This window comes from Nocardioides sp. GCM10028917 (assembly GCF_042666175.1).
GTDB lineage: Bacteria > Actinomycetota > Actinomycetes > Propionibacteriales > Nocardioidaceae > Nocardioides.
Genome location: NZ_JBHTFL010000001.1, coordinates 1 through 56,269, shown reverse-complemented (window position 1 = coordinate 56,269; position 56,269 = coordinate 1). Strand labels below are relative to the sequence as shown.

Sequence of the window (56,269 nt, the reverse complement as noted above, 5' to 3'; positions counted from 1 at the left end):
GGCATCGGCGAGCGTCGCGGCTTCGAGCCGAAGGCGCAGTCCCACGCCTACGAGGCGCTCGCCGCGTGGGGCCTGCCCACCTCCGACCAGGTGCGGGTGGTGCCGTCGCTGGCCGATGTCGAGGCCTACATCGAGCACGCCGGGGAGCGGCGCCACTCGATCGTCCCCTACGAGATCGACGGCGTCGTGGTGAAGGTGGACGACGTCTCCCTGCAGCGGCGCATGGGCTCCACCTCGCGTGCCCCGCGCTGGGCCATCGCCTTCAAGTACCCGCCCGAGGAGGTCAACGCCAGGCTGCTCGACATCCGGGTCAACGTCGGTCGCACCGGGCGGGTCACCCCCTACGGCGTCATGGAGCCGACGAAGGTGGCCGGGTCCACCGTCGAGAACGCCACCCTCCACAACCGCCACGAGGTCGAGCGCAAGGACGTCCGTCCTGGCGACACCGTGGTGCTGCGCAAGGCGGGTGACGTGATCCCCGAGATCGTCGGGCCGGTGCTGGGGCTGCGGCCCGAGGGGCTCGAGAAGTGGGTGATGCCGGAGGACTGCCCGTCCTGCGGCACGCGCCTGGCCGAGCAGAAGGAGGGCGACAAGGACCTCCGCTGCCCCAACCACCAGCACTGCCCGGCGCAGGTCCGCGAGCGGGTCTTCCACGTGGCCGGCCGTGGAGCCTTCGACATCGAGGGCCTGGGCTACGAGGCGGCCTCGGCCCTCATCGACGCCGGGGTGATCACCGACGAGGGCGACCTGTTCTCCCTGACCCGCGACCAGCTGGTCCGGACGCCGCTGTTCACCAGGGCGCCCAGGAAGGGCGAGGACGGCCCACAGCTCTCCGCCAACGGCGAGCGACTGGCCGCCAACCTCGACAAGGCCAGGCAGGTGCCGCTGTGGCGGGTTCTGGTCGCGCTGTCGATCCGCCACGTCGGCCCCACCGCGGCCCGGGCGCTGGCCCAGGAGTTCGCGTCGATGGCCGCCATCCGCGCCGCCACAGAGGAGGAGCTCGCGGCCGCCGAGGGGGTGGGCCCGACGATCGCCGAGGCCGTGATCGCCTGGTTCGAGGTCGACTGGCACCGCGCGATCGTCGACGCCTGGGAAGCCGACGGCGTGTCGATGGCCGACGAGCGAGACGCGTCGATCGCCCGCACGCTCGAGGGCCTCACGATCGTGGCGACCGGCTCGCTGGAGCACTACACCCGCGACTCGGTGAAGGAGGCGATCATCAGCCGCGGCGGCAAGGCAGCGGGGTCGGTGTCGAAGAAGACCGACTACGTCGTCGTCGGGGACAACGCCGGTTCCAAGGCCGACAAGGCCGAGCAGCTCGGCGTCCCGGTGCTCGACGAGGACCAGTTCACGCTGCTGCTGGAGAAGGGGCCTGACGCCCTGGCCTGAGCGTCCGCGGCGCCCGGGAGGTTTGAGGTCCGGCGTCCGGGGTCATCAACCCTGCAACGAACCACGTCCCGGGAGTCAGCATGCGCCTTGTCCGTCAGCTCGTCCCTGCCGTCCTCACGGCGGCCGTCCTCGCTGCACCGCTCGCGGTCACGCCGACCGCGAGCGCCGCTCCGGGCTGCGCCGGCCTCAAGGCGACGATCGTGGGCAACGACAGGGCCAACGCGATCACCGGCACGCCCCGGCGGGATGTGGTGGTCGCCCGGGGTGGGAACGACACGATCCGCGGCCTCGCCGGCAACGACGTGATCTGCGGGGGTGACGGCGCCGACACGATCCTCGGCGGCGAGGGTGACGACCGGCTCCACGGCGAGACCGACCTGGTGCGCCTCGACCAGTTCGGCCGGGTGGTCAAGAAGGGCGACACCGTCTCCGGAGGCACCGGCGACGACACGATCGACCTCGGCTACGACCCGCGCCCCGCCGGCGAGGGCACCACCGTCGTGCTCGACGGGGTGACCTACGTCAATGCGCCGGCGCCGGTGGTGGTCGACCTCCGCGCCGCCCGCACCGTCCCGATCGCCGCCGACGGCAACGACACCGTCACCGGGTTCGACGGCGGCATCCGGCTCGTGGCGTCGCCGTTCGGTGACACCGTCAAGGGCACCAACTCCGCCGACGTGATCGCCGCGCGCGGCGGTGACGACACGATCTTCGGTCGGGGCGGCGACGACACGATCCTCGCCGACGCCTCGGGCACCCTCGGCAACGACCGGCTCTACGGCGACGCCGGCGACGACCAGCTCGTGGGGACCGTGGGCGTCGACACCTTCGTGGGGGGCAGCGGCGGCGACGGGCTGTCGACGACGTCGGAGAGCCACCAGGTCTGGCGGGGCGGCAGCGGCAGCGACACGATGACGTTCCCGATCCCGGCCGAGTCCGGGTTCGTCGCCAAGGGCTACGGCGGGCAGGACAAGCTGCGCGTCGTCGCCGGCTCCAACCCCGCCCTCAAGCCGACCCTGCGCATCGACCAGCTGAGGAGGACGACCATCCGCGGCGTGCAGCCCTTCACGCTCGAGGGCAAGGTCACCGGCTTCAGCGACGTGGTCCTGCCGGCCCGGGCGTTGTCGATCTTCAAGGGCAGCAACGACTCCGAGATCGTCACCGCCAACCCCGACTACCGCGTCAAGCTCTACGGCCGCGGCGGCGCCGACGTGCTCACCGGCTCCGACGAGCCCGACCGCCTCGACGGTGGCAGGGGCTTCGACATCGCGCGGGGACGCGGAGGCAACGACACCTGCAAGGCGGCCGAGAAGCGCTCAAGCTGCTGAGGCGCCGCTGACGCCCGACCAGCGCGTCCGCTTCCCCGCGGGCGTACGCGGGGGCACGATGCCTCCATGGCGCGCACCAGCAGGCTGCTCGTGCTCGCAGTGGCCTGGGCGGTGCCGGTCTGCTGGACCGTCCTCGCGCTGCTGGCTGGGCCGTCCGACGGCACCAGCCTCTCCTCGAAGCTGCTCCCGACGGCGGGCGCGCGCTGGGACGACACGGTCCGCGTGCGGGCCACCTACGGCGAGACAGCGCTGCGACCGGGGGACGAGGTCCAGGCCGTCGACGGCCGCGCGCTGGACGACTGGGCGGACGACACCGGCGACCTCGCCGGCGTACGACGCGAGGTGGGCGACGTCGTCCGCTACGAGGTCCGCCGTCCCGGGGCGGGACTCGACCTGATCCAGCAGGTCGACGTGACGCTGCACCGCTACCCGTTCGCCGCGGCGGTGCGGGCCGCACCCCAGGTCGTGCTCCTGCCGGTCCTGCTGCTCGTGCTCGGCTCGCTCGTCTTCTGGTCGAGGCCGTCGGCAGCGCCTGCGTGGGCGTTCCTCGTCGCTGCCGCACTGCTGCCCGCGACCCTGACGTCCACTCCGCTGGGCCTCGGCGTCGTCGATCTCGCTGGTGCCCGTGGCACCTGGCCAGCGGTCGTCGGCGAGGCGATGGCCACCCTCGGCCTCGTGGCGCTGATGCTCGCTGTCGCGCTCCTGACCCGGCCGGAAGGCCGCGGCCGGTGGGTGACGGCAGCGCTGCTCGCCGCGCCCGCCGTGGGGTACGCCGTCTGGGTGGCCGCGCTCTCCGACGGGGCCGATTCGGCGCTGGAGCGGCAGTGGGTGCTGGCGACCGTCTGGGCGCCGGCGCTGTGGGCGGCGGTCCCGGCGCTGCTCGTGATCGCGACGCTCGCCCACCTGCGGGCCCGCGGGCGGTCCGACGTGCTGGCCACCAGGCTCGCCCTCCTCGGTGTCGGCGCGGGTGTCGGCGCGGGGCTGGTGCTCGGCCCCGTCCCCGACGCCCTCAGCGGCGCGCCGTTGCTGAGCGAGGACGTTCTCGTCCTGTTCGGTGGCGGGCTCGCCGTCGCCTGTGTCGCGGTGGCCGCGGGGCGCTACCACCTCGGCGAGATCGAGCCGCGGGTCCGCCGCGGGCTCGTCCAGGCGCTGGTGCTGGTCGTCGTGGGAGCCGCGTTCGCCGGCGCGGTGCGGGCGGTGGACGCCGCGGCGGACATCTCCGCCGGCTCGATGCTGGCCGGTGGGCTGCTGGCGCTGCTGCTCCTGCCCGCGGGCGTCGCGGTCCAGCGGACCGTGCGGAGGGTGGTCTACGGCGACCGGGAGTTCCCGGACCGGGTGGTGTCGGAGCTGCGCCGGCTCGACGCGCTGACCGCTCCCGAGGACGCGCTGGGGGAGGCCCTCGAGCTCCTCGCCCGTCGCCTCCACCTGTCCTACGCGGCCGTCGACGTGCTGGCCACGCCGACCTCCGGACCGATCGCCGCCGCGGTCGGCACCCCGACGGGCACGCCCGCGACCGTCGACCTCTCGGTCGGTGGGACCACGGTGGGACACCTCCGGGTCGAGGTCGACGCCGGCCACGACCCGTTCGGACCGGGGGACCGGCGGCTGTTGGAGGACGTGGGGACCCAGGTCGGCGCCCTCGTGCAGGCGGTCACCGCCAACCGTGAGCTCCAGGTCTCGCGGCAACGGCTGGTCGCGGCGCGGGAGGAGGAGCGGCGGCGGCTGCGGCGCGACCTGCACGACGGCCTCGGCCCCTCGCTCGCCTCGCTCGCGATGCGCCTGGAGGCGGCCTCCGATCTCATCGACGACGACCCCGAGCAGGCGTCGAACCTGGTGTCACGACTCTCCGACCAGGCCCGCGAGGGCATCGGGGAGGTACGACGGCTCGTGGAGGGACTGCGACCACCGGCGCTGGACCAGCTCGGGCTGGTCTCGGCGCTGCGCCACCGGGCCGCCGAGCACGGCTCCGCCGGGGCCGGGGTGCCTTGGACCGTGGAGGCCGCCGACGACATCGAGCCGCTTCCCGCCGCGGTCGAGGTCGCCGCCTACCGCATCGTCGTCGAGGCGGTGACCAACGTGCAGCGTCACAGCGGCGCCGACCGGTGCGTCGTACGCCTGGCGCGCGAGGACGGCGACCTGCACATCGACGTCTTCGACACGGGATCGGGGCTGGCTCCCGACCGCCGCCCGGGTGTAGGCCTGTCCTCGATGCGGGAGCGCGCCGAGGAGCTCGGCGGATCCTTCGAGGCGGGTGACCGCCCCGGCGGCGGCACCGTGGTCCAGGTGCGGCTGCCGCTCGACCAGGGACCACCAGCGTGAGCAGAGCAAGCGTGAGCAGAGCAAGCGTGAGCAGAGCAAGGAGGAGCCGATGGACGGCCACCGGGTGTTGATCGCCGACGACCACGACGAGTTCCGACGCGGCCTGGAGGCCCTGCTGGCCGCGACGCCTGACGTGGAGGTGGTGGGCACCGCCTCGGACGGCGCGATGGCGATCGCGCTGGCCCTCGACCTCCAGCCCGACGTGGTGCTGATGGACCTGCACATGCCGCGGGTCAACGGCATCGACGCGACCGCGCAGATCGTCGCCTCCTCACCCCACATCGGGGTGCTCGTGCTGACGATGATGGAGGACGAGGAATCGGTCTTCGCCGCGATGAGGGCCGGCGCCCGGGGATACCTCCTCAAGGGCGCGCGCCGGGGCGAGATCCTGCGTGCCGTGCAGGCCGTGGGTGCCGGGGAGGTGATCTTCGCCCCCGGTGTCGCCGACCGGGTGATGGACTACTTCCTGGGCGTGCGCAACCGGCCGGTCGCCGACGCCTTCCCCGACCTGACCGAGCGCGAGCGCGTCGTGCTCGGCCTGATCGCGGAGGGCAAGGAGAACGGCGAGATCGCGCGACAGCTCGGGCTGTCGGTCAAGACGGTCCGCAACCACGCCAGCAACATCTTCGCCAAGCTGCAGGTGGCGCACCGTGCGCAGGCGATCGTCAAGGCACGCGAGGCTGGCCTGGGCTGAGCGCCGCCCGGACGCGCCGGGTCAGCCGGCCCCGTCGCGGCAGCCGCCCTGGAGCCGCGCGTCGTCCTGGGCGTCCTGCCCGACCGCCCGCGCCTGGTCGGTGTCGGGGTAGACCACCGAGGCGCCGTTCTCCACCCCGAACGTGCCGACGATGATGCAGGCGTCCGTGCGACCCGGGTCGACCGTCGTCAACGCCTGCACGAGCCGATAGACCTGCGCGGGCGACATGTCGGTCTGCAGCCCGCCCAGGGCGGACAGCGTGACCGCCTCCATGAAGCCGGCCTCGTCCTCAGCGTCGCGCAGCCGCTCGAGCACACCGAGGAGCAGGCGCTGGTGGTTGGCCGCACGCTCGAAGTCGCTGCCGTCGGGGAGCGTCTCGCGGGTCCGGGCGTAGTAGAGCGCTTCGTCGGGGTCGAAGGTGTTGGGGCCACGACGCACCTGCACGTCGCCCTCCTCGGTGGTGAAGGCCAGCGGCGAGTCCACCCGGACGTCGCCCACGGCGCCCATCATCGACAGGAAGCCCTCGAAGCCGGTCACCACGACGACGTCCGGCTCGATCCCGAGCAGGTCGTCCACCTCGCGCGCGACCCCCTCCGGCCCCTCGTCGCGCAGCGCGGTGTTGAGGCGGGCACGGCCGTCGCTCATCTCGACGTAGAGGTCACGGGGGAGGCCGATGGCGACGGCCCGGCCCGTGTCGAGGTGCACGCCGATGAGCTGGATCGCGTCCGTCAGGCCGGTCATCACGTCGTCGCCGGCGGCTGCCTCGGAGCCGAGGGCCAGGACCCAGACGATGCCGTCGCCCGCGTCGACGGCCTTGGCGGTGCCGATGGTCGTCAGGCTGATGCTCGTCGGGTGCACCGAGGCGGCCGGCACGACGAGCGCGGCACCGGTGAGGACAGCCACCAGCGTGGTGACGCGTCGCAACCACCTCGCGCTCCCTCTCATGCCCCGCCTCCCGACTCCGCCTCGGCGGGTGTCTCGCCGCCGTCGTCGAACCTGACGTCGTAGCCGAAGATGGACCAGGAGTCGTCGTCGGCCACGAGCATGAAGCGCCCGTCGAGCACCAGAGGTCGCGTCGTGCCGTCCTCCATCGTCGCGTCGAAGGCGAAGTGCACCTCGGCCGTCCCGCCGAGCACGTCGCCCGCCTGGGTCAGGAACGAGAGCCGGGCGTCGAGGTCGGTGGCGCGCACGGCGGTCGCGTCGCGCGCCGTGGCCGCGGTGAGCTTGTCGATGTCGCGGGTCGCCTTGCGCGCGGCCACGCTGGTGAAGGGCTCGAAGGCCTGGACGAACTCCTGACGGGGGAACTCGCCGAGGAAGGCGGCCACCACGTAGTCGGAGAGGACGTCACCGACGGCCCCCTCGACCTCGGTGCGGGTCTGCTCGTCGAGGCGCTCGGCACCGGTGACCGTCTGCACGCGCAGCGCCGCGGACTCGGCCGTCGGGCTCGGCTCGTCGTCGGGCGGGCTGCCCGTCGAGCAGCCCGCGGCGAGCGCCGCGAGGACCGCGACGCCGGCGCGGACGATCCAGCCGGCGCGGCGTCGAGGGGAGCCCATGGCGATCATCATGACCGACGCAGCCTGACCTGTCTCAGCTCGCCGGGACCGTGTTGACCGTGGAAAGGTCGAACTCCTCCACGTTGTCCCGGGCCGGGTGCCGGGAGCCGACGGGGCCGCGGGCGAACTCCGTGACCAGGGTGCCGGTCACCGTCCGGGTGAACTCCTGCGTGGCGGCGCCGAGCGGGCGCTCGCACCGGTCGACCATCGCGCAGCCCCAGCGGAGCGTGCCGGCGTTGAACACCCCGGCCCCCGAGCCGGCCGTGTAGTAGACCGACTGGGTCGTGGTGGTGACGCCCCGGCAGGAGTACGGCGAGTGGCTGAGGACCTGCAGCGGCCGCGGCAGCCGGCCGTCCGGGTAGACCCGGTCGGCCTCGGGCCCGACCAGGCCGTGCACGTGGTCGCCCCGGCGGACGCCCGTGCCGCGGAACCCCCACCAGCCCGGGCTGGCGACGACGTAGTCGGTGTCGACGGGGTAGCACTCGTACTGCATCCCCAGCAGGTCGTGCTCGGGGCGCGGCACGGGCGGCTCACGGAACATCGCCGTCGCCTCGACGGACCCCTGCGCGTAGAGCGGGTCGAGGTGCGCGGAGTGCCGGTAGCCGACGACCACCCGGGCCGGACCCTCCGTGCCGGGCTCGAGGCGGATCCGCCAGTACATCGTGTTGGCGCCCAGGAAGGCCAGGTTGGTCCCGGCGTCGCGGGCCCCGAGGACGACGTCGCGCATGGTGTTGGTCCAGTACTCGTCGTGCCCCATCGAGACGTAGCCGCGGGCGCCCTCGAGTGCCGTCGGCGTCGTGTGCAGGTCGACGTTCGTGAAGTAGGACAGGGGCACCCCGGTGCTCTCCGCCCGCACGACGACCGGGATGGCGGCCGTGCGGTAGTCGTTGGCACCGGTCGCGCCGTTGTAGGGCCGGTCGAAGCTCACCGCGTGGCTCGGGGCGTCGCCGTTGGCGCCGGCGTACAGGCTGTAGCCGCCCCACTCGTTGTAGGCCTGCCACGTGGTGACGGGCGCGACCAGCGCGACGGTGCCCTTCGCCGACTCGGAGGTCACCACGTACGGCACCTGGGTCTCCCACCCGGTGTCGGTGCGCAGCCGGAAGACGTAGAAGCCGGGCGTCCACGTCGAGGTGTCGACGGTGAGGTCGCGGTCCCAGGGCGCGACCACCGTCCGCCGCTCGTACGACGAGTAGCGCGGCGCCGACTGCTGCCGGCCCCGCCGGAAGCCGGACTCCCACACGAACAGACCGGTGCCGCCCTCGTAGGACCCGATCCGGAACGCCGCCGCCTCCCAGCCACCCTCGGTGGTGGACAACTTCAGGCCCACCCGCGTGCCCGGGACGCCGCTGGCGCGCGTGGTGTAGGCCGCGAGCTCGCCGTGGAAGGAGGTCCGGCTCACCCGCCAGTCCTCCGAGCCGCGCGGCTCGGGGGCGGGCTCCGGCTCCGCCTGCTCGGTCGCCTCGGTGTCCGCCTGCGCCCGCGGGAGGCCGATCGCCGCCCCTCCGTCCCCGCCGCCGTCCCCGCCGGCGTCACTGCCCGCGTCACTGCCCACGTCCCTGCCCGCTCGCTCGGCCGAGGCGCACCCGGTCCCCAGCACCAGGACCGCCACCACGACCGTCGCCCACCGTGTCCGCATCGCCATCTCCTCGGCCGTGGCGTCGGAGGGTCCCGTCGCCGTGAGGACGACGTTCGTCCGGAGGCACCTCCCGGCACATGGGGCGGCGATCCCGGGAGGTCGGGACGATCAGGACCGCGGTCCCGACCGGGCGCCGGAGCCAGGGGGCGGGGACCTAGGATCAACCCCATGCCTGAGATCTCCCGGGACGAGGTGGCCCACCTGGCCATGCTCGCCCGCATCGACCTCTCCGACGCCGAGCTCGACCACCTGGCGCCCCAGCTGAGCGTCATCCTCGAGTCGGTGGCCTCGATCAACGGGGTCGCGGGTGACGACGTGCCGCCCACCTCGCACGCCCTCCCGCTGACCAACGTGTTCCGCGAGGACGTCGTGGTCCCGGGCCTGACGGCCGAGGAGGCGCTGTCCGGCGCCCCGGCCGTCGAGGACCAGCGGTTCTCCGTCCCGCGGATCCTCGGCGAGGAGGCGTGATGAGCGACCTGACCCGCAGCACGGCTGCCGCGCTCGCCGACGGCCTCGCCGCAGGCGAGGTGACCTCCGTCGAGCTCACCGAGGCCCACCTCGACCGGATCGACGCCGTGGACGGATCCGTCCACGCCTTCCTGCACGTCGACCGTGACGGCGCCCTCGCAGATGCCGCCGACTCCGACGCCCGCCGGGCCCGCGGCGAGGCACGCGGTCCGCTCGACGGCGTACCGGTCGCGGTGAAGGACGTCCTCGCCACCCGCGGTCTGCCGACCACCTGCGGCTCGAGGATCCTCGAGGGATGGGTCCCGCCCTACGACGCCACCGTCGTCTCGCGGCTGCGCGACGCCGGCCTGCCGATCCTGGGCAAGACCAACATGGACGAGTTCGCGATGGGCTCCTCGACCGAGCACTCCGCCTACGGCCCCACCCGCAACCCGTGGGACCTCGACCGCATCCCGGGCGGCTCCGGCGGCGGCTCCGCGGCCGCCGTCGCCGCCTTCGAGGCGCCGCTCGCCATCGGCACCGACACCGGCGGCTCCATCCGCCAGCCCGGCGCCGTCACCGGCACCGTCGGCGTGAAGCCGACCTACGGCGGCGTCTCCCGCTACGGCCTCGTGGCCCTGGCCAACAGCCTCGACCAGGCCGGTCCGGTCACCCGCACCGTGCTCGACGCGGCGATGCTCCACGACGTGATCGGCGGCCACGACCCGCGCGACTCCACGTCGATCCGGCAGGAGTGGCCCTCCTTCACCGAGGCGGCGAGGGCCGGCTCGGCCGGCGACATGAGCGGTGTGAAGGTCGGCGTCATCACCGAGCTGGCCGGCGAGGGCTGGCAGGCCGGTGTCATGGCGCGCTTCCAGGAGTCGGTCGACCTGCTGGTCGAGGCCGGCGCCGAGGTCGTCGAGGTGTCGTGCCCGTCGTTCGTGCACGCCCTCGCCACGTACTACCTGATCCTCCCCGCCGAGGCGTCCAGCAACCTCGCGAAGTTCGACGCGATGCGCTATGGCCTGCGGGTGACCCCCGAGGGTAACCCGAGCGCCGAGGAGGTGATGCGCGCGACCCGTGACGCCGGCTTCGGCGACGAGGTCAAGCGCCGCATCATCCTCGGCACGTACGCGCTGTCCAGCGGCTACTACGACGCCTACTACGGCCAGGCCCAGAAGATCCGCACCCTCATCAGCCGCGACTTCGACGCCGCGTTCGCCGACGTCGACGTGCTCGTGTCGCCGACCGCCCCCACCACGGCGTTCAGGCTGGGGGAGAAGCTCGACGACCCGATGGCGATGTACCTCAACGACCTCGCCACCATCCCCGCCAACCTCGCCGGGGTCCCGGGGATCTCGGTCCCCAACGGCCTCGCCGAGGAGGACGGCCTGCCCAGCGGGTTCCAGGTGCTCGCCCCCGCCCTGGCCGACGACCGCGTCTACCGCGTCGGCGCGGCGCTCGAGGCCATGTACGCCGACCAGTGGGGCGGCCCCCTGCTCGACAAGGCACCCGCCCTGGCCGGCGCCGCGACCGCCGAGGTGAACTGACGTGACCGAGACCCTGATGCCCTTCGACGACGTCCTCGCGGCCTACGACCCCGCCCTCGGCCTCGAGGTCCACGTCGAGCTCAACACCGCATCGAAGATGTTCTGCGGGTGCCCCGCCGTCTTCGGTGGCGAGCCCAACGCGGGCACCTGCCCGACCTGCCTGGGACTGCCCGGTGCCATGCCGGTCGTCAACGGCAAGGCGGTGGAGTCGGCCATCCGCATCGGCCTCGCGCTCAACTGCGACATCGCCGAGTGGTGCCGGTTCGCCCGGAAGAACTACTTCTATCCGGACATGCCGAAGAACTTCCAGACGTCCCAGTACGACGAGCCGATCTGCTTCGACGGCTTCATGGACGTCGACATCCAGAACGACGCCGGAGAGACCGAGACGTACCGCGTCGAGATCGAGCGCGCCCACATGGAGGAGGACACCGGCAAGTCGCTGCACGTCGGCGGCTCCACCGGCCGCATCCACGGCGCCGACTACTCACTGGTCGACTACAACCGCGCCGGCATCCCCCTCATCGAGATCGTCACCCGCCCGATCCTGGGCGCGGGGGAGAAGGCACCCGAGGTCGCCAAGGCGTACGTCGCGCAGCTGCGCGAGCTGATCGTGGCGCTCGGCGTCTCCCAGGCCCGGATGGACCAGGGCAACCTGCGCGCCGACGTCAACCTCTCGCTCTCCCCGAAGGGCAGCGGCACCCTCGGCACCCGGACCGAGACGAAGAACGTCAACTCGTTCCGGTCGGTCGAGCGCGCCGTGCGCTACGAGATGCAGCGCCACGGGGCGATCCTCAGCGGCGGCGGCTCGATCCTGCAGGAGACCCGCCACTGGCACGAGGACACCGGCATCACCACGAGCGGCCGGGAGAAGTCCGACGCCGAGGACTACCGCTACTTCCCCGAGCCCGACCTCGTACCCGTGGCCCCGAGCCGCGAGTGGGTCGACGAGCTGCGCGGGACGCTGCCGGAGAACCCGACCGTGCGTCGCGCACGGCTGCAGGCCGAGTGGGGCTTCAGCGACCTCGAGATGCGCGACACCGTCGGTGCCGGCGCGCTCGGGCTGGTCGAGGAGACCATCGCGGAGGGGGCGGCCCCGCAGGCCGCCCGCAAGTGGTGGCTCGGCGAGCTCGCCCGCCGCAGCAACGAGGACGGCGTCGACATCGTCGACCTGCCGATCACCCCGGCCGACGTGGCCCGCATCCAGGCGCTGGTGGACGAGAAGGTCGTCAACGACAAGCTCGCCCGTCAGGTCTTCGAGGGCGTGCTCGCGGGCGAGGGGACCCCGGACGAGGTCGTGGAGAAGCGCGGCCTGGCCGTGGTGTCCGACGACGGCGCGCTCGGTGCCGCGGTGGACAACGCGATCGCCGCCAACCCCGACGTGGCGGACAAGATCCGCGACGGCAAGGTCGCCGCCGCGGGGGCCCTCATCGGCGCGGTGATGAAGGAGATGCGCGGTCAGGCCGACGCCGGCCGGGTCCGCGAGCTGATCCTGGAGAAGCTCTCCTGACCCGATCTGGGGAGCCCCCGCACTTTCCCTGCTGTCTAGACAACTTGTTAGGGTCCTCGCGAGTCACATTGGTCACATCACCAACCAACGCTCGCACCACGGGGACTGACGGCTGCGTGCCGTCGTGGGGTTCCCGCGAGCGGGAAGGAAGTCATGCACCATTCCCTCAAGCCCATCCGGAGCGCTGCCGTCGCCCTGTCGACCGCGGCCCTCACGGCCGGGGTCCTCGCCGCTCCGCCTGCCTCAGCGGAGCCGACGCCCGCCCTGCGCGCGGCCAGGGCTGCCGCCCCTGCCACTGACAGCACGCCCTCCACGATCGCCGCGGAGTGGATCGCAGGCGAGCTCACCAACGGGCTGGTCGTCGGCAAGCTCGGACCCGACTTCGGACTCACCATCGACACCGGGATGGCCCTCGCGACCGTCGCCGGCCAGGGCGGCACGGTCACGGCGATCAACAACGCCCTCGAGCCGCGCATCGCCGAGTACGTCGGTGACGGCACCAAGGAGTCGTACGCCGGCGCGACCGCCAAGGCCGCCGCGTTCGCGCGTACGGCGAAGAAGAACCCCACCAGCTACGGCGGGCGCAACCTGATCGCGGAGCTGGAGGCCCGCACCGCGGACGCCACCACCGGCACGGCGCCGAACACGACGCCCAACCCGCTCGCGGGTCGCATCTCGGACAAGTCCGAGTTCGGCGACTTCGCCAACGTGATCGGCCAGTCCTACGCCGTGCGCGCGCTGTCGCTGGCCAACTCGCAGGAGGCGGGCGCCGCGCGCGACTTCCTGCTCAAGCAGCAGTGCGCCTCGGGCTACTTCCGGCTGGACTTCGACAAGCCGGCGACCCCGAGCCAGTCGTGCGCCGAGGGTGTGGCCGGGAGCGAGGCCGACCCCGACGCCACGTCGCTCGCGGTGATCAACCTGGTCGAGTCGCGCGACAACAGCCCGGCGGTCAAGGAGGCCCTCGCCAAGGCGGGTGGCTGGCTGGCCGCGCGCCAACGTGGCAGCGGTGCGATCCGCGGTGGCACCGGGACGGCGCAGATCAACACCAACTCCACCGCCCTCGGCGGCTACGCCATGGGGCTGCTCAAGAACCGCGGCGCAGCCCTCAAGGCCGCCCTGTGGGTGCGCAAGAACCAGCCGGTCGACAAGTACAAGTGCCGCACGGCGCTGACGAAGGACACCGGAGCGGTGGCCTACCGCAAGGAGAAGGCCACCGAGGCCAAGACCACCGGCATCCCCGCCGACGGTCGTGACGAGTGGCGCCGCGCCACCGCCCAGGCGATCCTCGGCCTGCAGTTCGCCCCGGCCAGCAAGGACGAGCTGCGGATCGTGTCGGCGCGACGTGAGGCGCGTGCGGGGGACAGCGTGCAGTTCCGCGTGTACGGCCTGGCGCCCAGCGAGAGCGCCTGCCTGCAGGTCAAGGGCGACTTCGTCCGGGTGAAGGGCAAGAAGTCGGGCGACAAGATCGTGCGCAAGCTGCAGCTGCCTGCCGGCAACCAGCGGAGGGTCGCGCTCGTGAAGACCTCGGACGACGAGGCCCGTACGTCGCTGCGCGTGCGCAACTGACGCGTAGCTGATCAGCGCTCCACCCACCACCAGCACCACCCCCTCGGCCCGGCGTCCACAGAACTGATCTCGTGGCGCCGGGCCGAGGTGCGTCCGCGGACCGACGGGGGTTACGCTTCGCACGCCGCACCCGCCCGGGTCGGCACCACACACGCCCGAGGCGGGGAAAGCCGGTCCGAAACCGGCGCTGACCCGCAACCGTGGGCACGGGAGCGATCCCGTGCGAGCCGGAACACCCACCTCGACGCGTCTTTATCACCATCGCTGTCGAGGAATGCAGCGGGGCGAGCCGGTGCATTCCGCCTCCCTCGTTGTCGCAGCGAGGAAGGAACCATGAAGTTCTCCGCGTCGAGGACCGCCCTGTCGGGTCTCGCTCTCACGGTCGCCGCCACCGCGCTGGCGCAGCCCCTGCTCGCTCCCGCGGCCCAGGCCGCGACGGACGTCCCGGCCACCAGCGCCGCGCGCGCCGGCACCGGGTGGCTCGCCACCCAGCTCACCAACGGTGTCATCCACAACGACACCTTCGACTTCGACGACCTCGGCATGACGATGGACATCGGGCTCAGCCTGGACGAGGTCGGTGGTGACCAGGCCATGGTCCGCCAGATCCGCTCGGCGCTCTCCACGCGGATCAAGGAGTACGCCGCGCCGTCCGCGACGGAGCGCTACTCCGGCTCGCTGGCCAAGTCGCTCGTCTTCGCCCAGGTCTCCGGCGCCGACCCGCGGACCTACGGCGGGCTCGACCTCGTCGCGGAGACGGAGGCGCGGGTGACCGGCAGCGGTCCGAGCGCCGGTCGTCTCGCCGACCTCTCCGCCTACGGCGACTACGCCAACAGCTTCGGCCAGGCGCTCGCCGTGCGCGGCCTGTCGGTGGCCGGCTCCGCGAAGGCCGCCGCAGCGACCGACTTCATGCTGAAGCAGCAGTGCTCGTCGGGCTACTTCCGGGTCTTCTTCACCACCGACGCGGCAGCGGCCGACCAGTCGTGCGTCGAGGGCACCGACCCCACCGACACCGACACCACCGCGTTCGTCGTCAACCAGCTGGCCGCCACCTCGCCGCGCTCCGCAGCCGTGGACGCCGCGATCGCCAAGGCGGTCGCCTGGCTCGCGGCCACCCAGAAGGCCGACGGCTCGTTCGTCGGCAGCACCTTCACGCCCGACCCCAACACCAACAGCACCGGGCTCGCCGCCAGCGCGCTCGCGGCGGCCGGGACCTGCGAGCAGGCCGGCCGCGCAGCCGAGTGGGTCAGCTCGCTCCAGGTCGGTGCTCAGCCCGCCGGCTCGCCGCTGGCCGGCGAGGAGGGCGCCCTCGCCTACGACAAGGCTGCGATGGACAGCGCCGCCGTCGGCGGCATCGGTGCCGGCCGTGACCAGTGGTGGCGCGCGACCGTCCAGGCCGTCGCCGGCCTGACGCACGCCCGCGGGGCCGCCAAGGCGCTCACCGTGACGTCGTCCGGCACCGCGCCCGGCAGCACCGCGACCCTCACCGCGACCGGTGGTGCCGTCGGTGACCGGTTCTGCCTCACCGGCCCCGGCATCCAGGGCAGCCGCACCGTCGTGGTCGGCTCCGACCGCACGCTGACGAGCAAGGTCGTCCTGCCCGCCGCGTCCGGCGCGGCGACGTACGCCCTCACCGGCCGCGACGGCGCTACCACCCACACCGTCGCCGTGCAGCCCGACGCCGCCCGGGGCTCGGTCGCCGGGGTGCGCCTCGTCGGCCCCGCGGGCTTCCGCAAGGCCGGCAGCAAGGTCGCCCTCGAGGTCGTCGGCGCCGCGCCCGGCGCCCGCTTCGTCCTCCGCGGCCCCGGCCTCGCGGACACCACGGTCGTGGCAGCCTCGGACGGTGTGCTGACCCGCGTCGTCACCCTTCCGAAGACCACGACGACCGCGGCCTACGTGCTCGTCGGGTCCGACGGCCAGGTCGGCGACAACGCCCGCGTGCTCGGCAGGCGCACGCTCAAGGTCTCCACACGCGCCAGTGACGGTCCCCGCACCCGCGTGCTGGTCCGGCGCCTCGCCGCCCGGGAGAAGGTCAAGGTGATCATCGCCGGACGCACGCTCGCCAAGGGACGCGCCAACGCCAAGGGCCGGTTCCTCACCCGCGTCGCCCTGCCGGACGGCCGGGCCAAGGTGCGCGTGCGCGCCGCGGGCCAGTTCCCCGCCCTGCGCTCCGGCTCCACGAGCGTGACGCTGCGATGACGACGTACGCCGTGCGCCGTGTGCTCATCGCGCTCCTGCTGGTGGCCGCCCCGGGGCTCGTCCTCGGGTCGGCCCCCGCGGCGAGCGCCGCCACGTGCGCGACCTCGGGCGGCGTCAGCGTCGTGGTCGACTACCGCGAGCTCGGCGGCGGCACCGTCACCGCCTGCTCGGCCGACGGCGGCGGCAAGAGCGCCGCGGCGGTCTTCGCCTCCGTCGGTGTCGACATCACCTACGCGACCCGCCAGCCCGGGTTCGTGTGCCGCGTCAACGGTGTCCCCACCAGCGACCCGTGCGTCAACACCTCGCCGTCCAACGCCTACTGGGGCCTGTGGTGGGCCGACGGCTCCAAGGCGTCCTGGACGTACTCGTCCTACGGCGTCGGCTCGCTGACCGTCCCGGCCGGCGGCTCGGTCGCCTGGTCGTGGCAGCAGGACCGCGCAGCCGGGAGCAGCGTGCCTCCCGGTGTCGCGCCGCCCGTGACGAAGACGGCGACGCCCACGTCGACGCCCTCGCCCACGCCGACGTCCTCCCCGTCCCAGCCGTCGTCCCCGAGTCCCTCGCCCAGCACGGGCGGCGGGTCAGGGAGCGGCAGCGGGACGGGCTCGGGCAGCGGCTCGGGCAGCGGCTCGGGCGGTGCGTCCCAGCCCAGCAGCCCGTCCTCGCCGACCGGTGGCTCGGGTGGCTCCGGCGGCTGGGGCTCCAGCCCCTCGTCGAGCCCGTCCAGCCCGTCGACGTCCTCGTCGCCCTCCTCGTCGCCCTCCGCGTCGCCCTCCTCGTCGGGGACGCCCTCCCAGTCGCCGATGCCCAGTGAGTCTCCAGGAGACTCACAGCGCAGTGCCGGCCCGGGCGAGGCCGGCACGAAGGGCGGCAACGACTCCGGGAAGGGGCCCGGCAAGGGCTCCGACACGGGGTCCGAGAAGGGCTCCGACGGCGGTGAGTCTCCCAGCGACTCACCCACCAGCGCCGGGGGCGACCCCTCCGGCTCCGCCTCTGAGTCTCCGGGGGACTCAGTGCCGAGCGCGTCCTCGGAGGCGACCGACCCGCAGGCGGACAGTCCCGCCCGGGTGCCGGCCGCCCTCACCTGGGGCGTGATCGGGCTTCTCGTGGTCGCCATCGCGGGGAGTGCGGTCCTGGCGCGTCGCAGACGGGGGGTCTGACGCGCCGTGACCGGACCGACGGCCCTGCCGCGTGACCTGCACCCGCTCGCCTGGTGGGCGTGGGCGATCGGGTTGGCCACGGCAGCGTCCTTCACCACCAACCCGCTGTTGCTGCTCCTCATCATGGGGTCGGCGACGGTGGTGGTGATGGCCCGTCGGTCCGGTCACCCCTTCGGCCGGTCGTTCCGGCTCTACGTGCTCCTGGCGCTGTTCACCGTGGTGATGCGGGTGGTGTTCCGGCTGATCTTCGGCGGCCAGGAGATCGGCCACGTCCTCCTGGACCTGCCCGAGATCCCGCTGCCGGACTGGGCAGCCGGGATCCGGCTGCTCGGCCCGGTGACCAGCGAGGCGCTTCTGGCCGGCTTGTACGACGGGCTCCGGCTCGCCGCGATCATCATCTGCGTGGGTGCCGCCAACTCGCTGGCCAACCCCAAGCGCGTGCTCGCCTCCGTGCCGCCGGCGCTCTACGAGATCGGCACCGCCCTCGTCGTCGCGGTGACGATCTTCCCGCAGCTCGCCGACAGCGCCCGACGGGTCCGGGCCGCGCAGGCGCTGCGCGGCGGCGCGACCAGCGGTGTCGGACGACTCCAGCGCTTCCTGGTGCCGGTCCTCGAGGACGCTCTCGAGCGCTCCCTGGCCTTGGCGGCCGGCATGGACACCCGCGGCTACGGTCGCTCCGGCGGCGCGACCGTGCGCGAGCGGTGGGTGACCGGGTCGCTGCTGCTCCTCGCCCTCACCGGCATCTGCGTGGGGACGTACGCCTGGCTCGACCCCACCGCCCCCCAGGTCCTCGCGCTGCCCATGCTCGGTGCGGGGGTCGCGGTCGCGGTCCTCGGGCTGATCAGCGCCGGACGGCGCGTGCAGCGCACCCGCTACCGGCCCGACCCGTGGCGCGGGGCCGAGCTGTTCACCGTCGGTGTCGGCATCGCTGTCGCGGTGCTGGGCTACTACCTCAGCCACACGCAGCTCGTCGTCGCCTACCCCGGCGTGACCGTCGCGCCGTACCTGTCACCGCTCGCCCTCGCGCTCGGCGTGCTCGGCGCGCTGCCGGCCGTCGCGACCCCGGTCCCCGCCACTGCTCCCGTCCGACGTGAGGTGACGGCGTGAACGGCCAGGGAGTGAGCGGCCAGGGCGTGATCGAGCTGCGCGACATCGGCTTCCGCTACGCCCAGCACCAGGTGCTGGACGGCGTCGACCTCGTCCTCGAGGAGGGCGAGCTGGTCGTCGTCTCGGGCCGGACCGGAGTCGGCAAGTCCACGCTCCTCGGCATCGTCACCGGCCTGGTGCCGCGCTTCACCGGCGGGGTCCTCACCGGCGACGTCCTGCTCGACGGGCGCAGCATCGTCGACCAGCCGCCGCGCGAGCGGGCGCACCTCGTCGGGTACGTCGGTCAGGACCCGCTCGCCGGCTTCGTCGCCGACACGGTCGAGGAGGAGCTCGCCTACGGCATGGAGCAGCTGGGCACCGCTCCGGAGACGATGCGCCGCCGGGTCGAGGAGACGCTCGACCTGCTGGGCATCGCCGACCTGCGCTCGCGCGACCTGCGCACCCTCTCGGGCGGCCAGCAGCAGCGCGTCGCGATCGGGGCGGTGCTGACCACGCACCCCCGCGTGCTGGTGCTCGACGAGCCCACCTCAGCCCTCGACCCGACGGCGGCCGAGGAGGTCCTCGCGACCATCACCCGGCTGGTCCACGACCTCGGCCTGACGGTGATCCTCGCGGAGCACCGGCTCGAGCGCGTGGTCCCGTTCGCCGACCGGATCTGCCTCGTCACCGGTGACGGCGGCATCCGGGTCGACGACCCCCGCGAGATCCTGGTCGACTCGCCGGTCGCCCCGCCGCTCGTCGAGCTGGGCCGCCTCGCCCGATGGGACCCGCTGCCCCTCACCGTCCGTGACGCCCGGCGCCAGGCCCGCTCGCTGCCCGCGATGGCCCCGCCCGAGCCGCAGTCGCCTCTGGCGACCGCCCCGCTCCTGGTCGCGCGGGGGGTGACGGTGGTGCACGGCTCGCACGTCGCCGTCCGCCAGCTCGACCTCACGCTGTCCCCCGGACGGGTCACGGTCCTCATGGGCCGCAACGGCTCTGGCAAGTCCAGCCTGATCTGGGCGCTGCAGGGCTCGGGCAGGAGACGGTCGGGGACGATCGACGTGGCCGGCGACGACCCGGCCGATCTCGCGCCCGCCGAGCGGCGTACGCACGTCGGGCTGGTCCCGCAGACCGCCGCCGACCTGCTCTACCTCGAGACGGTCGCCGACGAGTGCGCCGCGGCCGACCTCGGCGCCGCCGCCGGGCCCGGGACCTGCCGCGGCCTGCTCGACCGGCTCGCCCCCGGTGTCGACGACGCCATCCACCCGCGCGACCTCTCCGAGGGACAGCGGCTCGCGCTCGCGCTGTCCATCGTCCTCACCGCCCGGCCGCCGGTGGTGCTGCTGGACGAACCGACCCGCGGCCTCGACTACGCCGGCAAGGCGGAGCTGGCGCGCATCGTCGCCGACCTCGCCGCTGACGAACACGCCGTCCTCCTGGCCACCCACGACGTCGAGTTCGCCGCCCACGTCGCCGACGAGGTCGTCGTGATGGCCGAGGGCGAGATCGTGTCGCACGGCACGCCGCGGCGGGTGCTCGCCGAGTCGCCGTCGTTCGCCCCGCAGGTCACCAAGGTCCTCGGACCGCCGTGGCTGGTCGTCGAGGAGGTCGCGGCGGCGCTGGCGCGGGCGGGGGCGGGACGCGCATGAGCATCCTCGAGCGCACCCGTACGACGACCTCGCCGGAGGTCGCGCTGCCGATCGGACCGCGGACGGCCGCGGTGCTGGTCCTCGCCTCCGTCGTCGGCCTGATGATGCTGTGCTGGCCGCTGCTGCTGGTGGCCCAGCCCGGGGACCGGGTCGAGCCGCCCTTCATGTTCCTCGCGCTGCTCCCGCTCGTGATGGTCGTCGTGCTCGCCGAGATGGGGGAGGGCGGCATGGACTCACGCGTGCTCGCCGTCCTGGGAGTCCTCTCGGCGATCAACGCGGTGATGCGCGGGCTGGGCGCCGGGACGGCCGGCATCGAGCTGGTGTTCTTCCTCCTCGTGCTGGGTGGTCGCGTGTTCGGGGCCGGCTTCGGCTTCGTCCTGGGCTGTACGTCGTTGTTCGCCTCCGCCCTGCTGACCGCGGGCGTCGGTCCGTGGCTGCCGTTCCAGATGATCTGCGCGGCCTGGGTCGGCATGGGCGCGGGCCTGCTGCCGCGGCGGGTGAGCGGCCGCGCCGAGATCGGCATGCTGGTCGCCTACGCCGTGGTCGCGTCTTACCTCTACGGCATGCTGATGAACCTCAGCTTCTGGCCGTTCACCCTCGGCATCGTGGTTCCCGGCCACGAGGGCGCGCTGGCGTACGTCGCCGGGGCGCCGGTGCTGGAGAACGCCCACCGGTTCCTCATCTACACCCTGCTGACCTCGACCGGCGGCTGGGACACCGGGCGCGCGATCACCACGGGCATCGCGATCGCCGTGCTCGGCCCGGCGATCCTCACCACGCTGCGCCGGGCGGCGCGGCGCGCCGTCGTACGACCCGGCTGACGTCCGCGGCGTCCGCACCCGCCTTGGTCAGGGCTGGACGCGGAGGATTCGGTCGTCGGCCGGCCTAGGCTCGCCGCGCCCGTCGCGGTTGGAGGTGGTCAGCCAGAGCAGCCCGTCGGGAGCGACGGCCACGGTGCGCAGCCGCCCGTACTCCTCGCCGAAGAACGCCCGCGGCTTCGACGCCTTCCCGTCGGAGACCGCGATGCGCCACAGGCGCTGCCCACGCAGGCCCGCCATCCACAGGTGGCCGTCGGTGAAGGCCAGGCCGCTCGGCGAGGCCTGGTCGACCGGCCACACGAGCTGCGGGTCGATGTACGACTCGCCGCCGCCGGCGCCCTCGACCTGCGGCCAGCCGTAGTTGCCGCCCTTCTCGACGAGGTTGAGCTCGTCCCACTCCGAGTCGCCGAACTCCGAGGCCCACAGGCGCCCGTCGTCGTCCCACGCGAGGCCCTGCACGTTGCGGTGGCCCAGGGACCACACCGGCGAGTCGGGGTCCGGGTTGCCGGGCGCGGGGTCCCCGTCCGGGGTGATCCGGAGGATCTTCCCGGCCAGGCTGCGCGGGTCCTGGGCCAGCTCCGGGTCGCCGGTCTCGCCGGTCGTGACGTAGAGGTGGCCGTCGGGGCCGAAGGCGATGCGCCCGCCGTCGTGGATGAAGCCGGCCGGGATGCCGTCCAGGACGACCGTCGTGCGTCCGAGCCGAGCGCCGTCGAGCTCGGCGCGGACGACCCGGTTGTCCGTGTCGGTGGTCAGGTAGAGGAACAGCGTCCGGTCGGTCTCGAAGTCCGGGGACACGGCGACGCCGAGGAGGCCGGCCTCACCCTGAGGTGCGGCCTCGGCGACCGTGCCGAGCGGCGACACCTCGCCGTCGGTGCCGATGCGGTCCACGCGCCCGGAGATCCGCTCGGTGACCACGGCCTGGCCGTCCGGCAGGAAGTCCACGCCCCACGGCACCTCGAGTCCTTCGACGAGCGTGTCGACCACCTCGGGCGGACCGCCGGGAGACCCGGACGGTGCCCCCGCCCCGGACTCGCTGTCGGTGGGGGTGTCGGTGGGGGTGGGCTGGCTCGGCAGGTCGGTGGGCTGGGTGACGCGCGGGATCGGCTCGGCGTCGGTGCCCGAGCACCCAGCGACAGCACCGAGCGAGAGGACCAGCGAACCGACGGCCAGTCGCGATCTCATGTCGCCAGTGTGCCGGGTGCGGCCGAATGCTCCTCGCCACGGTGGCCGGGGTGCTCCCCGGGCGCCGACCCGGAGCGGGTCGCCCCGATCGATGCGGCGACGACGCAGCCGATGGCCAGCCACTGGACGGGGGACAGGTGCTCCTGCAGCACCACGATCGCGGCGAGCGCCGCCGCGGCCGGCTCGAGGCTCATCAAGATGCCGAACACCGCGGGCCGCAGGGTGCGCAGCGCGACGAGCTCGCAGCTGTAGGGGATGACCGAGCTGAGCAGCCCGACGAGCGCACCGATCAGCAGCACGCGGCCGTCCCACAGCGACGCACCCGCGCTCAGCACTGCGGGCAGGGTCATCGCTCCCGCGGCGATGAGGCTCGCCACGGCGAGACCGTCGAACCCTGCCCACCGCCGCCCGGTGCTCGCGCTCAGGAGGATGTACGCCGCCCACGCGGCCCCGGCGAGGAGGGCGTACGCGACACCGACGAGGTCGAGCCCGGTCCGCTGGAAGCCGAGGAGGGCGACCCCGATCGCGGCCAGCAGCACCCACACGAGGTCGCGGGCGCGCCGCGAGCCGAGGAGCGCCAGGGACAACGGGCCGATGAACTCGATCGTCACGGCGATGCCGAGCGGGATGCGCGAGAAGGACTGGTAGATCGCCCAGTTCATCGTCGCGAGGCTGGCGCCGAAGCCGACCACGACGAGCCAGTCGCGCTGCGTCCGGCCGGTGAACCGCGGTCGAGCGACGGCGGCGAGCACCAGCGCGCTGGTCACCAGGCGCAGCCACACCATCGCGGTGGGGGAGATCTCCCCGAACAGGCCCTTGGCGATCGCCGCGCCGAGCTGCACCGAGAGGATCCCGACCATCACCAGGCCGACCGGCCCGAGCACGGTCGGGCTCGGTCGCTGGGTCACCGGGCAAGCCTATTCAGCCCGGTGCGTCGCCCTCGAGGCTGTCCAGCGCACGGCGGGCGTGGCGACCCTCGGCGGCGAAGTAGTCGAGTCCCCAGTCGGCGACCAGCGCGGGGAAGCGGAACGGCTCTCCCGGACGGTCCGCTCCCCGCAACGCCTCCCGTACCTCGGCGAGGTCGGTCGTGGCTCGCTCCAGCTCGTCGAGGTAGTCCACCAGCATGCGACGGGTCTGCCCGGGCTCGCTCGCGTGGGCGATGAGCAACCGCAGCAGCACGGGGTGCTTGAGGACGGGGAACCCGGCCGGCGTCTGGTCCATCCAGTCCCTCAGCGCCTGCTGGCCCGCCTCGGTGATGGCGTACGTCGTCACCTCGCGGCCGTCGTCCGGTCGCGCGTCCGCCCGCACCAGTCCGAGCCCGGTGAGGCGTCGCAGCTCGGTGTAGATCTGGCTCATGGCGGGAGAGACCCAGTAGAAGCGGAGTGTGACGTCGGCGCGCTGCTTGATCTCGTACCCCGTCAGCTCGTCGCCGAAGGTGAGGAGGCCGAGGATCGCGTACCCCGTCACCGGGACGTCTTGACTCATCGCCCTCCGAGAGTAGTGTTCCTAATCGGAATAGTCACAATCTCGCCGTCGCGGAGGCCCAGATGTCGCGCACCCTGCTCATGGTCGGAACCCGCAAGGGCATGTGGCTCGGGACCTCGGACGAGTCCCGCACCGCGTGGGACTGGACCGGCCCGCACTTCCCGATGGAGGAGGTCTACTCCGTCATGGTGGACACCCGCGGCAGCACGCCGCGGCTGCTGGCGGGCGCCTCGTCGAGCTGGCTCGGCCCGCAGGTCTGGCGTTCCGACGACCTCGGAGCGACGTGGGACGGGACGCCCAACGGCGCGGCCCGCTTCCCCGAGGACACGGGCGTCGCGCTGGCCCGGGTGTGGCAGCTGCAGCCCGGCACCTCGGCCGACGGCGGCGACGGCGTCGTCTGGGCGGGCACCGAGCCGGGCGCGGTCTTCCGGTCGGAGGATCGGGGCGAGACGTTCTCGCTCGTCCGCGGCCTCTGGGACCACCCGCACCGATCGGAGTGGAACGCGGGCTTCGGCGGGCAGGCCTTCCACACGATCCTGCCGCACCCCTCCGACCCCTCACGCGTGCTCGCGGCGCTGTCCACGGGCGGGGTGTACGTCACCGAGGACGGCGGCTCGACGTGGAACGCGTCGAACACCGGGGTGAAGGCGGAGTTCTTCCCCGGCGAGCGCAACTACCCGGAGTTCGGCCAGTGCGTGCACAAGGTCGCCCGCGACGCCGCTGATCCCGAGCGGCTCTACCTGCAGAACCACGGCGGTGTCTACCGCTCCGACGACGGCGGTGCCTCCTGGCAGGACATCGCCCCGGGGCTGCCGACCGAGTTCGGCTTCGCCATGGTGGCCCACCCGCACCGGGCGGACACGGCGTACAACTTCCCGATCACCGGTGCCGAGGCGCGCTGGCCCGTCGACGGTAAGGCCCGGGTCTACCGCACCACCGACGCCGGCTCGTCCTGGGAGCCGCTCGGGGAGGGGATCCTGCCCGACGGCTACTACACCGCCGTCATGCGCGACGCCCTCTGCGCCGACGACCACGACCAGCCGGGCCTCTACTTCGGCGGCCGCAACGGCGGCGTCTGGGCCTCGCCCGACGAGGGTGCGTCGTGGCAGGAGATCCACAAGGACCTGCCGGACGTCCTCGTGGTCCGTGCCGCGCGGATCTGACATGGCGGACTTCTCGCTGTCGCGCAGCACCCGGATCCAGGCATCCCCGGACCGCGTCCACGCCCTGCTGGACGACTTCCGCGAGTGGCAGAAGTGGTCGCCCTGGGAGGGTCTGGACCCCGACCTGCACCGGGAGTACTCCGGCCCCGACCACGGCGTCGGGTCGACGTACCACTGGGCCGGCAACAAGAAGGCCGGCGAGGGCGAGATGGCCATCACCGAGTCCACGCCGACCTCGGTCGTCGTCGACCTGGTCTTCCTCAAGCCCTTCAAGGCCACCAACGTCACCCGCTTCGACCTCGCCCCGGCCGGGGACGCCACCGATGTCACCTGGACGATGACCGGCAACCGCAGCGCGATCATGTCGGCGGCGGGCAAGCTCTTCTTCGACAAGGCGATCGGCAAGGACTTCGACCGCGGCCTCGCCGACCTCAAGACGCAGGCCGAGCGCGGCGCCTGACCACCCGCACTTGCCGGTGAGTCTCTCAGCGACTCAAGTGTTGTTTGAGCCCTCGCCCGTTCCGCCTGCCTTCGGCACTTGCCCGTGAGTCTCTGAGCGACTCACCGGCAAGGGGAGGCGAAAGGGGCCGGCGAACCAGGGGCCCAGCGCGCCCGGCCGGCGGTCGGTGGGGCCACGAATCGTCCACAGGTGGCCGGATGACCCGGTCCTGGGGCCGGGCTGTGGACGAGCGTCGACCGCTGTGGGTGCCTACCCGTCTGCTGGGAGCACGAGGCGCCCGACCGCGGGTGCCGGTACGAGAGGTGGGGCCGTGGATCGGGTGAGTGGCGAGGACGAGGAGACGCAGGACGGTACGGCCGAGGTCGACGGGTCGAGCTGGGACTGTCTGGCGAACTGGACGCAGGCGGAGCGGGACTACTGGTTCATGGGTCCGTTCGACGGCGGGACTCCCGGCATGGTCCGCCGCATCAGACGGATCCTGGACGTGTCCCAGCGCGGGCTCGCCGCGATCCTGGAGGTGTCGCAGTCCGTGGTGGCGCGGTGGGAGACCGGGCGTACGAGCCCGCGGGCGTCCGTGGTCGAGCGGCTGCTGCGGCTCGCCCGGCTGCGCGTCACCGTCCGCGACGAGGACGATCGGGAGGTCGGGCCTATGCGTGCCGATGGAGCTCGGACCCACGGCGGAAGCCGCTTCCCAGCGCATGTCGACCTGCGCGCGACCGGGTGGTGGGTCCCGCGGAGGTTGCGGGCGATGACGTCCATCGAGGCGTACGCCTGGCGTGACCGGTCCCGACGGGTCGGGGATCCTGCGGTCCGCTACCGCCTCTCGCCGTTCTGGAAGGGGATCGAGCGGCGGTTGCACGGCACTCCGGACGATCATCCGGCGCTGTACCAGCTCGTCGCCGAGGTGCGGTTCCTGGACGAGCGACGGGAGGAGCGGCGCGTGCCGCGAGCAGCCTGACGGACCGCGGGATCGGGATGAGACACCGCACCGGGACGCGGGACGCTCCCACTAGCCTGCAGGCATGACGCACGCAGCCGATGGACCCGACATCAAGCCCCGCAGCCGCGACGTGACGGACGGGCTCGAGAAGGCTGCGGCACGGGGCATGCTGCGTGCGGTCGGCATGGGAGACGACGACTGGGAGAAGCCCCAGATCGGCGTCGCGTCGAGCTGGAACGAGATCACCCCCTGCAACCTGTCCCTCGACCGGCTCGCCAAAGCAGTCAAGAACGGCGTGCACGCGGGCGGTGGCTTTCCGTTGGAGTTCGGCACGATCTCGGTCTCCGACGGCATCTCGATGGGCCACGAGGGCATGCACTTCTCGCTCGTCAGCCGCGAGGTCATCGCCGACTCGGTCGAGACAGTCATGATGGCCGAGCGCCTCGACGGTTCGGTGCTCCTCGCCGGGTGCGACAAGTCGCTGCCGGGGATGCTCATGGCCGCCGCGCGGCTCGACCTGGCCAGCGTCTTCCTCTACGCCGGGACGATCATGCCCGGACAGGTCGACGGCAAGGACGTCACGATCATCGACGCCTTCGAGGCCGTCGGTGCCTGCCTGGCCGGCAAGATCACCCGCGAGAAGGTCGACGAGATCGAGCGCGCGATCTGTCCGGGTGAGGGTGCCTGCGGTGGGGCCTACACCGCCAACACGATGGCCAGCGTCGCCGAGGCACTCGGCATGTCCCTGCCGGGCAGCTCCAGCCCGCCGGCGGTCGACCGCCGCCGCGACGGCTTCGCGCACAAGTCGGGCGAGGCGGTCGTCAACATGCTGCGCCAGGGCATCACCGCCCGCCAGATCATGACCCGCCCCGCCTTCGAGAACGCGATCGCGATGGCGATGGCGCTCGGCGGCTCGACCAACGCCGTCCTCCACCTGCTGGCCATCGCTCGCGAGGCGGAGGTCGACCTGACCCTCGACGACTTCACGCGGATCGGTCGCACCGTCCCGCACCTGGCCGACATGAAGCCGTTCGGTCGCTTCGTCTGGACCGACTTCGACCGCGTCGGCGGCATCCCGGTGCTGCTGCGCGCCCTGCTCGACGCCGGCCACCTGCACGGCGACGTGCTCACCTGCACCGGCAAGACGATGGCCGAGAACCTCGCGGACCTCGACCCCAAGCCGCTCGACGGCGAGATCCTCCGCCAGCTCGACCGGCCAATCCACGCCACCGGCGGACTCACCATCCTCAAGGGCACGCTCGCTCCGGAGGGGGCCGTGGTCAAGAGCGCCGGCTTCGACGACTCCACCTTCACCGGCACCGCGCGGGTCTTCGACGGCGAGCGCAAGGCCCTCGACGCCCTGGCCGACGGCGCCATCACCGCCGGCGACGTCGTCGTCATCCGCTACGAGGGCCCGAAGGGCGGCCCGGGAATGCGCGAGATGCTCGCCATCACCGGGGCGATCAAGGGCGCCGGCCTCGGCAAGGACGTCCTGCTGATCACCGACGGCCGCTTCTCCGGCGGCACCACCGGTCTCTGCGTGGGCCACATCGCCCCCGAGGCGAGCGACGGCGGTCCCATCGCGTTCCTGCGCGACGGCGACCAGATCACCCTCGACGTGGCCAACATGACCCTCGACGTGCACGTGGACGAGGCGGAGCTGGCCGCACGCGCGGAGGGCTGGGAGCCGCTGCCGCCGAAGTACACCCGTGGCGTGCTCGGCAAGTACCGCAAGGTCGTCCAGAGCGCCGCCCACGGTGCGGTGTGCTACTGACGTACGGCCGAGCCCAGCCGCCCGTCCGGGCGGCGGATAGGTTGCCGTGGTGACCAACCTGATCCAGCAGGGCGCAGCCGAGCTCGACGCCGCCGACCCCCTCGCCCGCTTTCGCGACCGCTTCGTCGGGGCCGCGAGCGACCTCGTCTACTTCGACGGCAACTCGCTCGGCCGCCCTGTCGCCGCGACGGCGGACCGGCTCGGTGCGTTCGTCGAGCAGGACTGGGGCGGCCGCCTGATCCGCGGGTGGGACGAGCAGTGGATGGAGCTGCCGACGACGCTCGGCGACGACCTGGCCCGCATCTGCCTCGGTGCCGCCGCAGGCCAGACTGCCGTCGGCGACTCGACCACCGTCTGGCTCTACAAGCTGATGCGCGCCGCCGTCGACCACGCCGTGCGCACGGATCCGGGCCGCACCGAGATCGTCATCGACACCGACAACTTCCCCACCGACCGCTACGTCGCCGAGGGCATCGCCGCCGAGCGCGGCCTGACGCTGCGGTGGATCGAGGTCGACACCTCTGAGGGCGTCACCGCCGACCAGCTCCGCGAGGCGGTCGGCGAGCGCACCGCGCTCGTCGTGCTCAACCACGTCGCCTACCGCTCGGCCTGGCTCGCCGACGCTCCGGAGCTCACCCGGATCAGCCAGGACGCCGGCGCCCTGGTCCTCTGGGACCTGTGCCACTCCGCGGGCTCGGTGCCCGTCGCCCTGGACGAGTGGGACGCCGACGTCGCGGTCGGGTGCACCTACAAGTACCTCAACGGCGGCCCCGGGTCCCCGGCCTTCGGCTACGTCAACGCGCGTCTGCAGGACCGGCTCACGCAGCCGATCCAGGGCTGGATGGGCCACGCCGACCCGTTCCTGATGGGGCCGGGGTACACGCCGGCGCCGGGCATGCGGAGGTTCATCTCCGGGACCCCGCCGATCCTCGGCATGGTCGCCATGCAGGACATGCTGGCGCTGGTCGAGGAGGCGGGCATCGAGGCGATCCGTGCCAAGTCGGTCGCGCTGACGTCGTACGCCGTCGAGCTCGCCGACGCGACGCTGCCCGACGTCACCCTCGCCTCGCCGCGCGACCCGGCCCGGCGTGGTGGCCACGTGACGCTCCACCACGACCGGATGCGCGAGGTCACCGCGCTCCTGTGGGAGCAGGACGTGATCCCGGACTACCGCGACCCGGGCGGCCTGCGGCTGGGGCTCTCGCCGCTGTCGACGTCGTTCGACGAGGTCGAGCGCGGCATCGCCGCAGTGGCCGAGGCGCTGCGATGACCGGGCCGGTGGGGGTGCGGCTGTCCGCGACAAGGACCCGGGCGACCAACGACCACGGTCAGCCGCTGGGCCGTCAGGTCGAGTGGACGGGAGCGATCGCGCCCGCGGAGGACGTGGTCCTCGAGGGGCGGGGGGTCCGCCTGGAGCCGGCTGGGCCGCAGCACGTCGACGACCTCTACGCCGCTCTGTGCCGCGCGGACGACGAGCCGATCTGGACCTACCTGGCCTGGGAACGCCCGCGTGACCGCGACGAGCTCGCGGCGATCGTCGAGCACGGCGCCGCGGATCCCGCCCAGGTGAGGTACGCAATCGTCCCGACCGAGACCGGCCGAGCGGCCGGCTTCTGCTCGCTCATGCGCATCGACCCCCAGATGGGCTCGATCGAGGTGGGCGGGATCGCCTTCGGCCGCCAGCTCCAGCGCAGCCGCGCTGCGACGGAGCTGCATGCCCTGTTGATGCGCCACGTCTTCGACGACCTCGGCTACCGGCGCTACGAGTGGAAGTGCGACAGCCTCAACGCGCCGTCGCGGCGCGCCGCGCTCCGGCTGGGCTTCATCTGGGAGGGCCGGTTTCGCAACGCGGTGGTCTACAAGGGCCGCAACCGTGACACCGACTGGTTCTCGATCACCGACGGCGAGTGGCCGCGCGTGCGCGCAGCGCTCGACGCCTGGCTCGACGACGACAACTTCGACGACATGAGTCGCCAGCGCACCCGCCTGGCCGCCCGGGCGCCGCGACCCGACCAGCAGGAGGCCTGAGGTGGACCAGCGCGTCAGCTTCATCACCCTCGTCGTGACCGACCTCGACGCCACCCGGCGCTTCTACGTCGACGGCCTGGGCTGGGAGCCCGCGGTCCACGTGCCGGGGGAGGTGCTGATGTTCACGGTCGCCGACAAGGTCGTGCTGAGCCTGTGGACCGAGAGCGGCTTCGTCGCCGAGGTCGGCCAGGCGCCGACGCGCGGCGGCGTACCCCCGATCACGCTGTCCCACAACCTCGCCACCACCGAGGGCGTCGACACGGTCCTCGAGCAGGCGCGTGCCGCCGGAGCGTCGCAGGTCGGCGAGGCGAGCGAGCGCGACTGGGGTGGCTACTCGGGCTACTTCGCCGATCCCGACGGCTTCCGCTGGGAAGTGGCCTACAACCCGGGCGAGATCGGGCAGTCTGTGCTCCCGTGACCACCGCCAGCGCCGGGAGCACCGGACACGCAGTTCCCGGGTGGGACGATTACTTCCTCGGCATCGCCGATGCCGTGGCCGCCCGGGCGAAGTGCACGCGCCGACGGGTGGGCGCCGTCCTCACGATCGACCACCGCATCATCGCCACCGGCTACAACGGCGCGGCGCCCGGCGAGGACGACTGCCTGGCAGGAGCGTGCCCGCGCGGGCAGCTCGGGTACGACGTCGTGCCCGGGCTCGGTGACTACGACCGGCCGGGAACGGCGGGCTTCTGCATCGCCATCCACGCCGAGGTCAACGCCCTGCTGTTCGCGACCCGCGACACCAAGGGTGCGACGGCGTACATCACGGACCCGCCGTGCCCGGGCTGCCGCAAGGCGCTGGCGGCTGCCGGCGTGATCAGGGCCGTCTGGCCCGACGGCGAGCACGACCGCGAGGGCCTCACGGCCTGGGCCTGACCCAGACCAGCTCGCCCGCCTCCCACATGCCCAGCGCGACGGGGACCAGGCTGGTCATCGCCTCGGACGGCGTGAGCCCGGCGAGGTCCTCGGCGTGCTCGGTCCCGTAGGCCTGGCCGGCCGCGTTGTTGTGGTCGTCGACGCGGGAGTCGCGACGGCTGGGGGTGCCGGCCTCCTGCGCGGCGGCGATCGAGCGGGCGACCTCGACCCCGAAGCGCGCGGTCAGCGTGGCCTGCCACATGAAGTGGCGCATCGCGTTGGTGCGCCCGGTGACGCCACGACCATGCGAAGCTGCGGCGCGCAGCGCAGCCTGGGAGATGCGCAGCACCTCGAACGCACCGGACGGTCCGAGCCCCGCTCGGGTCGCCGCTGCGTAGAGCCGCGGCACCCCGGTGCCCGCGTGGATGGCCTGCTGCACGACGTCGCCGAAACCCATGGACACAGACTGTCAGAATCGGTGCATGGCCCCTCCGATCCGCTTCCCCCGCTCCCTGCGACCCGGTGACCGCATCGCCGTGACTGCCCCGTCCGCCGGCGTCACGGGCGCGTCGGCTGCGCGGATCGACTTCTGCCTGGACTGGCTGCGCGGTCGCGGGTACGACGTCGTGGTGGGGGAGTGCCTGTACGGCGACGGCCTCACCTCCGCACCCGCGGAGGAGCGCGCGGCCGAGCTGACCCGCATGCTCGCCGACCCCGACATCCACTGCGTCGTGCCCCCGTGGGGCGGCGAGACCGCCATCGACATGGTCGACCTGCTCGACTGGGACGCGCTCGCCGAGGCCGAGCCCACGTGGCTCGTCGGATACTCCGACCTGTCCACCCTCCTCGTGCCCGTCACCACCCGCCTCGGCTGGGCCACGCTCCACGGCGACAACCTCGCGGACACGCCGTACGCCGTCCCCGACGGCTTGCTGCACTGGCTCGACCTGGCCGGTGAGCCGGGGCCGTTCGTGCAGCGCGACGCCGGCCTGGTCGCCACGTGGGTGCGCTTCGAGGAGGACGCGCGGGCCACCGAGTGGACGCACGTCGGCCAGGGCCGCTGGGAGGTGGAGGGCGGCGGTCGCCTGGACGTCACCGGTCGGCTGGTGGGCGGCTGCGCCGAGACGATCGCCAACCTCGCCGGCACGCCGTACGGCGACGTGCGCGCGTGGGCCGACGACCTCGACGAGCCCACGATCGTCTACGTCGAGGCGTGCGAGGAGCACGCCATCAACATCTGCCGCTACCTGCACTCCCTGCGGCTGGCGGGCTGGTTCGACCGGGCGGCCGCCGTGCTGGTCGGCCGGACCAACGCGCCCGACCACGAGGACCTGACGCAGCGCGAGGCGGTGCTCGACGCACTGGGCCGGCTGGACGTCCCGATCGTGTGGGACCTCGAGATCGGGCACGTGCCGCCGCACCTGCCGCTCATCAACGGAGCGCTCGCCCGGGTCGTCGTCGACGGCGACACCCGGGAGATCACCCAGTCGATCGCCTGACGTCGGCGCGACGCCGGAGACGGGGGCTGGTCGCTGTCGGTGGACGGTGGCAGGGTCGGTGCCATGAGCGATGCGACCACGGACCCGAAGGCGCGCCTGAGCCACGACGAGATCCTCGCGGCCGGTCTCGACGACTGGCGCAAGGTGCTCAACCGGCTGCGGGCCCGCTTCCGCACCGGTGACTTCGCGACCGGCGTCGCCCTCGTCGACCGCATCGGGGCGGCCGCCGACGAGGCCGACCACCACCCGGACGTCTCGCTGACCTACCCCGAGGTCATCGTCACGCTCAGCAGCCACGACGTCGGCGGCATCACCAGCCGCGACGTCGACCTCGCCCGACGGATCAGCGGGTTCGCGGCCGAGCTCGGCGCGAGCGCCGACACGTCGGGGCTGACCGAGCTCGAGCCGGGGCTCGACACCGGCGCGGCCGAGCGGCTCGGCGCCTTCTACGCCGCGCTCCTGGGCGGCGAGTCCGGGCCGGGCGGGCTCGTCGACCCGAGCGGACAGGTGCCCGGCGTGTGGTTCCAGGAGCCCGGTGAGGACGGCGGCTCTGGTCTCCCTCCTCAGGACCCCGAGCAGCGCTGGCACTTCGACGTGTGGGTGCCCCACGACGAGGGCGAGCGACGGCTGGAGGCCGTCCTCGCCGCCGGCGGAAGGCTGGTGAGCGACGCCGAGGCGCCGTCGTACTGGGTGGTGGAGGACCCCGACGGCAACCGCTCGTGCATCTGCACGCCGCTCGACCGCGGCTGAACCGGACCGGCCACACCGGAGCGCCTCGCGCCACATCGCGAGACTCGCGTTCCAGATACTGGGACGGCTGTCACACTTGCTTGACGCCGGGCCGCCCCGGCGACGACGGTTGTCGCATGCGCACCGAGATTCTTGTACGCACGCGACGCGTGAGCTGAGGCCAGTCGGCCAACGCACGCGCGTCACCCCTCGTCGCCCACCGGGCCGAGGGGCTTTTTTATGGGCTCATCCCCAGACACCGCACACGCAGGAGAGAAGGACATGACACAGCAGGTCGCACAGGGAAGCACGTCGGTCACAGGTGCGCAGAGCCTGGTGACGTCCCTCGAGGCGGCCGGTGTCACCGACATCTTCGGCATCCCCGGAGGCGCGATCCTCCCGGCCTACGACCCGCTGATGGACTCCACGCGGATCCGCCACATCCTGGTCCGCCACGAGCAGGGTGCCGGGCACGCCGCCCAGGGCTACGCCGCTGCCACCGGGCGGGTGGGCGTCTGCATGGCGACCTCCGGCCCCGGCGCGACCAACCTCGTCACGCCACTGGCCGACGCCCACATGGACTCGGTGCCGATGGTGGCCGTGACCGGGCAGGTCGGCGCCTCGATGATCGGCACCGACGCATTCCAGGAGGCGGACATCCGCGGCATCACGATGCCGATCACCAAGCACAACTTCCTGGTCACCGACCCCGCCGACATCCCGCACACGATCGCCGAGGCCTTCCACATCGCCTCGACCGGCCGTCCCGGACCGGTGCTCGTCGACGTGGCCAAGTCGGCCCTGCAGGCGCAGACGACCTTCGCCTGGCCCGAGGAGCTGCACCTGCCCGGCTACCGCCCGGTGACGACGCCGCACGCCAAGCAGATCAAGGAGGCCGTCCGGCTGATCCGCGAGGCCCGGCGCCCCGTGCTCTACGTCGGCGGCGGTGTCATCCGCGCCCGCGCGTCGCGCGAGCTGGCGCAGCTGGCCGCGCTGACGGGCATCCCGGTCGTCACGACCCTGATGGCGCGCGGGGCGTTCCCCGACAGCCACCCGCAGCACCTCGGCATGCCGGGCATGCACGGCACCGTCGCCGCGGTCGCCGGCCTGCAGAAGAGCGACCTGATCATCAGCCTGGGTGCCCGCTTCGACGACCGCGTGACCGGCAACCTCGACTCGTTCGCGCCGAACGCGCTCGTCATCCACGCCGACATCGACCCCGCCGAGATCGGGAAGAACCGTCACGCCGACGTGCCGATCGTGGGCGACTGCAAGGAGGTCCTCGCCCAGCTGGTCGCGCTGCTCACGACCGAGGGCGCCGACGGTGACTACGAGGGCTGGGTGGCCTTCCTCGCCGGACTGAAGTCGCGCTACCCGCTCGGCTACGACACCCCGGCCGACGGCTCGCTCGCCCCGCAATACGTCATCGAGCGGCTCGGCGCGATCGCCGGGCCCGAGGCGATCTACGCCTCCGGTGTCGGTCAGCACCAGATGTGGGCGGCGCACTACGTCGGATACGAGAACCCCAACACGTGGATCAACTCCGGTGGCCTCGGCACGATGGGCTACGCGGTGCCGGCAGCCATGGGCGCCAAGGTCGGCCGGCCCGACAGCACGGTCTGGGCCATCGACGGCGACGGCTGCTTCCAGATGACCAACCAGGAGCTCGCGACCTGCGCGATCAACGACATCCCGATCAAGGTCGCGATCATCAACAACGAGTCGCTCGGCATGGTGCGGCAGTGGCAGACGCTCTTCTACAACGAGCGCTACTCCAACACCGACCTCCACTCCAAGCGGATCCCCGACTTCGTCAAGCTCGCCGATGCCTACGGCTGCGTCGGCCTGGCCTGCGAGTCGCCCGACGAGGTCGACGCCACCATCGAGAAGGCCATGGCGATCGACGACCAGCCCGTCGTGGTCGACTTCCGCGTGCACCGCGACGCGATGGTGTGGCCGATGGTGGCTGCCGGCACCAGCAACGACGAGATCAAGTACGCGCGCGACCTGGCGCCCCAGTTCGACGAGGACGACATCTGATGACGAACAAGCACACGCTGAGCGTGCTGGTCGAGAACAAGCCCGGCGTCCTGGCCCGCATCGCGAGCCTGTTCTCGCGCCGCGGCTACAACATCGACAGCCTCGCCGTCGGCCCGACCGAGCACCCCGAGGTCTCGCGGATGACCATCGTGGTCAACGTCGACGAGTCCCCGCTCGAGCAGGTCACCAAGCAGCTCAACAAGCTCGTCGAGGTCATCAAGATCGTCGAGCTCGACGGCGCCGGGTCGGTCAACCGCGAGCTGCTCCTCGTCAAGGTCCGCGCCGACGCCACCACCCGTGGCGCGGTCCTCGACGCCGTCCAGCTCTTCCGGGCGAAGGTCGTCGACGTCGCACCCGACGCGGTGACCGTGCAGGCCGTGGGCAACGCCGACAAGCTCGCCGACCTGCTGCGCGTGCTCGAGCCCTTCGGCATCCGCGAGCTCGTTCAGTCGGGCATGGTCGCGATCGGTCGCGGGTCGCGCTCGATCAGCGAGCGCACCCACCGCCCGGTCGCCGTGCCCGCCCCTGTTTCCGCAATCGCCAACTGACCCAGATCTCGATACGCCGCTCGTTCCTCGCGGCTACTCGATCACCGAGTGAAATCCCAACCGAAGGAGAGCCCCCAGTGGCTGAGATGTTCTACGACGACGACGCCGACCTGAGCCTGATCCAGGGCAAGAACGTCGCGGTGATCGGCTACGGCAGCCAGGGCCACGCCCACGCGCTGTCCCTGCGCGACTCCGGCGTCGACGTCCGGATCGGCCTGCAGCCCGGCTCCAAGAGCCGCGACAAGGCCGAGGCCGAGGGCCTGCGCGTCCTCACCCCGCGCGAGGCGGCGGAGGAGTCCGACCTGATCGTGATCCTCGCCCCCGACCAGCACCAGCGGAAGCTCTACGCCGAGGAGATCGAGCCGGCGCTGACCCCCGGCGACACCCTCGTCTTCGGCCACGGCTTCAACATCCGCTTCGGCTACATCACCCCGCCCGAGGGCGTCGACGTCTTCATGGTCGCCCCCAAGGGCCCGGGCCACCTGGTGCGTCGCGAGTACGTCGACGGGCGCGGCGTGCCCGTCCTCGTCGCGGTGGAGAAGGACGAGTCCGGCAAGGCCTGGGACCTCGCGCTCTCCTACGCCAAGGCGATCGGCGGCCTGCGCGCCGGCGGCATCAGGACCACCTTCACCGAGGAGACCGAGACCGACCTGTTCGGTGAGCAGGCGGTGCTCTGCGGTGGCGCCTCCCAGCTCGTGCAGTACGGCTTCGAGGTGCTGACCGAGGCCGGCTACCAGCCCGAGGTCGCCTACTTCGAGTGCCTCCACGAGCTCAAGCTCATCGTCGACCTGATGTACGAGGGCGGCATCGCCAAGCAGCGCTGGTCGGTCTCCGACACCGCCGAGTTCGGGGACTACGTCTCCGGCCCCCGGGTGATCACGCCCGAGGTGAAGAAGAACATGGAGGACGTGCTCGCCGACATCAAGAACGGCGCGTTCGCCGACCGCTTCATCACCGACATGGACAACGGCTCGCCGGAGTTCACCGAGTTCCGCAAGAAGGCCGAGAGCCACCCGATCGAGCAGACCGGCCGCGAGCTCCGCAAGCTCATGGCCTGGGTGAAGTCCCACGACTCCGACTACGTCGAGGGCAGCTCCGCCCGCTGACTCCCCAGCACCTCGCGTCCGTACGGCGCGCCGGACGACCGCACCGGTCACCGGCGCGCCGTCGGCGTCTCCCGGCGACGGACCGGTCCCGCTAGCGTCGGGGGACACGACGAGTGGGAGGCAGAGGATGATCCTGCGCAGATGGCGAGGAGCGGTTCGCGCCGCGGACGCCGAGGCGTACCTGCGCCACCAGGACGAGACCGGTGTGCGCGACTACCGCGCGACCCAGGGAAACCTCGGCGCGCTTGTCCTCAGCCGGCAGCGCGACGACGGCCTGGTCGAGGTGGAGGCGGTGTCGCTGTGGCGGTCCATGGACGACGTACGACGCTTCGCCGGCGACGAGCCGGAGCGGGCGGTCTTCTACCCGGGGGACGACACCCTGCTCGCGGAGAAGGACCTCCACGTCGACCACTTCGACGTGGCCGGCGTCGACCTCGACGCGCGGCTGCTCGCACCGCCCGACCAGGCGGGTGGTGCTGGCTCCTGAGCCCCGGGTGAGCGACGATTCACCCATGAGTCACACAACGACCACCGGCTCGGGCCTGGAGCAGACTCGCCGCCTCGGCGTCGAGACGACGGGCATCGAGATCATCGAGGAGTCCGCGCGCACCGCGCAGCCCAGAGACCTGTTCTGGCCGTGGTTCGCGGCCAACGTGTCGGTGTTCGGCATCAGCTACGGCTCGTTCGTGCTGGGCTTCGGCATCTCCTTCGTCCAGGCGGTCGTCGTCACGGTCGTCGGCATCGTCGTGTCGTTCGCGCTCTGCGGCGTCATCGCGATCGCCGGCAAGCGCGGCTCGGCGCCCACGATGGTGCTGAGCCGAGCCGCGTTCGGCGTCAACGGGCAGAAGGTGCCCGGCGTCGTCTCGTGGCTGGTCTCCATCGGCTGGGAGACGTTCCTGGCGATCCTCGCCGTCCTTGCCACGGCCACGATCTTCGACCAGCTCGGCTGGTCGGGCGGGACCACGACGCAGGTCGTCGCCACCGGCGTCGTCGCGCTCCTGATCGTCTCGGCCAGCGTCGCCGGCTACCACGTGATCATGCGGATGCAGTCGGTGCTGACCTGGATCACCGGCGTCGCCACCCTCGTCTACGTGGTCCTCACGCTGGACGAGGTCGACTGGTCCGCCGTGAGCGACATCCCCGCCGGCAGCGCCCAGCAGATGGTCGGCGCGCTCGTCATGGTCATGACCGGCTTCGGGCTGGGCTGGATCAACATCGCCGCCGACTGGTCGCGCTACCAGCACCGCGACGCTCCGGGCGCCGCCATCGTCGGCTGGAACACGTTCGGTGGCGCGGTCGCGCCCGTGCTGCTGGTGGTCTTCGGACTGCTGCTCGCCGGCTCGTCGGACACCCTGTCCGCGGACATCGCCGCCGACCCCATCGGCACGCTCGGCACGCTGCTGCCGACGTGGTTCCTCGTCCCGTTCCTCATCACCGCGATCCTCGCCCTCGTCAGCGGCGCGGTGCTCGGCATCTACTCCTCGGGCCTGACGCTGCTCTCGCTGGGCGTGCGCATCCCGCGGCCGGCGGCGGCGTTCATCGACGGTGTGATCCTCACCCTCGGAACGATCTGGGTCGTCTTCTTCGCCGAGGACTTCCTCGGCCCGTTCCAGAGCTTCCTGATCACCCTCGGCGTCCCGCTGGCCGCGTGGGCGGGGATCATGATCGCCGACATCGCGCTGCGCAAGCGCGACTACGACGAGGAAGCGCTCTTCGACGCGGCGGGCCGCTACGGCTCGGTCGACGTGCCTGCGATCGCCACGATGGTCGGCGCCTCGATCGTCGGCTGGGGCCTGGTCGTCAACAACTTCGCCTCCGACGCTGCCTGGAACAACTGGCAGGGCTTCCTGATCGAGCCGCTCGGCCTCGGCACGTACGTCGACGACCCGGCCGGCCCCTACTGGGAGGGCAACTGGCCCTACGCCAACCTCGGGGTGCTCCTCGCGCTGGTCCTCGGCTTCGCCGTGACGTACGTCGCCCGGCGCGCGAAGGTGCGCCGCCAGGAGTCCTGAGCCCGACACGCCCGGGCTGCGCGTTGAGTCTCCTGGAGACTCACTGCACAGTGCGCGCGGGAACACGCAGGTCAGACGGCGGGTTGGGGACGACGTGAAGATCGAGATCTGGTCCGACGTCGTCTGCCCGTGGTGCTACATCGGCAAGCGGCGCATCGAGAACGCCCTGGCCGAGTTCGAGCACGCCGACGAGGTGGAGGTGCACTGGCGCTCCTACCAGCTCGACCCCGGTGCGCCGACCGAGCCGACCGAGAGCACGACGACGATGCTGGCCCGGAAGTACGGCCAGTCGCCCGAGGGCGCCCAGCAGATGCAGGACCGCGTCGAGGCGGTCGCCGCCGAGGAGGGCCTGGTCTACCGGCTCTCGCAGACGCTGCACCTCAACACCGTCGACGCGCACCGCCTGATCCACCTCGCCCACGCGCAGGGTGGCAACGAGCTCCAGGGACGGGTCAAGGAGGCGCTGCTCGCTGCCTACTTCACCGACGGCCGCAACGTCGCGGACCACGCCGTGCTGCGTGACGTCGCGCAGGCCGCGGGCCTCGACGCCGCCCGGGTCGAGGAGGTGCTCGGTTCCCGCGAGTTCGAGGCCGACGTGCACGCCGATGTCGCACAGGCGCAGGCCTACGGCGCCAGCGGCGTCCCGTTCTTCGTCGTCGACCAGAAGTACGGCGTCTCCGGGGCGCAGCCGACCGAGGTGTTCACGCAGGTGCTCGAGCGGGCGTGGTCGGACTCCCGCCCGGCGATCGAGGTCGTGGCGACAGGTGCCGACGGGCAGGAGTGCGGCCCGGACGGCTGCGCCATCTGACGCCCGCGGCTACTGCGACTTGATCCCCTGGGCGGCCTTCTCCGCCGTCGTGGCGACCCGCACGGCGCGGGTCTCCGGCCTCTTCGCGAGCACGATCCACGACAGGATCAGCTTCTGCGCCGAGGCGGACCACGACTCCCAGTGCTCGCGCGCGCCCGGGTTGCGGTCGAAGGCAGCGGCCAGGTCCTCCGGCACGATGCAGTCCTCGACGTCGTCCATCAGCGCCCACATGCCCGTCTCCTTGGCGGTCGCGATGGCGGCCGCGCCGGCGGGCTCCATCAGGCCGGCCTCCTCGAGGCGGGCGACGCGGCCCTTGTTGATGCGCGTCCACATGCTGCTCCGGCGGCGAGGAGCGAACCACTGCATCGAACGGCGCTCGTCGAGGGGCTTGACGGTGGAGTCGACCCAGCCGTAGCGCAGCGCCTCCAGGACGGCCTCCTCGTAGGAGAAGGCCCGCTCGGCGGCCTTGCGGGGGCTGACCAACCAGACGCCCTGCGGCTGCGGGTGGTGGTCGCGCAGCCACGCGCTCCACTCCTCGACGGTCGTCAGCTCGAGCCGCTCCGCGTCGTCCATCGCGCCCATGCCTGGATGGTAGGCGCCGGGTACGACGTCCGGATGCTGGGGCGATGGGACTCGTGTCGCACTCGCAGGTAATGTGAGCCGGGCACAGCGTCGTGCAGTCCCCGAACACACCATTGATCAGCCGAGGACCCCGCTGTGAACGCACCCGCGAAGCCTGTCGTACTCATCGCCGAAGAGCTGAGCCCCGCCACCATCGAGGCGCTCGGCCCGGACTTCGAGATCCGCAGCTGCAACGGCGCCGACCGCGCCGAGCTCATCCCGGCGATCGCCGACGTCGACGCGATCCTGGTCCGCTCGGCGACCAAGGTCGACGCCGAGGCGCTCGCCGCCGCACGCCGGCTGAAGGTCATCGCGCGCGCGGGCGTCGGTCTCGACAACGTCGACGTGAGGGCCGCCACCCAGGCAGGCGTCATGGTCGTCAACGCGCCGACCTCGAACATCGTCAGCGCCGCGGAGCTCGCCGTCGCCCTCATGCTCGCCGCGGCCCGCCACATCAGTCCGGCCCACGCCGCCCTCCGCGGCGGTGAGTGGAAGCGCTCGAAGTACACCGGCATCGAGCTCTACGAGAAGACGGTCGGCATCGTCGGCCTCGGCCGCATCGGCGTCCTGGTCGCACAGCGCCTCAGCGCGTTCGGCATGAAGGTCATCGCCTACGACCCCTACGTGCAGGCCGGCCGTGCCGCGCAGATGGGCGTCCGCCTCGTGGACCTGGACACGCTGCTCGCCGAGTCCGACTTCATGAGCGTCCACCTGCCCAAGACCCCGGAGACGGTCGGACTGATCGGCGCCGACCAGCTGGCCCGCGCGAAGTCGAGCCTGGTCCTCGTCAACGCCGCCCGCGGCGGGATCGTCGACGAGGCCGCGCTCTACGACGCCCTCAAGACCGGCCAGATCGCCGCCGCCGGGCTCGACGTCTTCGCGAGCGAGCCGTGCACCGACAGCCCGCTCTTCGAGCTCGAGAACGTCGTCGCCACGCCCCACCTCGGTGCCTCGACCGACGAGGCGCAGGAGAAGGCCGGCGTCGCCGTGGCCCGCTCGGTCCGGCTCGCCCTGAGCGGCGAGCTGGTGCCCGACGCCGTCAACGTGCAGGGCGGCGTCATCGCCGAGGACGTGCGTCCCGGCATCCCGCTCACCGAGAAGCTCGGCCGGGTGTTCACCTCCCTGGCCGGCGAGGTCGCGCAGCAGCTCGACGTCGAGGTCCGCGGCGAGATCACCGAGTACGACGTCAAGGTGCTCGAGCTGGCCGCGCTCAAGGGCGTCTTCGCCGACATCGTCGAGGAGCAGGTCTCCTACGTGAACGCGCCGCTCCTCGCCGCCGAGCGCGGCACCGAGGTGCGCCTGGTGACCGAGGCGGAGAGCCCCGACCACCGCAACCTGATCACGCTGCGGGGGACCCTCGCCGACGGCACCCAGGTGTCGGTGAGCGGGACGCTCGTGGGGCTCGCGCAGAAGGAGCGGCTGGTCGAGGTCAACGGCTTCGACGTCGACATCGAGCCCACGACCCACCTGGCGTTCTTCACCTACGAGGACCGTCCGGGGATGGTCGGCGTCATCGGAGGCATCCTCGGCGACGCCGACGTCAACATCGCCGGCATGCAGGTCTCGCGCCAGGACAAGGGCGGCGCAGCGCTCGTCGCCCTCAGCGTCGACTCGGCGATCCCCGCCGACACCCTCACCGAGATCGAGGCCGCGATGCAGGCCTCCTCGGTGCGCGCGGTGGACCTGTCCTGACCAACGCTCGATAGATCGCCCCTAGGCGACCATCACCCGGCCGGCAGCGCGACGCGCTGCCGGCCGGGCTGCGTCCAGCCCCGAGATGGTGGTCACGTGCTCCCACGCGGCGGCGAGGCGTCGTACCGCTTCGGTGAGGACGTCGGGGGAGGCGGTCCAGGGGATCCGCACGAAGCGGTCGAGGCCGCCCTCCACCGCGAACACGGGACCGGGGGCGACGACGACGCCCCGACGCTCGGCCTCGGCCGTCGTCGCGGTGCCGAGCGCCTCGGGCAGCTCGCACCACAGGGCCAGCCCGCCGTCGGGCACGCGGAAGCGCCACGACGGGAGGTGCTCCTGCACGGCCGCGACGAGGGCGTCGCGGCCCGTGAGCAGTCGTTCGCGGTGGCGCGGGAGCACCTCGTCGGCGCGGTCGAGCAGGTCGGCCAGCACCAGCTGCTCGAAGACCGGCGCTCCGAGGTCGAGGCCGATGCGGGCCTGCAGCAGCCGGTCCATGTCCTTGAGCGGGGCGCGCACCCAGCCCAGACGGAGCCCGCCCCAGAACGACTTGCTCGCGCTGCCGATCGTGATCGCGTCGTGGGCGTGGGCCGCGAGCGGACGCGGCATGTCGTCGGCCAGCCCGGGTGCGAGCGCGAGCGCCTGGTGGGCCTCGTCGGCGACGACGGTCGTGCGGGTGCGGGCGAGCGCATGGGCGAGCTCGTCGCGCTGGCTGTCGCTCATCAGGTGCCCGGTGGGGTTCTGGAAGTCCGGGATCAGGTAGGCGAGCCGGGGCGAGGTCTGGCGCAGGGTGGCGGCCAGCGCGTCGAGGTCCCAGCCGTCGGGGTCGACCGTGGCGGGGACGAGCCGGGCGCCCGCGTGGCGCACCGCCTGGGTCGCGTTTGGGGTACGTCGGCGACTCGACGACGACGCGCTCGCCCGCAGCGGTGAACGCCTGCGCCACCAGCGACGCGGCTGCCAGCGCACCTGCGGTGACCATGATCTGCTCGGGCACGGTCGGCAGGCCCCGCGCCTCGTAGGCCGCCGCGATCCGCGTCTGGAGGGTGGGCACCCCGAGCGGGAAGTAGCCGGGACCGCTGAGGTAGGCCGGCAACTGCTCGGTGGCGCGCTGGTACGCCTCGACCAGGCCGGGCGGTGCGGAGTGCGCCGCGCAGTTGAGGTCGATGACGTCCTCGCCGCCGGTGCCCGGCATCAGCGACCGGTCGTGGGCGCGGCGCTGCCCGCCCGGCACCGTGGTGAACGTGCCCGACCCGCGGCGCGCCTCGGCGTACCCCGACTCGCGCAGCACCTCGTAGGCACGGGTCACGGTCGTGCGCGAGACGTCGAGCGACGCGGTGAGGTCGCGCTCGCTGGGCAACCGCACCTCGATGCCGATCCGTCCGTCCCCGATGAGCACGCGCAGACTCTCGGCCAAGCCGAGGTAGGCGGGGGACCGTGGGAAGTCGCCGACGAGGGTGGCTACGCGCTGGGCGCTGATGACGCGGCTCATGCAGGCCACTCTTCCACGATTGGCTATGTCCGACAAGGCCACTTGCTGTGCAGGATGGAGCCATGACCAGCACGACCCCCACCGGAACCGTCCACGCGCCCCGCGGCGTCCTCGTCGACCTGGGACCTGTCGCCCAGCTGCGCGCCGGACGGCTGGCGCGACGCCTGCCGCAGCTCTACGTCGGACTCTTCCTCTACGGCGTCTCGCTGGCGCTGATGGTCCGCGGCGCGCTCGGCCTCGCGCCGTGGGACGTGCTCCACTCCGGCTTCATCCGCCACGTCCCGATGACGCTCGGCCAGGCCGTCGTGCTGTTCAGCTTCGTGGTGCTGGTGCTGTGGATCCCGCTGCGGGAGATGCCGGGCCTCGGCACGATCAGCAACGCGATCGTCGTGGGCCTCTCCGCCGACGCGACGCTGGCCGTCCTCGACCGCCCGGAGGCGATGGCGGGGCGGCTCGGCCTGATGGTCGGGGGCGTCCTGCTCTGCGGGCTGGCGAGCGCGCTCTACATCGGCGCGCAGCTCGGCCGCGGGCCGCGCGACGGCCTGATGACCGGCCTGTCGCGGCGCACCGGGCTCTCGCTGCGGCTCGTCCGCACCGGCCTCGAGGTGGCCGTGGTCGTCATCGGACTGCTCCTCGGGGGCGTCCTCGGCGTCGGGACCGTCGTCTACGCGCTGGCGATCGGTCCGCTCACGCAGCTGATGCTGCCGTGGTTCACCGTCGACCTGGTGGCACCGCCGGCGGACTGACCTACCGGGCCGCCCAGTGCGCCGCGACGCGCGCGGCGGGCAGCGGGGAGTGGTAGATCGCGACGTTGTCGAGGTCGCCGGTGAACGCCGGGGTGTTCAGCCACCCGATGCTGCCCTGACCGACCCGCCAGAAGCCGGTGTAGCTCCCGACAGCCGAGGTCGTACCGGTGGCCACCGCGGTGCCGTCGACGTAGATGGTCGTGGCGCGCGCCGTGGTGCTGGTGACGACGAGGTGGTGCCAGGCGCCGTCGTTGTAGGCGCGGGGCGTGGTGAGCGACGTGCTCTGCCACGGCCAGCTGCCGAAGGTGAGGCGCCCGGTGGGCTCCATGGTCACCGAGCGGTCGGCGTCCGAGCCCAGCAGCGAGTAGCCGGCGTCGCGGTCGTCCTCGAAGCCCGCGAGGTAGCTCCGGGTGGTGGCGGTCGTGCGGAACCACAGCTCGATGGAGTACGCCGACGGCGCGGCGACCTCCTGCGTGCCGAGCACGACGCGACCGCCGGTGGTGCGGACCGAGGTCCCCGGGTTCCTCGGCAGGCCGCCCGCGGCCCCCGCCGTCAGCGATCCGAGGTACTCCCCGGTGCGGTTGTTGCCCGAGCGGTCGGTGGCGTACTGCCGGCCGGCGGGCTCGTCGAGCAGCCACAGGCCGTAGGGCTGGTCCGCCAGCACCGCGCCGACGTAGGGCTGGACCCAGGCGCCGGCCGTCCACGTCCACCCCGACGAGACGGTGCGCGCGGTGAACGAGGCGCCTGCCGCACCGCTGGTCCCGGCGGCGACGGCGACGACAGCGACGGCCGTCGCCCCCGCCACTCGTCGGCGACCGCGCCGGGACGGCCGCTCCCCGTCGACCCGGGTGGTCGCGATCGCGAACGCCGCGCAGCTGAGGGCCAGCCAGACGCCGAGGCGGCCCCACGCGCCGCTACGGGCCCAGTGGACGGGCAGCCCGACGGAGGGCGCGAGCAGGACGGCCTGCGCCCGGATCCCCGAGCTCGCGAGGGGAGCGAGGTCGGTGACGTCGTTGGCGTCGCCGGCCGTGGTGAAGTCGCCGTCGTCACGCCGTTCGACGATGCGGTGCACCAGCAGCCGGCCCTCGCGCGCCGGGTCGTCGAAGACGTAGACCCGCCCGACGCGCACGCGGTGGTCGGCCGGGGTGTGAAGTGCGAGGACCACGTCGCCCACCGCGATCGAGGGGCGCATCGAGTCCGACGACACGACGTACGACCCCCACCCGGCGACGACGGGCAGCACCGCGGTCGCGGCGAGGACGAGCAGCACCGCCCGGTAGGCGCGGCAGGCGAGCACGACGAGCAGCCGGATCCATCCGGACCCGGCTGCGTCGTCGTCGTGCACGTCGCTCACGCGCTGCTCCCGATAGGTGAGGAGGCGGACTCAGGAGGTGGGCTCGGCGGTCCGCATCTCCCACTGCATGTCGACGCCGGTCTTGGCGCCCTGCAGCTGGTCGATCTGCGACTGGGTCATCCCGGTGGTGTCGAACTTCCAGGTGAGCTTGTAGGTGCGCGAGTTGGTGCCCTTGGGCACCTCCCAGCCACCCATGGCCGTCTCGAAGGTGTTCTTCTGCGCGATGCCGGACAGCGGCGCGTCGGCCACGATCACGCCGTTGGCAGCGTCCTGGAGCGGCTTGAAGCCGGTGCAGTCGGCGAAGCTGCCGTCGGAGCCGGCCTGGATCGACATGAGGATGCGGTTCTCGAGTCCCTGGACCGAGGTCACCGGGTTGATGGCGAAGCCCTTGACGGTGCTCGGGACGCTGGCGTTGGCCGTCACGGTGATGCACTTCGACTCGGTCTGGCCGGGGAGCATGTTGGTGACGCGGAAGCGGGCCTGGCCGTTGTCGTCGTCGGTGAGGGAGACCGAGCCGGTCGACCACTCGTTGCCCGAGTTGCGGGTCTGGCCGGTGAACGCGGCGTACGACGCCTGGTAGACCAGGGCGCCGGCGGCGATCACCGCGACGGGAGTGGTGGCCGCGGCCATGATCTTCTGGGCGCGACGGGACGGCTTGTTCATGAGGTGGGTCCTAACCGAGAATTTGGTGGTGGTCGGGGCGGTCATCCGATGGGTCGGTCCGCCCGGCACTGCGTGCGTTCACACGGTAGGAACCGTAGGTAAAGAAATCCGTCGCAAGGTAAAAACTGGTCCGAAGGGCATTGACACGTAGTCCGATCGGGTGGTGTCAGGTCGGACGGACCACCCGGGCGACCCCCTCGCGGCGGGGGTCGGCGACGGCCTCGAGCGATCCGTCGGCGCGGGTCAGCGCCGCGCCGACCCCACCGAAGTACATCGTCAGCTCGTCCTCACGGCGGACGTCCTCGTCCGGAAGCCCCGCGCGGTGGACGTGGACGCGGGGGTGGGCCACGGCGTCGTCGAGGTCGAGCCCGCCGTTGACGAACCCGGCCAGGGCGCAGACGACCGCCGTCGTGATGCGGTCGGCACCCGGCGAGCCGATCGCCAGGGTCGATCCGTCGTCGTGGCGCCCGACGACCGGCGCCATGTTGGACAGCAGGCGCGAGCCCGGGGCCACGTCGCGCCCGGGCGGGTTGAGCTCCTGCTCGCCGAGGCAGTTGTTGAGCCAGATGCCGGTGCCGGCGGCGATCATCCCGGCGCCGTAGCCCGACGACACCGTGAGCGAGCACGCGGCGCCGTCGGCGTCGGTGACGGACACGTGCGCAGTCGAGCCCGACTCGAGGACCGCCCGGTGGTCGGCGTCGACTCGGTCGAGCCACCCGCGCGACACGGCCGGGAGGTCGGCGGCCACCTCCAGGACCTCGCGCCGGTGGCCGAGGACGGCGCGCTGCACCCGGACCAGGTGCTCGACGTCGTCGGCGTCCCACCACCCCCGCGGTCGGTCCTCGAGGAGCCGCAGCATGGCCGCGAGGACCACCCCGCCCACCGACGGGGGCGTCGTCGTCGCCAGGCTCCAGCCGGCGACGCGCGTGGTCAGCGGCTCACGGACGACGGGCGCGTACGCCGCCAGGTCCGCGCACCCGAGCAGGCCGCCGCGGGCGGAGAGGTCGGCCGCGATCGCGTCGGCGAGGTCGCCCTCGTGGAGCGCGCGCGGACCGTCGGTGGCGATCTGCTCCAGCGTCGCTGCCAGGTCGGCCACCACGACCCGGTCCTCGGTGAGCCGACCCGACGCGTCGTGCAGCGCGGCGTGGCTCGCCTGGTCCCACCCGAAGATCGACTCGTGCACGTGGCGCAGGTAGTAGCGCGACGCCGAGCCCAGGGCGAAGCCGCCGCGCGCCACGTCGGTCGCCGGGCCGACGAGCTCGGCCCAGGGGAGGCGGCCGTCGCGCGCGTGCGCCTCGCCGAAGGCGGCGAGGGAGCCGTGCGTCGCCACCGACCCCGCGCCGATCGTGATCTCGACCCCGCCGCCGTACTCGGTCGAGACGTCCCACGTCTCGGACGCGGGCGCGTCCGGGGCGCGCCCGATGCCGGGTCGGTCCATCCACCCGTCCACGGTGTACGCCGACCCGGTGGCGGGTTGCACGGTGACGAAGCCGCCGGAGCTGAGCGAGACGAGGCCCACCTCGGTGACCATCGCCACCAGGGCGGCCGCGATCGCGGCGTCCACGGCGGAGCCTCCCGCGCGTGCGATCGCCTCGGCGGCGTCCGCGGCCTCGCGGCTCGGGGCCGCGACGGCGAGGGGTCTCACGGGGGACCGGTCGCGGGTGCTCAGCGCCGGGTGGCGATGACGGCGGACGCGTCGGCGGCCACCATCACCTCGACCGCGGTGAACCGCTCGTCGGTGAGCCACTGCTCCCGCAGCGTGTCGACGCGCCCGTAGGTGATCGGCGGCCACGACTCGCACGGCGCGAAGTCGTCGAGCACCACGATGCCGCCGGGCTCGACGAGGTCGATGACGGCGTCGACGCCCACCTCGGACGGGGTGCCGGAGTCGAGGAACAGCAGCGAGAAGGGTCCGTGCTCGCGCAGCACGCTCCAGTCGGCGGCGAGCACCTCGACCTTGGCGTCGTCGTCGAAGATCTTGGACGCGGCACCGGCCAGCGACTCGTCGAGCTCGGCGGTGAGGATGCGCGCCCCGTTGCGCACGCCGCTGCGCAGCCAAGCGGTGCCGACCCCGCAACCGGTGCCGAACTCGGCCATCGTGCCTCCCCTGGTCGCAGCGAGGGTGGCGAGGAGGCGACCGGTCTCGTTGCGGCAGAACGCGACGTAGCCGGCCTGGCGGCAGACGTCGAAGGCGCGCTGGACGATCTCGGGGAGTTCCGGAGGAGCAGACATGAGGTCGCCGAGTCTGTCACTCCTCGCGCGCGATCCCACTGGACGGGCCGACATCTCACGATCTGACACGTTCCGGGAAACCCCGTGCGGCGGCCCGTCCAGCAGTCGTACAGTCGTCGAACCATGCGGAGCGTCTTCGTACTCATCGACTGCCGCGGCGAGGCCTGACAGAAGGGCCACCTCGTCGCGGTGTTCGGCGTTGACGAGGTTCCGCCACCCGGCCTTTCGCCCCTCCGCCGAGCGTCTGCTCGGCAGAGCTCGAAGCCACCGCCTTCGCGGCGGGTCCTCCGCAGTCCTGCGCGACCCGCACGCTCGTCGGCCGGCAGCCGGGCCCGGGCGATCCCCGCCGTCCTGCTTCCCTACCCGCCGCGGTGTCGGCGGCTTCGGGCTCACCCAACCGTCACGCACGTAGGAGTGAGATCGATGTACCAGATGTATCCCGACACCTGGGGCCCCGCGGCCCACGACCCGGAGAACCCGCGCAGCGCGGAGAACACGACGGCCGCCGTCCAGACCGCGCTTGACCTGCGAGACGGCGGCGGCCAGCGTCCGGACGACAACTAACGTTCGCCGCATGCCTGACACCGACCAGCCCGCCGCCGCCCGCGACACCGGGAGCCCGACCCTCGCCGTCATCCCCGGCGACGGGATCGGCCCCGAGGTGACCGCCGAGGCCCTCAAGGTCCTCGAGGTCGCCGCACCGGTGAAGTTCGAGTCGACGCGCTACGACCTCGGCGCCGAGCGCTACCTCGCGACCGGCGAGGTGCTGCCCGACTCGGTGCTCGCGGAGATCCGCGGGCACGACGCGATCCTGCTCGGTGCCGTCGGTGGCAGGCCCAACGACCCGAACCTGCCTCCGGGCATCCTCGAGCGCGGCCTGCTCCTCAGGCTGCGCTTCGAGCTCGATCACTACGTCAACCTGCGGCCGTCGCGACTCCTCCCGGGCTCCGTCTCGCCGCTGGCCGGGAACGTCCTCGACAAGGGCGAGGTCGACTTCGTGGTGGTGCGCGAGGGCACCGAGGGCCCCTACACGGGCAACGGCGGCGCGCTCCGGGTCGGGACCCCGGCGGAGGTCGCGACCGAGGTCTCGGTCAACACCGCGTACGGCGTCGAGCGCGTGGTCCGTGACGCCTTCGCCCGCGCGCAGAAGCGGCCGAGGAAGAGGCTCACGCTGGTCCACAAGACCAACGTCCTGGTGAACGCCGGCTCCCTCTGGTGGCGGCTGTTCGAGCAGGTGGCCGCCGAGCACCCCGACGTCACGACCGACTACATCCACATCGACGCGGCCATGATCTTCATGGCCACCGACCCCGCCCGCTTCGACGTGATCGTCACCGACAACCTCTTCGGCGACATCATCACCGACCTCGCCGCCGCCATCACCGGCGGCATCGGGCTGGCCGCCTCCGGCAACGTCAACCCCGACCGGACCGCCCCGTCCATGTTCGAGCCCGTCCACGGCTCGGCCCCCGACATCGCCGGGCAGCAGAAGGCCGACCCGACCGCCGCGATCCTCTCCGGCGCGCTCCTGCTCGACCACCTCGGCCATGCCGAGGCGGCCGCCGCGATCGAGGCGGCCGTGCTGGCCGACCTCACCGAGCGCGACCCCGGCACGAGCCGTCGTACGAGCGAGGTCGGGGACGCCATCGCCGCCCGTCTCTGAGCGCCCTCGAGGCCTCTGGAATAGGTTGACCCCATGCAGATCAGCACCACCGCCAACCCCGCGCCCGTCGACCTCGCCCGGCTCGAGGCGATCCACGCGAACCCCGGTTTCGGGCAGCACTTCACCGACCACATGCTGCTGGTCGAGTGGACGCCCGACGCGGGGTGGCACGACGCCCGGATCCAGCCCTACGGTCCGTTGACGCTCGACCCGGCGACGGCGGTGCTGCACTACGCGCAGGAGACCTTCGAGGGGATGAAGGCCTACCGGCACGACGACGGGTCGGTGTGGACGTTCCGTCCCGAGCAGAACGCCGCCCGCATGATTCGCTCGTCGCAGCGGCTCGCGTTCCCCGAGCTCCCGGTCGAGGACTTCGTCGCCTACGTCGACGCGCTGGTCGAGGTCGACCAGCGGTGGGTGCCGGATAACTCCGGGGGTGGCGAGAAGTCGCTCTACCTGCGCCCGTTCATGTTCGCCTCCGAGACGTTCCTCGGCGTCCGGCCGGCCCAGCACGTCACCTTCATGGTGATCGCGTCGCCGGCGGGCGCCTACTTCAAGGGCGGCATCAAGCCGGTCAACCTCTGGCTGTCGGAGACCTTCACCCGCGCCGGTCGCGGCGGCATGGGCGCGGCCAAGACCGGCGGCAACTACGCCGCATCCCTCGCCGCCCAGCGCGAGGCGATCGAGCAGGGCTGCGACCAGGTCGTGTTCCTCGACGACCAGGAGTTCCGCTACATCGAGGAGCTGGGCGGGATGAACCTCTTCTTCGTCCACGCCGACGGCCGCGTCGTCACCCCCGAGACCGGCACCATCCTCGAGGGCATCACCCGTGCCTCGATCATCGAGCTCGCCGGCAAGCTGGGCCACGCAGTCGAGGAACGGAAGGTCTCCATCGACGAGTGGCGCGAGGGCGTCGCCTCGGGTGAAATCACCGAGGTCTTCGCGTGCGGCACGGCAGCGGTCGTCACCCCGGTCGGCGAGCTCCGCTCGCCGGAGGGCGTCACGCCCGCGCCGTCCAGCACCGAGCTGACCATGCAGATCCGCGAGGCGCTGGTCGGGATGCAGTTCGGGCGCGCGGAGGACACCTTCGGCTGGATGCACCGCGTCGTGTGAGCACGGACCAGTCCGCCTGCACGGGGTCCGCGGCGTTCGAGGCGCAGAGCTCGCGCTCGCTGCGCGACTTCATCCGCACCGAGTCCGGCTCCGCCGGCCTGCTCGTCATGGCGGCGCTCATCGCCCTGGTGTGGGCGAACTCGCCCTGGTCGCAGTCCTACGTCGACCTGTGGCACACCGAGCTGTCGATCAGGTTCGGCGACGGCGGCCTGACGATGGACCTGCACCACTGGATCAACGACGGCCTGATGGTCGTGTTCTTCTTCGTCATCGGCCTCGAGGTCCGCAAGGAGTTCGCCATCGGCGAGCTCGTCGACCGCAGTCGCGTGGTCGTGCCGCTGGTCGCGGGCGTCATGGGCATGCTCGTGCCGGCCGCGATCTTCCTGGCGCTCAACCCGTCCGGCGAGGCGGCGGCCGGGTGGGGTGCGGTCATCGGCACCGACACCGCGTTCCTGCTCGGCGTGATGGCGCTGGTGGGCCCTGCGGTCTCCACCCAGCTGCGGATCTTCCTGCTGACGCTCACCGTCATCGACGACATCGTCGCCGTCAGCGTGATCGGCGTCGTCTACTCCGACGCACTGTCGCTCGGGGCCCTGGCGGTCGCCGCCCTCTGCCTGCTCGTGCTCGTCGGCCTCGACCGGGCCGGCGTCTGGCAGGCGGCGCCCTACGTGCTGGTCGTGCTGGTGATGTGGTTCGCCACCCTGGAGTCCGGCGTGCACGCCTCGATCGCCGGCATGCTGAGCGGCCTGCTGGTTCCGGCCCTCGACCCGCGACGGTCCGACGTCGAGGACGCGGCGCGCAGCTTCCGCGCCTTCCGGCAGTCGCCGATGCCGGGCGTGCAGCGCGCGGCACGCCGGTCGCTGACCCGTGCCATCTCCGTGAACGAGCGCCTGCAGGAGGCGTTGCACTCCCCGACGAGCCACGTCGTCGTACCCGTCTTCGCCCTGGCCAACGCCGGTGTGGACCTGCGCGACGGCGTCCTCGGCGACGCCTTCGGGTCGCGGCTGATGTGGGGCATCGTGCTCGGCCTCGTCGTCGGCAAGGCCCTCGGCATCTTCCTGGGCGCGTGGACGAGCGTGCGCCTGGGCTGGGGGCGGCTGCCGCAGGGCGTCGGCCTGGGCCACACCCTGGCCGGAGGTGCGCTCTCGGGCATCGGCTTCACGGTCTCGTTGCTGATCATCAGCCTCGCCTTCGAGTCGTCGCGGCTGCAGGACGAGGCGCGCGTCGGCGTCCTGGTGGCCGCCGCGCTGGCGAGCCTCGCCGGCTGGCTCGCCTTCCGCTTCGCCGCCCGGTTCCTCGGCCAGCGCGACGCTGCCCTCCCGACGCACCTCAGCCGCCCGGTCGACCCGGCGCGCGACCACATCACCGGACCGGTCGACGCGCCGCTGACGCTGGTGGAGTACCTCGACTTCGAGTGCCCCTTCTGCGCCCGCGTGAGCGGGGTCGGCAAGGAGCTCCGCGCGCACTTCGGCGACCGGCTCCGCTACGTCACCCGCCACCTGCCGCTGCCGGTCCACCCGCACGCCGAGCTGGCCGCGCTGGGCGCCGAGGCGGCGGCCCGGCAGGGCCGCTACTGGGACATGCACGACGTGCTCTTCGCGCACCAGGACGAGCTCGAGCTCGAGGACCTCGTCGGCTATGCCGCCGGGCTCGACCTCGACGTGGAGGAGTTCCTCCGATCCTTCGACGACGACGACCTGGCCCGCCACGTCGCCGAGGACGTCGCCTCGGCCGAGGAGAGCGGGGTGCGGGGCACCCCGACCTTCTTCGTCGGCGAGACCCGCCACATCGGCCCCCACGACGCCCGGACCCTGATCGAGGCGCTCGAGTCGTCGCAGGCGGTGCCTCGGCCGATCGGCTGACCCGCGCCGGCCTGCGAGCCGATGCGTCGTACGCGCCGCGCCGGGAGGCTCGTCGGCATGACCACGACTGCCGCCCGAGCGGCCCGACGCGACGCACCACCCCGTCCGCGCCGCGAGTGGTGGATCCCGGCGAGCCTGCTGGCGCTCACCTTCGTGCCCGTGGCAGCCGGCGCCGCGCGGCTCGTCGACCTCTCGTCGGGTCGGACGGCCGAGAACGCGCGCTTCTTCGACCTCCCCGTCCCCGTCGTGGTGCACATCCTCGGGGCGACGACGTACTGCGTCCTCGGGGCGTTCCAGTTCATGCCCTCGTTCCGCCGACGCCGTCCGCGCTGGCACCGCTGGAGCGGTCGCGTCCTCGTCCCGGCCGGCCTCGCGGCCGCGGTGAGCGGACTGGTGATGGCCGTGTCCGACCGGCTGCCGGCCCACGACAACACCGCCCTGATGTGGCTACGCCTGCTCTTCGGCACGCTGATGGCGGTCGGGCTGGTGCTGGGCCTCGCCGCGATCCGCGCCCGGGACGTGCGCGCGCACCAGCGGTGGATGGCGAGGGCGTACGCCGTCGCGCAGGGTGCCGGCACGCAGGCGTTGGTGCTCGGCCCGATGGTGCTGTTCGTCGACCAGCCCGGCGGTGGGCTCAAGGCCGCGGGGATGGGCTTCGCGTGGGTCCTGAACCTCGCCGTGGCGGAGTGGCTGGTGCGGCGGTCGCAGGCGCGTCAGTCGAGCCGGCGGGTCTGGTAGGCCCAGAGCGCGAGCTCGACCCGGTTGCGGACGCCGAGCTTGCCCATGAGGGAGCCGAGGTGCGTCTTCACCGTGCTGAGCGAGATGTAGAGCTCGGCGGCGACTTCGTGGTTGGTCAGCCCGCGGGCGACCGCGACCAGCACCTGCTCCTCACGCTCGGTCAGCGGTGAGGTCGGCTGCGGCGGCGTGTCCCTGGCTGCGAACCTCTTCAGCAGGCGGGTCGTGACCGTCGGCGCGATCAGCGATCCGCCGTCGGCGGCAGCACGTACGGCGTGGGTGAGCAGATCGGGGCCGCAGTCCTTGAGCAGGAAGCCCCGAGCGCCGGCCAGCAGCGCACCGTAGACGTACTCGTCGAGGTCGAACGTGGTCACGACGACGACCGCCATGGGGTCCGCGACGTCGGGCCCGGCGAGCGCTCGGGTCGCCTCGATGCCGTTGAGGCGGGGCATGCGGATGTCGAGCAGGCAGACGTCGGGCCGCAGCTGGCGGGCCTGCTCGACGGCGTCCTGCCCGTCGACGGCCGTCGCGACCACCTCGATGCCGTCCTGCGCACCGAGGATCATGGCGAGCCCGGTGCGGACGATCTCCTGGTCGTCGGCGACCAGCACGCGCAGCGTCATCGTGCCTCCTCGAGCGGAAGTGTCGCAGTGACCCGCCAGCCCGCGAGGGGAGCGAGCGACCGGGCCTCGAGGCGGCCGCCGAGCAGCACGGCCCGTTCGGTCATGCCGACGATGCCGAAGCCGTCCCCGGTGCCCGTCGAGCCCCGTCCGTTGTCGGTCACGACGAGCTGCACGCCGTCCTCCTCGCGAGTGACCCGGACCTGCACCGAGGTGGCGTCGCGGGCGTGGCGCCGGGAGTTGACGACCGCCTCCTGCGCGATGCGCTGCAGCGCGGCCGCGACGGTCGGGGACAGGTCGTCGAGGTCGTCGTCGACCGCGACCGTCACCACGGGACCGGGCCCGCTGCTCGCCAGCCCGCGGATGTCCGCCAACGGCCGCTCGGGCGCCTCCTCGTCGGTGCGCAGCACGCGCAGCACCTTGCGGGTCTCGGCCAGCGTGCGCGTCGCCTCCTCGTCGATGCGGCGCAGCGCGTCCGTCGCGGCTGCCGGCTCGCGTCCGGCGACCGCGAGGCCCGCCTGGGCGGTGATCGCGATGGCCGTGAGGTGGTGGGCGACCGTGTCGTGCAGGTCGCGGGCGAGGCGCTCCCGCTCGCCACGTCGTACGTCGTCGAGCTGCCGCGTCCGCAGCATCGACTGCGCGCGGACCACCGCACCCAGCGCGACCGCAGCCACGACCACCGCGGTACCGCCGATGCGGTCCGCGACCGGCACGTGCTGGGACACCAGCGAGCTGCCGGCGATGACGAAGAAGAGGACGAGGCCCCCGACGGCGTCCTTCCCGCGGGCCCAGCGCGCCAGGGAGTAGGGGATGAGGAGCGCCACGACGGACGTGTTGAGGTCGCCCGGTGGAGGCCCGTCGGTCACCCACGAGACCACCAGGAGGGCGAGGATCACGGCCCCGAAGACCGTCACGGTGAGCGTGGGCCTGGTCCGTCGGACCAAGAGCGTCGGCAGCCAGACCAGGAACCCCGCCAGAGACAGCCAGCGGAACGGCAGGTCCGGTCGCAGCACGGCCACCTCGATGACCGCAAGGACCGCGGCGACCCCCACGCCGGCGTAGTCGAGGCGTCCGGCGGGCCGCGCGTCGGGCGGCGCGGGAAGGCGCCAGACGGACAGCGCGACGGAGCGGATCTGCGCGAGCACGGGTGCACGCTAGTGCCCCGCGGCGGCCGATCGGATCGGCCGGATGACCGAGTGGTCAGGCGTGTGCTGCGCCGAGACGGTCCCGCCAGTCCGTGAGCCTGGTGACCGAGGTCCGTGACGTCTGGCGCCGACCGGCGGGCTCTGACTTCAGCACGGCCCGCCCAGAGCCTCAGCCCTGCTGCGAGCGCGCGCAGCTGCACGGACCATGTCGGCGACCTGCGTACTGGTCAGATCGGTGTGGAACTTCGAGTCGATCACCACCACTCCGCCTTCGCGGGTCACGACGACGTGATCCAGGTCGGCGGACTGCAGGGCGATGCTGACTGCGACGTAGAACGCAGCCATGGCACGACGTAGCGCTGCTTGCTCCGCAGCCACTCGCGGCGCAGTCGCGTCAGCTCCCGGCTCGGGTAGGACTTCACTGCCCCCATGAGTTCCTCCGTCAGACGTGGTCACCTGATCCCGATCACGGACCGGCATGCTGGCGGACGCGATCGCCGTAGGCCGGCCACGAGCAGCGAGACGACGGATGAGGAAGTCAGGTCGTGCTTCTGGCCCCGCCGTCCATGGGTGGCGGGGTGTGGGGCGGGGTCATGGTCGGCGTGGGCGCGGGATGCCGGGCGGGTCGGGCGGGTCGGGTGGCTCGGCCTGGTCGATCGCGGTGGTGCCGTGGCGGTCGCGGCGGTAGTGGTGGCCGTGGGGTGAGGTCCACTCGAACACCCCGGGCTCGGTCATGCGGTAGTGCCAGGCGGTGTGGGTCTTGAGCCGGTGGTGGAAGCGGCACAGGGCCGCGAGGTTGTCGGTCCG

Annotated in this window: 53 protein-coding genes, 2 pseudogenes and 1 riboswitch (1 of these 56 cut by a window edge); of the genes and pseudogenes, 37 read left to right on the top strand and 18 right to left on the bottom strand. The window is 72.6% G+C overall.

The window, feature by feature from the left end:
* From ligA to ACFQW6_RS00260, 4 genes are all read left to right on the top strand, one after another.
* A protein-coding gene (gene ligA, locus ACFQW6_RS00275; protein ID WP_378540190.1) for an NAD-dependent DNA ligase LigA crosses the window boundary here: on the top strand, positions 1-1,389 show its 3' portion. It extends 735 nt beyond the left edge of the window; 1,389 of the gene's 2,124 nt are visible here — the last part of the coding sequence; its start codon lies off the left edge, out of view; the stop codon is at positions 1,387-1,389.
* 80 nt (positions 1,390-1,469) lie between these two features.
* Positions 1,470-2,717: a hypothetical protein gene (locus ACFQW6_RS00270; RefSeq protein WP_378540189.1), complete on the top strand. Its 1,248-nt coding sequence runs from the start codon at positions 1,470-1,472 to the stop codon at positions 2,715-2,717.
* 66 nt (positions 2,718-2,783) lie between these two features.
* Positions 2,784-5,036, top strand: a complete 2,253-nt coding sequence (locus tag ACFQW6_RS00265) for a histidine kinase (RefSeq protein ID WP_378540188.1) — start codon at positions 2,784-2,786, stop codon at positions 5,034-5,036.
* 49 nt (positions 5,037-5,085) lie between these two features.
* Positions 5,086-5,730: a response regulator gene (locus tag ACFQW6_RS00260; RefSeq protein ID WP_378540187.1), complete on the top strand. Its 645-nt coding sequence runs from the start codon at positions 5,086-5,088 to the stop codon at positions 5,728-5,730.
* Positions 5,731-5,751: 21 nt separating this feature from the next.
* Here the strand turns inward: ACFQW6_RS00260 and ACFQW6_RS00255 are convergent, their stop codons facing one another.
* The 3 genes from ACFQW6_RS00255 to ACFQW6_RS00245 are packed head-to-tail and all read right to left on the bottom strand — an operon-like array spanning position 5,752 to position 8,919.
* Positions 5,752-6,675, bottom strand: coding sequence for an LCP family protein (locus ACFQW6_RS00255; protein WP_378540186.1), 924 nt, complete (start codon positions 6,673-6,675; stop codon positions 5,752-5,754).
* Complete coding sequence (locus ACFQW6_RS00250) at positions 6,672-7,295, bottom strand: hypothetical protein (RefSeq protein ID WP_378540185.1); 624 nt, start codon at positions 7,293-7,295, stop codon at positions 6,672-6,674. Before ACFQW6_RS00250 ends, ACFQW6_RS00255 begins: the two co-directional genes overlap by 4 nt.
* Before the next feature lie 22 nt (positions 7,296-7,317).
* The gene (locus ACFQW6_RS00245; protein WP_378540184.1) at positions 7,318-8,919 is read right to left on the bottom strand and encodes a N,N-dimethylformamidase beta subunit family domain-containing protein; all 1,602 of its coding nucleotides are present in this window, start codon (positions 8,917-8,919) and stop codon (positions 7,318-7,320) included.
* Positions 8,920-9,087: 168 nt separating this feature from the next.
* Here ACFQW6_RS00245 and gatC point away from each other — a divergent pair, with 168 nt between their 5' ends.
* The 9 genes from gatC (at position 9,088) to ACFQW6_RS00200 (ending at position 20,904) form a co-directional block, all read left to right on the top strand.
* Positions 9,088-9,387 carry an Asp-tRNA(Asn)/Glu-tRNA(Gln) amidotransferase subunit GatC gene (gene gatC / locus ACFQW6_RS00240; RefSeq protein WP_268112728.1) on the top strand — a complete coding sequence of 100 codons (300 nt, stop codon included), beginning with the start codon at positions 9,088-9,090 and terminating at the stop codon, positions 9,385-9,387.
* The gene (gene gatA / locus ACFQW6_RS00235) at positions 9,387-10,916 is read left to right on the top strand and encodes an Asp-tRNA(Asn)/Glu-tRNA(Gln) amidotransferase subunit GatA (RefSeq protein WP_378540183.1); all 1,530 of its coding nucleotides are present in this window, start codon (positions 9,387-9,389) and stop codon (positions 10,914-10,916) included. Before gatC ends, gatA begins: the two co-directional genes overlap by 1 nt.
* 1 nt (position 10,917) lies before the next feature.
* Positions 10,918-12,426 carry an Asp-tRNA(Asn)/Glu-tRNA(Gln) amidotransferase subunit GatB gene (gatB, locus tag ACFQW6_RS00230; RefSeq protein WP_378540182.1) on the top strand — a complete coding sequence of 503 codons (1,509 nt, stop codon included), beginning with the start codon at positions 10,918-10,920 and terminating at the stop codon, positions 12,424-12,426.
* A gap of 153 nt (positions 12,427-12,579) precedes the next feature.
* Positions 12,580-13,992, top strand: coding sequence for a prenyltransferase/squalene oxidase repeat-containing protein (locus ACFQW6_RS00225; RefSeq protein ID WP_378540181.1), 1,413 nt, complete (start codon positions 12,580-12,582; stop codon positions 13,990-13,992).
* Between the two features lie 119 nt (positions 13,993-14,111).
* Positions 14,112-14,251: riboswitch (cobalamin riboswitch) on the top strand.
* Between the two features lie 74 nt (positions 14,252-14,325).
* Positions 14,326-16,191, top strand: a complete 1,866-nt coding sequence (locus ACFQW6_RS00220; protein ID WP_378540180.1) for a hypothetical protein — start codon at positions 14,326-14,328, stop codon at positions 16,189-16,191.
* Positions 16,188-17,348 (top strand): hypothetical protein, encoded by a 1,161-nt coding sequence (locus ACFQW6_RS00215; RefSeq protein WP_378540179.1) that lies wholly within the window; start codon positions 16,188-16,190, stop codon positions 17,346-17,348. The genes ACFQW6_RS00220 and ACFQW6_RS00215 overlap by 4 nt, the downstream gene beginning before the upstream one ends.
* A gap of 6 nt (positions 17,349-17,354) precedes the next feature.
* Positions 17,355-18,455, top strand: coding sequence for an energy-coupling factor transporter transmembrane component T (locus tag ACFQW6_RS00210; RefSeq protein WP_378540178.1), 1,101 nt, complete (start codon positions 17,355-17,357; stop codon positions 18,453-18,455).
* Between the two features lie 26 nt (positions 18,456-18,481).
* Positions 18,482-20,083, top strand: a complete 1,602-nt coding sequence (locus ACFQW6_RS00205) for an ABC transporter ATP-binding protein (RefSeq protein ID WP_378541043.1) — start codon at positions 18,482-18,484, stop codon at positions 20,081-20,083.
* Complete coding sequence (locus tag ACFQW6_RS00200; RefSeq protein ID WP_378540177.1) at positions 20,080-20,904, top strand: ECF transporter S component; 825 nt, start codon at positions 20,080-20,082, stop codon at positions 20,902-20,904. The genes ACFQW6_RS00205 and ACFQW6_RS00200 overlap by 4 nt, the downstream gene beginning before the upstream one ends.
* 27 nt (positions 20,905-20,931) lie before the next feature.
* Here ACFQW6_RS00200 and ACFQW6_RS00195 read toward each other — a convergent pair whose 3' ends face one another.
* From ACFQW6_RS00195 to ACFQW6_RS00185, 3 genes are read right to left on the bottom strand one after another with little or no spacing between them, the layout of a single operon-like run.
* Positions 20,932-22,083, bottom strand: coding sequence for a PQQ-dependent sugar dehydrogenase (locus tag ACFQW6_RS00195; RefSeq protein WP_378540176.1), 1,152 nt, complete (start codon positions 22,081-22,083; stop codon positions 20,932-20,934).
* The gene (locus ACFQW6_RS00190) at positions 22,080-22,991 is read right to left on the bottom strand and encodes a DMT family transporter (RefSeq protein ID WP_378540175.1); all 912 of its coding nucleotides are present in this window, start codon (positions 22,989-22,991) and stop codon (positions 22,080-22,082) included. Before ACFQW6_RS00190 ends, ACFQW6_RS00195 begins: the two co-directional genes overlap by 4 nt.
* Before the next feature lie 13 nt (positions 22,992-23,004).
* Positions 23,005-23,568: a PadR family transcriptional regulator gene (locus ACFQW6_RS00185; RefSeq protein ID WP_378540174.1), complete on the bottom strand. Its 564-nt coding sequence runs from the start codon at positions 23,566-23,568 to the stop codon at positions 23,005-23,007.
* Between the two features lie 62 nt (positions 23,569-23,630).
* Between ACFQW6_RS00185 and ACFQW6_RS00180 the strand changes: the two genes are divergently transcribed.
* From ACFQW6_RS00180 to ACFQW6_RS00145, 8 genes are all read left to right on the top strand, one after another.
* A complete protein-coding gene (locus ACFQW6_RS00180; RefSeq protein ID WP_378540173.1) occupies positions 23,631-24,731 on the top strand; it encodes a WD40/YVTN/BNR-like repeat-containing protein in 1,101 nt (366 codons plus the stop codon).
* Position 24,732: 1 nt separating this feature from the next.
* Entirely contained in the window at positions 24,733-25,191 is a 459-nt protein-coding gene (locus ACFQW6_RS00175) for an SRPBCC family protein (RefSeq protein ID WP_378540172.1), read from the top strand.
* Positions 25,192-25,501: 310 nt separating this feature from the next.
* Complete coding sequence (locus ACFQW6_RS00170) at positions 25,502-26,149, top strand: helix-turn-helix domain-containing protein (protein WP_378540171.1); 648 nt, start codon at positions 25,502-25,504, stop codon at positions 26,147-26,149.
* A gap of 64 nt (positions 26,150-26,213) precedes the next feature.
* Positions 26,214-27,905, top strand: a complete 1,692-nt coding sequence (gene ilvD, locus ACFQW6_RS00165; protein ID WP_378540170.1) for a dihydroxy-acid dehydratase — start codon at positions 26,214-26,216, stop codon at positions 27,903-27,905.
* A gap of 49 nt (positions 27,906-27,954) precedes the next feature.
* The gene (locus tag ACFQW6_RS00160; protein ID WP_378540169.1) at positions 27,955-29,175 is read left to right on the top strand and encodes a kynureninase; all 1,221 of its coding nucleotides are present in this window, start codon (positions 27,955-27,957) and stop codon (positions 29,173-29,175) included.
* Entirely contained in the window at positions 29,172-29,933 is a 762-nt protein-coding gene (locus tag ACFQW6_RS00155) for a GNAT family N-acetyltransferase (protein ID WP_378540168.1), read from the top strand. Before ACFQW6_RS00160 ends, ACFQW6_RS00155 begins: the two co-directional genes overlap by 4 nt.
* Before the next feature lies 1 nt (position 29,934).
* A complete protein-coding gene (locus ACFQW6_RS00150; RefSeq protein WP_378540167.1) occupies positions 29,935-30,351 on the top strand; it encodes a VOC family protein in 417 nt (138 codons plus the stop codon).
* On the top strand, positions 30,348-30,809 hold the full coding sequence (locus ACFQW6_RS00145; protein WP_378540166.1) for a deoxycytidylate deaminase: 462 nt from the start codon (positions 30,348-30,350) through the stop codon (positions 30,807-30,809). Before ACFQW6_RS00150 ends, ACFQW6_RS00145 begins: the two co-directional genes overlap by 4 nt.
* Here the strand turns inward: ACFQW6_RS00145 and ACFQW6_RS00140 are convergent.
* Entirely contained in the window at positions 30,793-31,245 is a 453-nt protein-coding gene (locus ACFQW6_RS00140; RefSeq protein WP_378540165.1) for a DUF6973 domain-containing protein, read from the bottom strand. The genes ACFQW6_RS00145 and ACFQW6_RS00140 overlap by 17 nt on opposite strands.
* Before the next feature lie 25 nt (positions 31,246-31,270).
* Between ACFQW6_RS00140 and ACFQW6_RS00135 the strand changes: the two genes are divergently transcribed.
* From ACFQW6_RS00135 to ACFQW6_RS00100, 8 genes are all read left to right on the top strand, one after another.
* A complete protein-coding gene (locus ACFQW6_RS00135) occupies positions 31,271-32,287 on the top strand; it encodes a S66 peptidase family protein (RefSeq protein ID WP_378540164.1) in 1,017 nt (338 codons plus the stop codon).
* A 63-nt stretch (positions 32,288-32,350) separates the two neighbouring features.
* Positions 32,351-33,037, top strand: coding sequence for a 4a-hydroxytetrahydrobiopterin dehydratase (locus ACFQW6_RS00130; RefSeq protein ID WP_378540163.1), 687 nt, complete (start codon positions 32,351-32,353; stop codon positions 33,035-33,037).
* Positions 33,038-33,298: 261 nt separating this feature from the next.
* Positions 33,299-35,056, top strand: a complete 1,758-nt coding sequence (locus ACFQW6_RS00125; RefSeq protein ID WP_378540162.1) for an acetolactate synthase large subunit — start codon at positions 33,299-33,301, stop codon at positions 35,054-35,056.
* Complete coding sequence (ilvN, locus tag ACFQW6_RS00120) at positions 35,056-35,604, top strand: acetolactate synthase small subunit (protein WP_378540161.1); 549 nt, start codon at positions 35,056-35,058, stop codon at positions 35,602-35,604. The genes ACFQW6_RS00125 and ilvN overlap by 1 nt, the downstream gene beginning before the upstream one ends.
* 77 nt (positions 35,605-35,681) lie before the next feature.
* Positions 35,682-36,710, top strand: a complete 1,029-nt coding sequence (ilvC, locus tag ACFQW6_RS00115; RefSeq protein WP_378540160.1) for a ketol-acid reductoisomerase — start codon at positions 35,682-35,684, stop codon at positions 36,708-36,710.
* A gap of 127 nt (positions 36,711-36,837) precedes the next feature.
* Positions 36,838-37,197 (top strand): hypothetical protein, encoded by a 360-nt coding sequence (locus tag ACFQW6_RS00110; RefSeq protein ID WP_378540159.1) that lies wholly within the window; start codon positions 36,838-36,840, stop codon positions 37,195-37,197.
* Positions 37,198-37,222: 25 nt separating this feature from the next.
* Complete coding sequence (locus ACFQW6_RS00105; RefSeq protein ID WP_378540158.1) at positions 37,223-38,722, top strand: purine-cytosine permease family protein; 1,500 nt, start codon at positions 37,223-37,225, stop codon at positions 38,720-38,722.
* Positions 38,723-38,816: 94 nt separating this feature from the next.
* Positions 38,817-39,530 (top strand): DsbA family oxidoreductase, encoded by a 714-nt coding sequence (locus ACFQW6_RS00100; protein ID WP_378540157.1) that lies wholly within the window; start codon positions 38,817-38,819, stop codon positions 39,528-39,530.
* A gap of 9 nt (positions 39,531-39,539) precedes the next feature.
* Here the strand turns inward: ACFQW6_RS00100 and ACFQW6_RS00095 are convergent, their stop codons facing one another.
* Complete coding sequence (locus ACFQW6_RS00095; RefSeq protein ID WP_378540156.1) at positions 39,540-40,112, bottom strand: YdeI family protein; 573 nt, start codon at positions 40,110-40,112, stop codon at positions 39,540-39,542.
* A gap of 135 nt (positions 40,113-40,247) precedes the next feature.
* Here ACFQW6_RS00095 and serA point away from each other — a divergent pair, with 135 nt between their 5' ends.
* Entirely contained in the window at positions 40,248-41,843 is a 1,596-nt protein-coding gene (serA, locus tag ACFQW6_RS00090; RefSeq protein WP_378540155.1) for a phosphoglycerate dehydrogenase, read from the top strand.
* Positions 41,844-41,864: 21 nt separating this feature from the next.
* On the opposite strand, the gene ACFQW6_RS00085 is transcribed toward serA, so the two are convergent.
* Positions 41,865-42,707, bottom strand: coding sequence for a PLP-dependent aminotransferase family protein (locus ACFQW6_RS00085; RefSeq protein ID WP_378540154.1), 843 nt, complete (start codon positions 42,705-42,707; stop codon positions 41,865-41,867).
* Between the two features lie 296 nt (positions 42,708-43,003).
* Here ACFQW6_RS00085 and ACFQW6_RS00080 point away from each other — a divergent pair, with 296 nt between their 5' ends.
* On the top strand, positions 43,004-43,135 hold the full coding sequence (locus tag ACFQW6_RS00080; RefSeq protein WP_378540153.1) for a hypothetical protein: 132 nt from the start codon (positions 43,004-43,006) through the stop codon (positions 43,133-43,135).
* Positions 43,136-43,137: 2 nt separating this feature from the next.
* On the opposite strand, the pseudogene ACFQW6_RS00075 reads toward ACFQW6_RS00080, so the two are convergent.
* A pseudogene (locus tag ACFQW6_RS00075) lies at positions 43,138-43,329 on the bottom strand (GntR family transcriptional regulator); the annotation flags it as partial.
* A 62-nt stretch (positions 43,330-43,391) separates the two neighbouring features.
* On the opposite strand from ACFQW6_RS00075, the gene ACFQW6_RS00070 reads away from it, so the two are divergent.
* On the top strand, positions 43,392-44,075 hold the full coding sequence (locus ACFQW6_RS00070; RefSeq protein WP_378540152.1) for a YitT family protein: 684 nt from the start codon (positions 43,392-43,394) through the stop codon (positions 44,073-44,075).
* Position 44,076: 1 nt separating this feature from the next.
* Here ACFQW6_RS00070 and ACFQW6_RS00065 read toward each other — a convergent pair whose 3' ends face one another.
* The 4 genes from ACFQW6_RS00065 to ACFQW6_RS00050 all read right to left on the bottom strand — a co-directional run bounded on the left by ACFQW6_RS00065 (position 44,077) and on the right by ACFQW6_RS00050 (position 48,324).
* Entirely contained in the window at positions 44,077-45,429 is a 1,353-nt protein-coding gene (locus ACFQW6_RS00065) for a signal peptidase I (protein ID WP_378540151.1), read from the bottom strand.
* 30 nt (positions 45,430-45,459) lie between these two features.
* Positions 45,460-46,092, bottom strand: a complete 633-nt coding sequence (locus ACFQW6_RS00060; RefSeq protein ID WP_378540150.1) for a hypothetical protein — start codon at positions 46,090-46,092, stop codon at positions 45,460-45,462.
* Between the two features lie 166 nt (positions 46,093-46,258).
* A complete protein-coding gene (locus ACFQW6_RS00055) occupies positions 46,259-47,737 on the bottom strand; it encodes a gamma-glutamyltransferase (protein ID WP_378540149.1) in 1,479 nt (492 codons plus the stop codon).
* 20 nt (positions 47,738-47,757) lie between these two features.
* Complete coding sequence (locus ACFQW6_RS00050) at positions 47,758-48,324, bottom strand: O-methyltransferase (RefSeq protein WP_300045998.1); 567 nt, start codon at positions 48,322-48,324, stop codon at positions 47,758-47,760.
* A 423-nt stretch (positions 48,325-48,747) separates the two neighbouring features.
* Here ACFQW6_RS00050 and ACFQW6_RS00045 point away from each other — a divergent pair, with 423 nt between their 5' ends.
* Genes ACFQW6_RS00045 through ACFQW6_RS00025 form a run of 5 tightly spaced genes read left to right on the top strand, consistent with a single transcriptional unit; the run spans position 48,748 to position 53,700 of the window.
* Positions 48,748-48,888 carry a hypothetical protein gene (locus ACFQW6_RS00045; protein WP_378540148.1) on the top strand — a complete coding sequence of 47 codons (141 nt, stop codon included), beginning with the start codon at positions 48,748-48,750 and terminating at the stop codon, positions 48,886-48,888.
* Positions 48,889-48,898: 10 nt separating this feature from the next.
* Positions 48,899-49,987: a 3-isopropylmalate dehydrogenase gene (locus tag ACFQW6_RS00040; RefSeq protein ID WP_378540147.1), complete on the top strand. Its 1,089-nt coding sequence runs from the start codon at positions 48,899-48,901 to the stop codon at positions 49,985-49,987.
* A 33-nt stretch (positions 49,988-50,020) separates the two neighbouring features.
* The gene (locus ACFQW6_RS00035) at positions 50,021-51,100 is read left to right on the top strand and encodes a branched-chain amino acid aminotransferase (RefSeq protein WP_378540146.1); all 1,080 of its coding nucleotides are present in this window, start codon (positions 50,021-50,023) and stop codon (positions 51,098-51,100) included.
* Positions 51,097-52,962 carry a Na+/H+ antiporter NhaA gene (nhaA, locus tag ACFQW6_RS00030; protein ID WP_378540145.1) on the top strand — a complete coding sequence of 622 codons (1,866 nt, stop codon included), beginning with the start codon at positions 51,097-51,099 and terminating at the stop codon, positions 52,960-52,962. Before ACFQW6_RS00035 ends, nhaA begins: the two co-directional genes overlap by 4 nt.
* A 57-nt stretch (positions 52,963-53,019) precedes the next feature.
* On the top strand, positions 53,020-53,700 hold the full coding sequence (locus ACFQW6_RS00025; RefSeq protein ID WP_378540144.1) for a DUF2306 domain-containing protein: 681 nt from the start codon (positions 53,020-53,022) through the stop codon (positions 53,698-53,700).
* Here ACFQW6_RS00025 and ACFQW6_RS00020 read toward each other — a convergent pair.
* From ACFQW6_RS00020 to ACFQW6_RS00005, 4 genes and pseudogenes are all read right to left on the bottom strand, one after another.
* On the bottom strand, positions 53,676-54,320 hold the full coding sequence (locus ACFQW6_RS00020) for a response regulator (RefSeq protein WP_378540143.1): 645 nt from the start codon (positions 54,318-54,320) through the stop codon (positions 53,676-53,678). The two genes, ACFQW6_RS00025 and ACFQW6_RS00020, sit on opposite strands and share 25 nt — an antisense overlap.
* Positions 54,317-55,462 carry a sensor histidine kinase gene (locus ACFQW6_RS00015; RefSeq protein WP_378540142.1) on the bottom strand — a complete coding sequence of 382 codons (1,146 nt, stop codon included), beginning with the start codon at positions 55,460-55,462 and terminating at the stop codon, positions 54,317-54,319. The genes ACFQW6_RS00020 and ACFQW6_RS00015 overlap by 4 nt, the downstream gene beginning before the upstream one ends.
* A 147-nt stretch (positions 55,463-55,609) precedes the next feature.
* Entirely contained in the window at positions 55,610-55,807 is a 198-nt protein-coding gene (locus ACFQW6_RS00010) for a hypothetical protein (protein WP_378540141.1), read from the bottom strand.
* 246 nt (positions 55,808-56,053) lie between these two features.
* A pseudogene (locus tag ACFQW6_RS00005) lies at positions 56,054-56,269 on the bottom strand (hypothetical protein); the annotation flags it as partial.

Coding starts and splice junctions, on each gene's coding strand:
- ACFQW6_RS00270 (WP_378540189.1), top strand. CDS start 1,470: ATGCGCCTTGTCCGTCAGCTCGTCCCTGCCGTCCTCACGGCGGCCGTC.
- ACFQW6_RS00265 (WP_378540188.1), top strand. CDS start 2,784: ATGGCGCGCACCAGCAGGCTGCTCGTGCTCGCAGTGGCCTGGGCGGTG.
- ACFQW6_RS00260 (WP_378540187.1), top strand. CDS start 5,086: ATGGACGGCCACCGGGTGTTGATCGCCGACGACCACGACGAGTTCCGA.
- ACFQW6_RS00255 (WP_378540186.1), bottom strand. CDS start 6,675: ATGAGAGGGAGCGCGAGGTGGTTGCGACGCGTCACCACGCTGGTGGCT.
- ACFQW6_RS00250 (WP_378540185.1), bottom strand. CDS start 7,295: ATGATGATCGCCATGGGCTCCCCTCGACGCCGCGCCGGCTGGATCGTC.
- ACFQW6_RS00245 (WP_378540184.1), bottom strand. CDS start 8,919: ATGCGGACACGGTGGGCGACGGTCGTGGTGGCGGTCCTGGTGCTGGGG.
- gatC (WP_268112728.1), top strand. CDS start 9,088: ATGCCTGAGATCTCCCGGGACGAGGTGGCCCACCTGGCCATGCTCGCC.
- gatA (WP_378540183.1), top strand. CDS start 9,387: ATGAGCGACCTGACCCGCAGCACGGCTGCCGCGCTCGCCGACGGCCTC.
- ACFQW6_RS00225 (WP_378540181.1), top strand. CDS start 12,580: ATGCACCATTCCCTCAAGCCCATCCGGAGCGCTGCCGTCGCCCTGTCG.
- ACFQW6_RS00220 (WP_378540180.1), top strand. CDS start 14,326: ATGAAGTTCTCCGCGTCGAGGACCGCCCTGTCGGGTCTCGCTCTCACG.
- ACFQW6_RS00215 (WP_378540179.1), top strand. CDS start 16,188: ATGACGACGTACGCCGTGCGCCGTGTGCTCATCGCGCTCCTGCTGGTG.
- ACFQW6_RS00200 (WP_378540177.1), top strand. CDS start 20,080: ATGAGCATCCTCGAGCGCACCCGTACGACGACCTCGCCGGAGGTCGCG.
- ACFQW6_RS00195 (WP_378540176.1), bottom strand. CDS start 22,083: ATGAGATCGCGACTGGCCGTCGGTTCGCTGGTCCTCTCGCTCGGTGCT.
- ACFQW6_RS00185 (WP_378540174.1), bottom strand. CDS start 23,568: ATGAGTCAAGACGTCCCGGTGACGGGGTACGCGATCCTCGGCCTCCTC.
- ACFQW6_RS00180 (WP_378540173.1), top strand. CDS start 23,631: ATGTCGCGCACCCTGCTCATGGTCGGAACCCGCAAGGGCATGTGGCTC.
- ACFQW6_RS00175 (WP_378540172.1), top strand. CDS start 24,733: ATGGCGGACTTCTCGCTGTCGCGCAGCACCCGGATCCAGGCATCCCCG.
- ilvD (WP_378540170.1), top strand. CDS start 26,214: ATGACGCACGCAGCCGATGGACCCGACATCAAGCCCCGCAGCCGCGAC.
- ACFQW6_RS00155 (WP_378540168.1), top strand. CDS start 29,172: ATGACCGGGCCGGTGGGGGTGCGGCTGTCCGCGACAAGGACCCGGGCG.
- ACFQW6_RS00140 (WP_378540165.1), bottom strand. CDS start 31,245: ATGGGTTTCGGCGACGTCGTGCAGCAGGCCATCCACGCGGGCACCGGG.
- ACFQW6_RS00135 (WP_378540164.1), top strand. CDS start 31,271: ATGGCCCCTCCGATCCGCTTCCCCCGCTCCCTGCGACCCGGTGACCGC.
- ACFQW6_RS00130 (WP_378540163.1), top strand. CDS start 32,351: ATGAGCGATGCGACCACGGACCCGAAGGCGCGCCTGAGCCACGACGAG.
- ACFQW6_RS00125 (WP_378540162.1), top strand. CDS start 33,299: ATGACACAGCAGGTCGCACAGGGAAGCACGTCGGTCACAGGTGCGCAG.
- ilvN (WP_378540161.1), top strand. CDS start 35,056: ATGACGAACAAGCACACGCTGAGCGTGCTGGTCGAGAACAAGCCCGGC.
- ACFQW6_RS00110 (WP_378540159.1), top strand. CDS start 36,838: ATGATCCTGCGCAGATGGCGAGGAGCGGTTCGCGCCGCGGACGCCGAG.
- ACFQW6_RS00105 (WP_378540158.1), top strand. CDS start 37,223: ATGAGTCACACAACGACCACCGGCTCGGGCCTGGAGCAGACTCGCCGC.
- ACFQW6_RS00095 (WP_378540156.1), bottom strand. CDS start 40,112: ATGGGCGCGATGGACGACGCGGAGCGGCTCGAGCTGACGACCGTCGAG.
- ACFQW6_RS00080 (WP_378540153.1), top strand. CDS start 43,004: ATGACGTCCTCGCCGCCGGTGCCCGGCATCAGCGACCGGTCGTGGGCG.
- ACFQW6_RS00070 (WP_378540152.1), top strand. CDS start 43,392: ATGACCAGCACGACCCCCACCGGAACCGTCCACGCGCCCCGCGGCGTC.
- ACFQW6_RS00060 (WP_378540150.1), bottom strand. CDS start 46,092: ATGAACAAGCCGTCCCGTCGCGCCCAGAAGATCATGGCCGCGGCCACC.
- ACFQW6_RS00050 (WP_300045998.1), bottom strand. CDS start 48,324: ATGTCTGCTCCTCCGGAACTCCCCGAGATCGTCCAGCGCGCCTTCGAC.
- ACFQW6_RS00045 (WP_378540148.1), top strand. CDS start 48,748: ATGTACCAGATGTATCCCGACACCTGGGGCCCCGCGGCCCACGACCCG.
- ACFQW6_RS00040 (WP_378540147.1), top strand. CDS start 48,899: ATGCCTGACACCGACCAGCCCGCCGCCGCCCGCGACACCGGGAGCCCG.
- ACFQW6_RS00035 (WP_378540146.1), top strand. CDS start 50,021: ATGCAGATCAGCACCACCGCCAACCCCGCGCCCGTCGACCTCGCCCGG.
- ACFQW6_RS00025 (WP_378540144.1), top strand. CDS start 53,020: ATGACCACGACTGCCGCCCGAGCGGCCCGACGCGACGCACCACCCCGT.
- ACFQW6_RS00020 (WP_378540143.1), bottom strand. CDS start 54,320: ATGACGCTGCGCGTGCTGGTCGCCGACGACCAGGAGATCGTCCGCACC.
- ACFQW6_RS00010 (WP_378540141.1), bottom strand. CDS start 55,807: ATGGCTGCGTTCTACGTCGCAGTCAGCATCGCCCTGCAGTCCGCCGAC.